The following is a 57,671-nucleotide window of genomic DNA, read 5'->3' as shown; positions in this document are numbered from 1 at the left end:
ATTTCAAGCATACGCGGTTTATTTATAAAGTTTGATATTCGGATAAAATATACATATCAAGAATGCCGTCTGAAGTTTTAATGTTTCAGACGGCATGCAGGCGGATCGGTATTTTTCGGCCCGCTCCCTATTTTTAAACATTATGCAGGTATGGCATGTCTTATTTTATTTTCCCTGACAGTGGGTTTGAATGGCGCAACGAAAGTTTGCAAAAGCCGCCAAAAGGCTGGCTTTATGTCCGTGAAAGCGGCGCAGACACTGTTTTGAAAGCCGCCTATCAGAATATGGCAACTGTTTGGCAGGGGGATTTCCACAATGCGGTGCAGGTGCTTTCGGGGATAAAGAAAAAAGTCCGCAAGCCTGTTGCTGCCGATCCAGTTGCTGATATTGCCTCCCTATTCCACGCGCACCGTATGAAGCAGGCGCAGCAGAGCCGTATTCTGAACATGCTTGCCGTTGAGGTAGGCCCCGGTTTCGTATTGCACAACAACCGTGTGCCCGATATATGCGCTGCCCTGTCGGATGTGTACGGCAAGCCTAACGTCAAGCCTTTTTTTCTCCCGCTCAACCTGCTGCTTGGATTTATAGGTGCGCACGAATGGCATAAAAAGGGAGTTGCCGTTTCCCAGATCGGCGGGCGGATACATGTCCCCTTCGGCGTATTCTCACCTTTGCGCGGAGAATATCTCGATTTGCTCGCACAAGCACCGTCAACGGGGTTTCAGACGGCATTGGATATCGGAACGGGTTCTGGCGTTCTTGCCGCTATTTTGGCAAAACAGGGGATATCTTCCATCATCGGTACGGACACCAATCCAAGGGCCGTTGCCTGCGCCCGAGCCAATATCGTCCGGCTGGGTTTGGAAAAACAGGTTGAGATACGGGAAACCGATATGTTCCCCGATATGCGTGCCGATTTGATTGTCTGCAACCCGCCATGGCTTCCCGCCAAGCCTACTTCTGCCATCGAGTCTGCATTATATGACCCCGATTCTGCGATGTTGACCGCATTTTTAAGGGATGCGCCGGAACATTTGAACCCGGGCGGCGAAATCCGCCTGATTATTTCCGACCTTGCAGAGCATCTGCACCTGCGCCCTTCCGGTTTTTTGGAGAAGGCCTTTGCGGAGGCGGGGCTGCGTATTACCGATATTATGAAAACCAAGCCAAACCACAAGAAAGCCGCGAATCCGGACGATCCGCTTGCTTTTGCCCGAAACAAGGAAACCACTTTCCTATACCGTTTGAAAAAGACATGAAAAAGACCGCACATTTGTGCGGTCTTTCCCTTCGGCATCCATAAAGGGCTTGCAGAACCGACACGGCATTCGGACGGATTATCCTTGTAAAAATACCCGTTTGAGCATATTGCCCAATGCCGTCTGACGGACTTTGACAGTAGCTGCCGCTTGACGGAAGGTTTCTTCCCCGCCGAAGAATACGAATTTTTCCTTTGCCCTGGTAATGGCGGTGTAAAGCAGCTCCCTGCTCAAGCCGAAAAGCGCATCGTCCTCTTCGTTCGAAGGTGCTGCAGAGGGCGGCAGCAGCCAGACTTCCCGATACTCCGAACCTTGGCTTTTATGGACGGTCATGGCGAAAGCGGGTTCAAAATCCGGAAGGCAGCTGACTGCAACCTTTTTAAACCCGTCCGTATCGGGAAAATAGGCGGACAGGCTGCCCGGCCTTTGGGCATCATCCATAATTAGTCCGACGTCTCCGTTGAACAATTCAAGCGCGTAGTCGTTTTGCCTGATCATAATCGGCTCTCCGGCGAAATAGGCCTGATGTTCGGGTATGTTCCTTTTACGGCGTACATAATTGCAATAGGCTTCGTTGAAGTTGTCCGCATCTTGGCGCCATGCGGCCAGAACCACGGCATCCGAAATGCCCGCATAGGCGGATTCGATGTTGCCTTCGTCTACCGCCTGCCAATAGCCTTTGTGAGTCCGGTACAACCTTTCGACCTGAGCGTTCAGACGGCATTCCGAATGTTCCAGCTCTTTATCAAACCGGGAGAACAAAGCCCATGCCTGTGCCTCATCGCCCGATACGACCGATCGGGACAGGCAGCCGATGCCGCTGTTGCCGCCAAATCGGTGGCTGAAGGAAAGACGGGCGGTATTTTGTGCCAAGACGGGTACATCGCTGCATAAGGGAAAACCGTGTTCGGGCAGGTACTCAACCAGCTTATTATATATTTCTCCGCCGAGGAGCGTTTTTTGAGACAGGACGGAGAGTACGGCACCGACCCCAACGGACGGAAGCTGGTTTTCATCGCCCAGCAGAATCACGCGCGCCCCTGTTTTAACGGCCTTTAAAAGCTGAAGCATCAATACCGTATCCAGCATCGAAGCTTCATCGATAATCAATACGTCAAACGACAGCGGGTAAACAGGGTTGAACGCCGGCTGCATTTTAGGCGGGCGCAGTTTCAGCAGGCGGTGGACGGTTTGCCCTTCCAATTTAAGCAGATGGCGGCGGACGTTGTCCGGAGCGTCAAAACTGTTGATTGCACGGTGCAGCGCACGCGCCATATGCGCGGCAGCTTTACCCGTAGGGGCGGCAAGCGCGATATGGGGAAGGCTTCCGTCTCCGCTGCAAATCAGTGCCAACAGTTTGGCAACCGTCGTCGTCTTACCCGTACCGGGGCCGCCGGTAATCACCATAAAAGACTGCAGCAATGCTAAGGCGGCCGCATCGCGCTGTCCTTCGCTGCCCGTGCCTTGAAACCATTTTGCGAGGTTTTGCCGCACACCTGCCGCGTCGGGGGCGGATGTACCGGCTGCCGCCAAGCGTTTTATCTCGACCGCCAAATCGTATTCCAACTGCCACATTCTGCCCAAAAACAGTTTTTCCCCTTCCAAAATCAGAGGGGAGGCAGATTCCCCGACCACGGGCTTGAGTGTCGAAAGGAAGGACGCCTCCCCTTTTTTCAAGCGGATAAACGAATGACCGTTCTGCAATGCTTGAAACAGCCGTTCGATATAGGAAGAAAGGGCTTCAGCACCGGAGTCGGTATAGCGTTCCAAAAAACGGATTGCCGCCTGTGCAGCCGCTTGGGCAAATTCATCTGTCTGCCGTTCCATTGTATTCCTTGTCGAAATGCCGTCTGAAGGCGTGGGGCTTCAGACGGCGCGGTGTTGTTTCGGCTGTTTAGGCGTTTGCGCCCTGTTTGGGGTGCAGGCTGCCGTCCTTCATGACCATCACGCGCCCGAAGCGGCCGGCGAGTTCGTCGTCGTGCGTTACGACAACCAAACCTGTTTTCAATTCTGTTTTCAGTTCCAGCATCATATCCAGAACATTCCTTGCGTTTGCCCGGTCGAGATTGCCGGTCGGTTCGTCGGCAAGCAGGCATTTGGGTTGCGTAACCAAGGCGCGCGCAATGGCGGCACGCTGTCTCTCACCGCCTGAAAGTTCGCCCGCGCGGTGCGTCGAACGGTGTTTCAGTCCGACCTTGTCGAGCATCGACATTGCCGTTTCTGCCGCCTCTTCACGGCTTTTTTTGCCGATCAGAAGCGGCATCATCACGTTTTCCAGTGCCGAAAATTCAGGCAGAAGATGGTGGAACTGGTACACGAAACCGAGATGGCGGTTGCGCAAATCACCCAAACGCCGCTGGTTTAAGGCACGCAAATCCTCGCCCATCAGCAGCACCCTGCCTTCAGACGGCATATCCAGCCCGCCCAAAATATGCAGCAGCGTCGATTTTCCGCTGCCCGAAGAGCCGATGATGCCGGTGCTTTCCCCCGCGCGGATTTCCAAATCCAAGCCGTGCAGCACCGGAACATCCAAACCGCCGTCGCGGTAGCGTTTGCCCACGCCTTCGCATTTCAAAATCAACTCACTCATAACGCAAAGCCTCCGCCGGTTGGGTTTTTGACGCGCGCCAGCTCGGGTAGAGCGTGGCAACGAAAGACAGTCCCAAAGAAATGCAGGCAATCAGGGCAACATCGCCCATATCGACATCGCTGGGCAGGTAGTCGATAAAATAAACCTGCGAATTGATGAGGTGGACACCGAGCAGGTTTTCAAAAAACGCCACAACCCTGCCGACGTTCCAACCCAAAAGCACGCCGCAGACCACACCCGCCAGCGTGCCGAAAAAGCCTGAAAACGCGCCCTGCACCATAAAAATCTTCATCACGCCGGCAGGGGAAAGACCCAAAGTCCGCAAAATCGCAATGTCCGCCTGCTTTTCCGTAACCGCCATCACCAACGAAGAGACAAGGTTAAACGCCGCTACGGCGATAATCAGCGTCAGGATGATGAACATCATCCGTTTTTCCAACTCGACCGCCTCAAAATAGCTTCGGTTGCTGAACGTCCAATCACGTACCCAAACCGTGTCCCTTTGCGCCTCCGGAATCAGCTTTGCCGTCAAGGCGGGAGCGTTTTGTGGGTCGGCGAGTTTCAGCCGCAGCCCCGCAACTTCCTTATCCAAGCGGTACAGTACGCGCGCGTCTTGGATATGCGTCATCGCCAATGAATTGTCAACCTCGTAAACACCCGTTTTAACCAGACCGACCACGGTAAACTGCTTCAGGCGCGGCACGACTCCGGCAGGGGTAACGTTGCCCTCCGGCGTGATGACGGTAACTTTATTGCCGACTTCCGCCCCCAAAGCCTCCGCCAAGCCGACACCGAGGATAATGTCAAACTCGCCCGGAATCAGATCTTCAAATTTGCCTGCCGGCATTTTGTCGCCGTATTCCACCACTTTGCGCTCTTCAGACGGCAAAATGCCGCGCATCTGCACGCCCCTGATTTCGCCCGCATGGGCCAGCAATGCCTGATTGGAAACATAGGGCGCGATAGCCAAAATACCTTTGCGGTTTTCGGTAAACCGAAGCAGATTGTGCCAATCCGTATCCGTGTTGTCGATATAGCCGATTTCGGCGTGCGGCGCGACATTCAGGAGCTGCCCGCGTATTTCTTTCTGAAAGCCGTTCATAACCGACAAGACGACAATCAGCGCGGTTACGCCCAAGGCGATTCCGGCAATCGAAACCATCGTGATAAACGACATAAAGCCGTTGCGCTTTTTCGCCCTGAGATACCTCAAGCCTATCCAAGCCTCTAGAGAAAACATAACGCTACCTTAAAAATGTCTGCAAACGTGCCGCCCCGGACGGCGGTTTGGGGGCGGCGGTAAAAGTTCATTGTACCGTAAAACCCCGGCAGCGTCCGAACGGCAGGCTGTGCAAATAAAGACGCAGTATGTGACAAATTCGGAAAAACAGGGCGGAAAACTTGCACAACGTGCCGAACTGCCCTATCCTTCTCTTGAAACAAAACCTTTTCTTTAAGGAAAACAATGAATATCAGGAAAATCTCCGCTTTGTGTGCTGTTGCCGTTTTTACTGTTTCGACAGCCTATGCCAAAGAAATCAAAATCGATGCCAACAACACGCCTTATTCCGAAGCCGACGCGCAAAAGCTGGCGGCAACGGCAGTCGGCATGGGTGTTAAGGAACCCGTCAGCCTGAACGGCGGCAGCGGCAGCATTACCGTGTCCGGCAGCAGCGCGACGCAGTGCGTGTTCAAAGTCGGCAACGGAGGCGCGTTGCAGATTCAAGGGCTCAACTGCAAGTAAACCGTCCGGAAAAATGCCGTCTGAAGGCTTCAGACGGCATTTTGCATTGGCGGCGTTACGCCCCGCCTTCTTTAATCAGGCGGCGTTCGTACACCGCCTGCGCCAGCGTTCCCGCATCGACATATTCCAATTCGCCGCCCAAGGGGATGCCCTGCGACAGCCTGCTGACTTTGTAAGGCAGGTTTTTAAAAAACTCGGACAGGACATACGCCGTCGCATTGCCTTCTGCGGTAAAGGCGGTTGCAATAATGATTTCTTCGATTTCTTCTTTTTTCAGCCGTTCGGCGAGCTTATCCAATGCGATGGCCGATACGTCCATTCCCAGTGCCGTATTGATTTGCCCCATCAGGACGAAATACAGCCCGTCGTGGCAATTTGCCGCTTCCATATTCGACACATCGGCAGGCATATGCACCACCATCAGCCGCCGCCCGTCGCGTGTTTCATCGGCACAAATATCGCACAATCCGCCTTCGCAAAACGTGTTGCACCTCGCGCAATGGTGAACCTGCTTCAATGCCGTCTGCAAGGCATCCACCAGCTCTTCAGCCTCTTTGCGCTTGTGCTGCAACAGATAGTACGCCATCCGCTGTGCCGATTTCGGCCCGACGTTGGGCAATACTTTCAGCGCACCGATCAGCCTTTGGAAGGCATCTTGCTTTTTGGAATTCATCATACTCCGCCATATGGGAAAACGGTCGGAATATTCCGACCGTTATATCGAATATAGAAAACCGGAAATTACTGGCCGTCATTTCCGCCAACAGACTGAGCACCTTTGGTCTGTTTGATTTTGCCGTTGAAATAGCGGATCAGCAGATCGAAGGTATTGGCAGACTGCTGTTGCGCCAAAGCCTGTTTTGCAGAAGGAAGCCTGGTGGCGATATCATCCGGCGGGGTTACAGCCTGTACTTCGACAATCACGGGAGCCGGCAGGCCGGTCAGTCTGACATAGGCGGGTTTGCCGTTTGCCGGTTTTGCTTTCAGCAGTTCCGTATAAGATTCGGGCGGCATGGACTGCCTTGCCTGCTGCGCGCCCAAAACGGACACTTCCGACCATTTCACATCAACTGCCTTGCCTCTGCTCAACTGCGCCAGCGTTTCTTTTGCCTTGTTTTCGGCAAGTTTGGCGGCTTCGGCGCGGATATAAGCCTGACGCACCGCGTCTTTGGCTTCGGCAAACGGCAGGGTTTTCTCTTCGCGGACTTCTTTGGCGCGGACGACCCACGCGGTTTCATTATTGATAGACAATACTTCGGAATTGTGTTTTTTCTTCAATACGTCGTCGCTGAATACGGCATTGATCAGGTTTTCAGGCAGTCCGGACATTTGCGCGTCCTGCCTGCTCAGCCAAGTTTCTTGGGTTTCGACTTTCAAACCGCTGTTTTTGGCGGCTTCGTCAAGCGAGGAAGGATGGTTGAACGCGTCATCGCCCAGCTTTTCTTTTGCCTTATTGAAGTCGGCAACCGCTTTTTTCATTTTCAACTCATTCTCGACAGCGACTTTTTCCTTTTCGAAAGAAGGTTTTTCCCCTTCTGCGGGCAGACGTGCCATACGTTCTTCATACGCATTTTTCACTTCTGTTTCGCTGACGGTCTGTTTATCTGCAAAGTCTTTTAGATTCAATGCGACATATTCCAATTTGACCGCTTGAGGAAGCAGGTAGTCTTTTTTGTTTGCATTATAAAATTTCTGTAAATCCGCATCGGCTGCTTTTACTTGTCCGATAAATTCGTCGGGGTTAAAAGTATGCGAACGGATGGTACGGTTAACCTGGGTCAGTTTGACCAGTTGCTCCGCCTGGGCATCGCTGACCAAGACACCGTTTTGAACGAGGTTTACCAAATTCTGCAATGCGAATTGGTCACGGATTTCCTCGACGAACTGGTCTTCCGACATATGGCGTTGCGAAAGGTACTGGCTCAAAAGGGCATGGCTGAATTTCCCGCTTGCATCGTGAAAATTAGGATCGTCTACAATAATCTGTTTGATTTGTTCCTGGGAAACGGAAATACCCATCAGTTTTGCACCTTGTTTCAGATAGGCGCGTTGCAGCAGGGATTGGAATACGGCATCGCGTGACGGGCTGCCGCCGGCAGTCTGTTCATTTTGCATGGCGGCATTAATCGAATGATCGCTGATTTTTTCGTCTCCGACTTGGACGATGTAGTCGGAACCCGGGTGTGAAACCGTGCTGACGCCGAAACCGACAAAAGTTAATGCAATCAGGCCTAATAAGACTTGGGCGGGTGTTCTGTATTTTTCGATGGAATGGAACATATTTTCAGATCGGAATATGGAATGGGGTTGGGAAATATAAATTCCGTATTGTAACGGTTTTTATACGCGTCTGCACGAAGGCTTAATTAACGTTTGAATATCTCTCGATAAGATTCATCGCTGAAGCCGATATGAACCTTTCCGCCGTATTCCAGTACAGGACGTTTGATAAGGCTGGGCATTTCGGACATTATCCTGACCGCACCTTCCTTTGAGGACAGGGCCTCCTCCTGCATCAGTGCATCAAGTTTGCGCCATGTGGTCCCCCGTTTGTTGAGCAGTATCTCCAAAGGCACCTGCTCCAGCCACAGGCGGATTTCCGCTTCGGAAGGCGCCTGTTTTTTAAAATCCCGAAATTCAAATTCCATACCATATTCGGCAAGCCAGCTTTGGGCTTTTTTGACTGTGTCGCAATTTGGGATGCCGTGAAGGACTATCATTTGGAAACCTTTTGCCTGAAATAATAAAACCGATATTTTACTATAAGTGTCTGAAAATTTGCCCGTCTGTTTCAGACGGCAAGGGGATTATGTTACAATCTGAAAATTCAACAAATTTAATCTATTGTTCAATATAAGGTTTTACCCATAATGATTTCTACCAACGGCATTACCATGCAATTCGGCGCGAAGCCGCTGTTTGAAAACGTATCCGTAAAATTCGGCGAAGGCAACCGCTACGGCCTGATCGGCGCGAACGGTTCGGGCAAATCCACCTTCATGAAAATCCTCGGCGGCGATTTGGAACAGACCGCCGGTGAAGTCGCAATTGAAAACGGCGTGCGTTTGGGTAAATTGCGTCAAGACCAGTTTGCCTACGAAGACATGCGCGTGCTGGACGTGGTGATGATGGGTCACACCGAAATGTGGGCGGCGATGACCGAGCGTGATGCGATTTACGCCAATCCCGAAGCCACCGAAGACGACTACATGAAAGCCGCCGAACTGGAAGCCAAGTTCGCCGAATACGACGGCTACACCGCCGAAGCGCGCGCTGCCGAATTATTAAGTGGCGTGGGCATTTCCGAAGATTTGCACAATGCGACCATGGCAGAAGTTGCCCCTGGCTTCAAACTGCGCGTATTGCTGGCGCAAGCCCTGTTCTCCAAACCGGATGTATTGCTCTTGGACGAACCAACCAATAACTTGGACATCAATACCATCCGCTGGCTGGAAGGCGTATTGAACCAATACGACTCCACCATGATCATCATCTCGCATGACCGTCACTTTTTGAACGAAGTCTGCACCCACATGGCGGATTTGGACTACAACACCATCACCATCTATCCGGGCAACTACGACGACTATATGCTCGCTTCCGCCCAATCGCGCGAACGCGCCCTGAAAGACAACGCCAAAGCCAAAGAGAAACTGCAAGAGCTGCAAGAGTTCGTCGCCCGCTTCTCTGCCAACAAATCCAAAGCCCGTCAGGCAACCAGCCGTCTGAAACAGGCAGACAAAATCAAATCGGAAATGGTCGAAGTCAAACCTTCCACCCGTCAAAACCCGTATATCCGTTTTGAAGCCGATGAAAAAGCCAAGTTGCACCGTCAGGCAGTGGAAGTTGAAAAACTGGCCAAACGTTTTGAAACTCAGTTGTTTAAAAACCTGAACTTCATCCTTGAAGCAGGCCAACGCCTTGCCATCATCGGCCCGAACGGCGCAGGTAAATCTACCTTGCTCAAACTCTTGGCCGGCGCGTACAACCCCGAATATTCAGACGGCCTCTTGCCGGACGAAGGCAGCATCAAATGGGCGGAAAAAGCCAGTGTCGGCTACTATCCGCAAGACCATGAAAACGACTTTGATGTCGATATGGACCTGAGCGAATGGATGCGCCAATGGGGTCAGGAAGGCGATGACGAACAAGTCATCCGNGGTACTTTGGGTCGCTTGCTCTTCGGCAGCAACGATGTCGTGAAAAAAGTGAAGGTTCTCTCAGGTGGCGAAAAAGGCCGTATGCTTTACGGCAAACTGCTGCTGTTGAAACCCAATTTCTTAGTCATGGACGAACCGACCAACCATATGGACATGGAAAGCATCGAATCCTTGAACATGGCGCTGGAAAAATACAACGGCACACTGATTTTCGTCTCCCACGACCGTCAGTTCGTTTCCTCCTTGGCAACCCAAATCATCGAATTGGACGGCAAAGGCGGATATGAACACTACTTGGGCGATTACGAAAGTTACTTAGAGAAAAAAGGCGTAGCATAAACGCACAAAATACCCTCCGGTTGAAACAATGCCGTCTGAAGCCTCTTCAGACGGCATTATTGATAACTTTAAAATAGGAAGCATATGCAGACTTATCTCGTCGGCGGTGCCGTCCGTGATTATCTTTTGGGCTTGCCCGTCAAAGACCGCGATTGGGTGGTCGTCGGCGCAGACGCACAAACCATGCTGGCGCAAGGCTTCCAGCCTGTTGGCAAAGACTTTCCCGTGTTCCTTCATCCCGAAACGCACGAAGAATACGCCCTCGCCCGCACCGAACGCAAAACCGCCAAGGGCTATGCCGGTTTCAGTTTCCACGCCGACAAAGATGTTACGCTGGAGCAGGACTTGATGCGCCGTGACCTGACCATCAACGCAATGGCGCAGAATTCAGACGGCCTCATCATCGACCCTTTCGGCGGACAACAGGATTTAAAGGCAGGCATTTTGCGCCACGTTTCCCCTGCCTTCGTCGAAGACCCCGTCCGCATCCTGCGCACNGCCCGCTTTGCCGCGCGCTACGGCTTTGAAATCGCCGAAGAAACCATAAAGCTGATGCGGAAAATGGTGGAAAACGGCGAAGCGNACGCTTTAGTCGCCGAACGCGTCTGGCAGGAATTGGCGAAAGGTTTGATGGAGAAAAATCCCCGTAGGATGATTGAAGTGTTGCGCGAATGCGGCGCGCTCAAAGTCTTGCTGCCCGAAGTCGATGCCCTCTTCGGCGTGCCGCAACGAGCCGACTATCATCCCGAAATCGACAGCGGTATCCATACCCTGATGACGTTGCAACGCGCCGCCGATATGGGTCTGACGTTACCCGAACGCTACGCCGCCCTGCTGCACGATTTGGGCAAAGCCAAAACGCCGTCCGACATCCTGCCGCGCCACCACGGACACGACCTCGCTGGCGTCGAACCCGTACGCGAAGTCAATCAGCGGCTGCGTGCGCCGAAATATTGCGCCGAGCTTGCCGAACTTGTCTGCCGTTGGCACATTATTTTCCACCAAGTCGGACAGCTTAAAAACCGAACCATTCTGAACGTTTTGAAAAAAACCGACGCTTTCAGACGACCCGAACGCTTCTCCGCTGCCTTAAACGTCTGCATTGCCGATACGCAAGGTCGTCTGAACCGCGAACACACGCCCTACCCGCAACGCGCGCACTGGCTCGCCCTGCTCGAAGCCGCCAATCAGGCGGATTCGGGTAAAATCGCCGCCGAATGCCGCGCGCAGGGAAAAGCGCACCTTATCGCCGAAGAAATCGATCGGGCGCGACTGACAGAAATTACCCCATTGCAAAAAGCGTTTCGGACGGAGCAAGAAAAGACAGAAAAACATTAAAATGCACAATATGGCTACTTTGAGAATTTTGAGGACGATACCCAATCCAAGCTTTGCAACAGCTGCTGCCATATCCGCTATAATTCACTCTTCAGCCATTCCGTTCCCAACATAAAATCATGACCCTACAAACCGATTTATTGTCTAAAATCAACAATGAAGATTACCAACGCCTCATTCTCAAACACAGCTCGGAATTTAGCGACGGCGAAATCCGCCTATTGAACGAAATCCTTGAAAAATTTACCTTCGACGTCGTTCAAGCGCAGGCATTGGCGCAGGCGGTAATGCAGCAAGTCCGCTTCGACCCCAACGCCTATCACATCGACAGCGACGACGAAGACACCACAGGCATCTGCCCCCACTGCATCAACCCGCCCATGCCGCCCCTGCGCGATTACCTCGTTTGGCGCGAAACGCGCGGATAAAACGCTTTTGACCGTTATCTTTTCAATGCCGTCTGAAACGCCGCCGACCGTTCAGACGGCATACCCGACAAAGGGAACACTATGCTGCAAACCGACAACCTAACCGCTGCCCAGCCCCAGCGCATCATTACCGCCCAAAGCATCTCCTCACAAGAAGAGTTGATCGAACGCGCCCTGCGCCCTAAAACGCTGGACGACTATATCGGGCAAGACAAAGCCAAAGAACAGCTCGCTATCTTCATCCAAGCCGCCAAAAAACGCGGCGAAGCCCTAGACCACACCCTGCTCTTCGGCCCGCCCGGACTGGGCAAAACCACATTGGCACACATCATCGCCAAAGAGCTGGGCGTCAACCTGCGCCAAACCAGTGGCCCCGTCCTTGAGCGCGCAGGCGACCTTGCCGCCCTTCTGACCAACCTCGAGCCGCACGACGTATTGTTCATCGACGAAATCCACCGCCTCAGCCCTGTTGTCGAAGAAATCCTCTACCCCGCGCTCGAAGACTACCAGCTCGACATCATGATAGGCGAAGGCCCTGCCGCCCGTTCCGTCAAAATCGACCTTCCACCCTTCACGCTCGTCGGTGCAACCACCCGCGCAGGTATGCTGACCAACCCTCTGCGCGACCGTTTTGGCATCGTTGCCCGCTTGGAGTTTTATCAAAATCAAGACCTTGCCACCATCGTCAGCCGTTCCGCACAATTACTGCAACTCGACATGGGCGAAGAAGGCGCAATGGAAGTTGCCAAACGCAGCCGCGGCACGCCCCGCATCGCCAACCGCCTGCTGCGCCGCGTCCGCGATTTTGCCGATGTGAAAAACAACGGCGTCATCGATGCCGCCGTCGCCGATGCCGCTTTAAGCATGCTGGATGTGGACGCGCAAGGTTTGGATGTTATGGACAGAAAATTCCTCGAAGCCATCCTGCACAAATTCAGCGGCGGCCCGGTCGGTCTTGACAACGTTGCTGCCGCCATCGGCGAATCAACAGACACCATCGAAGACGTTATCGAACCCTATCTCATCCAACAAGGCTTCCTGCAACGCACCCCGCGCGGCAGAATGGCTACCGAACGCACCTACCTACATTTCGGACTACCGGTCGAAAAATAACGCAATGCCGTCTGAAACAAAGCTACGTTTCAGACGGCATTTTTATTTCAATCATTGCGCAAGATTCAATTTGCCGCTTTTGCCAATTCAACCCTCATAGCATCAATCACCGTCTTATAGTCCGGTTTGCCAAAAATTGCCGAACCTGCCACAAAAGTATCTGCGCCCGCCGCCGCAACGGCGGCAATATTGTCGGTTTTGATGCCGCCGTCCACTTCGATGGCGATGTGCCGCCCGCTTTGTGCTTCGTACCGATCCAGCATCGCCCGCACTTGACGGATTTTTTCAAGGGTGTGCGGGATGAAGCTTTGTCCGCCGAACCCGGGGTTGACCGACATCAGCAAAACCATATCCAGCCTGTCCAACACGTTTTCCAACACATACACGGGCGTTGCCGGATTCAACACCAGCCCGGCCTGACAGCCCATATCACGAATCAGGCTCAAACTGCGGTCGATATGCCGGCTTGCCTCAGGGTGGAAAGTGATGATTGATGCCCCTGCTTTGGCAAACAATTGGATCAGGTCATCCACGGGTTCGACCATCAAATGCACATCAATCGGCACACACGCATACGGTTTTAATGCCGCGCAAACCATCGGGCCGAAGGTTAGATTCGGTACATAATGGTTGTCCATCACGTCAAAATGAATCAAATCCGCACCTGCCGAAATAACATTCGCAACCTCTTCCCCGAGGCGTGCAAAATCAGCCGACAAAATACTGGGTGCGATACGGTAAGTAGTCATGTTTTTTTCCTTCACTATCCTTTTAGGGATTTATTCCGCCGTTATGGCTGCCTGAAAACACGCATCAGACGGCATTATTAACAAAAGTTAACTGCGATAATACCATCTTTCACACGTCAATCTAGTATATTTCCTAAAATTTCCAACAAGAGGAAAAGCCGTGCCACTGCCTGATACCAGCCGTTTTGTCAAACCTGTTGCCTCTTTTCTAGGGATAGCCTTGCTTTCCTGCCAGATTTCCTATGCTGCACCGTCCTATATTTCTCTGAACGATTTTCAACCGAATTGCGATATACGTCGGCTCGGGCTCACTCCGGAACAGCACAATGAATTGCGTAAAATCCGTGCCGCCTTCAAGCTTGCAAATGACAAGGCACGCATAAAAGGAACGCAGTCGGAACTCAGCCGCCGCCAAGTCATTGTCGGAATCATCTCTTCGTATTCGTTTAATCGAGGAGACGCACGCGATTATGTCGAAAACCGCTATTTGTCCAGCATCGATTTTGCGGTGGACGAATTGGAAATCCAACACCGCTTCTTCCATATCCTGACACCGCAACAACAGCAGCTGTGGCTATCCTCCTGTCTCAAATAATTCCTAAAAAACTTACAGCACCCGTTGTTCCGGCAGCCTGCCCGCCCAGTCGCATGCAAACTGCCAGGCAGAACGTCCCGAACGGTTGCCCCTCATCTGCGCCCACTGCAATGCCGCAATCCTTGCGGTTTCATCATACGGCACGCCAAAATCTTCCAGCCAATTTTGCACTGCCGCCAGATAATCGTTTTGATCGAACGGATAAAAACTGAGCCACAACCCGAAACGGTCCGATAGGGATACTTTTTCTTCTACCGCTTCTTTCTGATGGATTTCCCCCCGCATCCCCGTCGTACCGGCATTCTCGTCCAAGTACTCCGGCATCAGATGCCGTCTGTTGGAGGTCGCATAAACTAAGACGTTGGCGCAACGCTGCGATAAACCGCCGTCTAACGCGGTTTTCAATGCCTTATATGTTTCATCACCGCTTTCAAACGACAAGTCATCGCAAAATACGATAAACTTTTCCGGACGCTCTTTTAAAAGCGTCAACAGGTAAGGCAGGCTGACCAAATCGCTTTTATCGACCTCGATCAAGCGCAACCTCTTGTCCGCATATTCGTGCAGCAATGCTTTGACGAGTGATGACTTGCCCGTTCCTCGTGCACCGCTCATCAATACGTTGTTTGCAGGTCTGCCGGCAATGAATTGTTCGGTATTGCGTACCAGCAAATCGGTCTGCCGGCTGACTCCCGCCAGCCTTGCCAAGGGGAAAACATGAGGATCGGGCAAGTGCTCCAAAACCCCTTTTTTACCCGCACTCTGCCAACGGAATGCCAACGCGTTCCAATCCGTGCGTTCGGGTTCCGGCGGAAGTACGGCATCCAAACGCCGTAAAACGGAATAGGCTTTGTCAAGAAATTCGTTTAATTCCATACCTGCCTCATTTTTCAGCATATCTTTGTGCCATCAGGCGTTCGACCGTGTCAACGGTTGCCTGTGTGTTCGGATCGATTTCAATATTGACTTGGTCGCTGGTTTGCCTGCTGCCGAAAAGCGTCCGCTCCAAGGTTTCCGGAATCAGATGTACGCAAAAACGCGTCTTTTCGACTTCTCCGACGGTCAGGCTGCAACCGTCCAAACCGACAAATCCTTTGGTCAGGATATAAGGACTGAGTGCGGTTGGGAGCTCGAACCAAACCGTACGGTTAAACCCGTCCTGTTCGATTTCGACAATACGCACGGTTGTCATGATATGCCCACTCATAAGGTGTCCGCCGATTTCGTCGCCGAAACGCGCCGCCCGCTCAATGTTGACGCAATCGCCTTCTTTCAGTAGTCCCAAATTGGTTTTTGCCAATGTCTCCGCCATCAAATCAAAGCTGACGCGGTTTCCTTCTATTTCGGTAATGGTCAGGCAGCAGCCGTTATTGGCAACCGATGCGCCGCGCTGCAGGTTTTCTGCCGCCGCCGCCTCTTGCGGAAGCTCGACATTATAAGTGTGAAATGTCGACGACGGACGGTGGACTTTTATCAGTTTGCCCAAGCCTTGAACAATGCCGGTAAACATATTCCGATTTTCCTCTATCAATTCGAAGGGCTGAAATTGTAACACTTCCCCAAACAAAATGCCGTCTGAAAGAGTTTCAGACGGCATCAGTTTTTTATTTGCTTCTAAGCCATGGCACATACCCAGTCGGGTAGTACGGTTTTGCCTTTGCTTAATGCGGCCAGGCGTTGCTTACCATATTTTTCAAACAGTAACTCTACTCCGCTTTGCAGACGTAAAACCAAGCCCGTGGGCGTATCCAATTTGATAAAGTCGATACCCCGCCCTATCAGCTTCTCGATTACGGAATAAAAATCAGATTTTTCCTGCCGGTTTAAAAACCACGTATTCAGGCTCAACCACCGTCCTCCCTGCAAACCCGATTCAGAATCGAAGTCTGCGCGTATCTGTACCAGACGGTCGTCGGAGAAATGCAGTTCGATGTTGCCGTAGAGCCAAATGTTCCATCCTTTTTTTACCAGCAGCCCCTCGGGTACGCACTCAGGGGCGGGAAACATCTGCAATATCATTTCCGCAGTCTGCCCGATTTCCAGATAATCAAACCGTCCGGCAGACAAGAAATCGTACATATCGATGGAAATTGGAAAATGGTAACGCATGACAAAACCACATAAAATCGATTTATGCGATTATTTCATGTTTTTGTAAGAAGATAAATAAGAATTACTATTATTTACTGAGGACGCAAATCCGTATGCGTGTTCAAATCAATGAAATGCTCATTGACTTCAAATTTCACCGAACGCGCCCTTTGTTGCTGCAACCAGCTTCTAAGCGTCTTCATCCCTGAAAATAAATAAGGAATCGCGCTTTGAAGAATCTGCGGGCGGATGTACATGATGTTGTAGTGCATGGTTACCGGTGTTTCCACATAAAATGCATTACATAACGGCGTACGCTTTGATACGGTTTCAAACCTTGCCACCAAATCATCTGGAAGATACGGCATATCGCATGGCACAACCAGAAGCCAGTCGGCCGTTGCCAGCTGTAAATCGTTCGCGGCAGTACACAAAGCCGAAAGCGGGCCGAAATGCTGCCACTGCCGTGCGTCCGGAAAAATATGCGGGCTCCTTCGAGCATACTCTTCCAAATTCCGGTTGGTGCTGATAGCAATATGGCTGACCTGGGGCCTGATTTTGTCAATGACATGGTCAATCAGTGCTTTGCCATCCAAAAGTACGAGCCCTTTGTCTTCTCCCCCCATGCGGCTTGCCTGACCGCCTGCCAATATCAGTGCAAAAGTTTTTACCGAGGGCGTCCTTTTGGAGAAATTGAAGGTTTTCATGATTACAGCTTGTTGTTCCCAATATTTTTAGAATAAATCTGATATAGACATTTAATAAATTCATATTGTTTGAATTTTATCATAACCTGATTTAACACTGGAAGCGATGACGATTAAGTTTTTCTTAACCAATTCTTTCTGAGCAGTTGTCTCTAATCCGAAAGAATGATATTGTTGACATAATTTTAAAATAATTTTCTCAAAGCATGATACTGTCATCCAGATTTTCAGACGGCATCAGCCTTTCCCTGCGCCTGAAACTTCTGACCGGTTTATGGGTCGGATTGGCGGCATTGTCCGTCGTATTAACGTTGATGCTCTCTTTACGCTTGGAAAATGCCGCCTCCGTCATTGAAGAAGCCGGAAACTTGAGGATGCAGGCATACCGTCTGGCCTACATGGCCGACGAAGGATCTCCCCGCTCACAAATAGACAATCAGGTTGCCGAATTTGAAAAAAGCCTGAAGCGTATTTCGCAAAGCGATGCAATCCACCCGCTGATTCCTTCGGACACCCCTCTTGCTTATGATTTGATACAATCCATGCTGATTATAGATTGGCAGGCACACATTCTCCCCCCGCTCCAGTCCTATCGGCGACCTACTCAGGTCGATCTCTACCGCTTTGCCGGAAACATCGAACTATTTTTGCAGGCATTGGAAAATGCCAACGAAAAAAACACATGGTGGCTCAGGCATTTTCAATGGGCAATTATGCTGATGACGCTGGTGTCGTCTGTACTGATGCTGTTTTGGCACCAGATTTGGGTTATCCGGCCGCTGCAGGCGTTAAGGGAAGGTGCGGAACGCATCGGACGGAGGTGTTTCGATATTCCCGTTCCCGAAGGCGGTACGCCGGAATTCAAACAGGTCGGGCGTTGTTTCAATCAAATGGGCGGCAGGCTGAAAATTTTATATGATGACTTGGAAGGACAAGTCGCCGAGCAGACACGCAGTCTCGAAAAACAAAATCAAAACCTGACCCTGCTATATCAAACTACGCGGGACCTGCACCAATCCTACATACCGCAACAGGCTGCAGAACATTTTCTAAACCGCATCCTGCCCGCCGTGGGAGCCGACTCCGGCAGAGTTTGTTTGGACGGCGGATCCGATGTTTATGTCTCCATTCATCATGCGGATTGCGGCACAGCAGCTTCGGATTTGGGGAAGTACCATGAGGAAACCTTCCTCATCGAGTACCAGAACGAAACATTGGGCAGGCTGTTGCTCAGCTTTCCAAACGGCATTTCTCTTGATGAAGACGACCGCATCCTGCTTCAAACACTAGGCAGGCAATTGGGCGTATCGCTCGCCAGCGCGAAGCAGGAAGAAGAAAAACGCCTGCTTGCGGTATTACAGGAACGCAACCTGATTGCGCAAGGATTACATGACAGCATCGCACAAGCATTAACGTTCCTGAACCTGCAGGTACAGATGTTGGAAAGTGCCTTTGTCGAAGGAAAAAAAGAAGAAGCTGCGGAAAACATCAGTTTTATCAAAACAGGTGTACAAGAATGTTATGAAGATGTCCGCGAACTACTGCTCAACTTCCGTACCAAAATCAGTAATAAAGAATTTCCCGAAGCCGTTGCCGACCTATTCGCCCGCTTTACACAACAAACCGGGATAACGGTCGAAACTGCCTGGGAAAACGGTTCGTTCCTGCCTCCTCAGGAAGAGCAGCTCCAAATGATTTTTATCCTGCAAGAAAGCCTTTCCAATATCCGAAAACACGCCCGTGCCACCCATGTTAAATTCAGACTGATTAAACAGGATGAAAGGTTTACAATGACCATTCAAGACAACGGACAGGGTTTCGACACGGAAAACATTGGAGAGCCTTCGGGCAGCCATGTCGGACTGCATATCATGCAGGAGCGTGCCAAACGTATCCGCGCCGTATTGAAAATCCATTCCCAACCCCAACAAGGAACTACCGTCTCATTGACGGGTGCATCTGAAGAAAGCTTGAAATGACCATTAAAATTATTCTGATAGACGACCATACCCTTTTCCGCAGCGGCATCAAGGCACTTTTGTTACGCCAACATGATTTTGAGGTCATCGGCGAAGCTTCCGACGGACTTTCCGGCATTAAAATGATCAGCCAGCTTCAACCCGATGTCGTCCTGCTTGACCTTGATATGCCCGGTATGAACGGACGCGAGGCACTCTCCCAAATCATCAGCATCAATCCGCAACAGGCAGTCATCATGCTGACCGTTTCCGAAGACAGCGACGACCTTACCGAATGTATGCGTATCGGCGCACGCGGTTACCTGCTGAAAAACATCAACGCCGACTTTCTTCTCGAAAGCATACGCAAAGCCGCCGATGGCGATAATGTATTCTCTCCCGAAATGACTGCCAAACTCGTCCGCAGCCTGATTTCCCCCCAACCCGCACAAGGAACTCAGGCACTTTCCTCCCTTACCCCCCGAGAGATGGAAATCCTAGGTTACCTTGCAGCAGGACACAGTAATAAAATTATTGCACGCCACCTCAACCTTGCCGAATCCACCGTCAAAGTTCACGTTCAAAACCTGCTCCGCAAACTCAATCTCAGCAGCCGGGTTCAAGCCGCCGTTTATGCCATCCATCATAATGTCCCCCAGCCTGTATTGGAGTAAGGCAGGTTCAGACGGCATCGGGTCAGGAAAAAAGCAATGCACCCCTTTGACGGGGTGCAATATATAAGGGACGGCATCCGGTGTACCGTCCCTTTAAGTACGCTATTACCGCCGTAACCCGGACGGAATGGCTTAGGCGGTTTATTTCCAAGAATATTTCACACCCACGGTACGTACCAGTTGAAACCTTGCCAACAATCATCGTTGATGTGGGGCATAATCCTCATGCTGCTAAATATTTATCTGAAAAATTGACCGCACTTAAACATAGCATAGAGGGCAAAATGATTGCCGTATGTGGGATGCTCAAAGATAAAGATGCAAATGGGGTATTTGCGCATTTAACGTCTATTATTGATGAACGGCGATGTTGTTTTAGTCTTTGGATCTTTCCACACCGTAGCCGAATTTTGGGCTGTGGCGAAATAAAATTTATCATTAAAACAAAGGGCTGATATTTAAAATCAGCCCTTTGTCTTTTTAAAAGGGGATTATCTCCCCAGATTAATGATTACCAATGATAGCCAACACCGACACCCGCTGAATAATCCTTACTGGTATTTGCCGTACCGACAAATTTTACAACGGTTTTCCCATTATCAGACATTCTTGAATAGCTAACTGCCACAGCTGAAAAGCCTGCAGAAAAACCACTACCCGCAGCAAACATTGATTTACCTGGAATAGTCGATTGTGGTAATGCAGCCGCAGCAGCGATTGTTGCACTTAATCCATTTACGCGTTTATCAAGTTTATTAACGCGATTTTCAAGATGATGAATGCGTTGGTCCATAATACGGATTTCTTGTGGTTTCATTCCAGTTGGACCTTGAGGACCGACTGGACCTATATCACCTTTATCACCTTTATCACCCTTATCACCTTTGGTGCCTTGGATACCTTGCTCGCCTTTATCGCCTTTAGGACCTGTTGCTCCAGTATTACCTTTATCGCCTTTATCACCCTTGGTGCCTTGGATACCTTGCTCGCCTTTGTCGCCTTTAGGACCTGTTGCTCCAGTATCACCTTTATCACCTTTATCACCTTTAGGGCCTTGTGCGCCAGCTGCACCATCTTGTCCAGCAGGACCTTGAAGACCAGCAGGACCGGTATCACCTTTAGGACCTTGGGGGCCAGCTACACCAGGAGTGCCTTGAGGACCAGCAGGTCCAGTTTCACCTTGAGGGCCTGGTGCACCAGCTGCGCCATCTTGTCCAGCAGGACCTTGAGGACCAGCAGGACCGGTATCACCTTTAGGGCCTTGTGCGCCAGCTGCGCCATCTTGTCCAGCAGGACCTTGAGGACCAGCAGGACCGGTATCACCTTTAGGACCTTGGGGGCCAGCCACACCAGGAGTGCCTTGAGGACCAGCAGGTCCAGTTTCACCTTGAGAGCCTGGTTGGCCATTTGTAATAGTTGCAGTCGTTGTGCCATCGCTGTCTGTTATAGTAATGGTATGCGAACCATCACTATTAGTGGCGACTTTCGCTGAAACTTTTGTTCCTGCATTACCCGTTGTATTTTTCACACTAGAGCCTACAAAAATAAAGTCACCGTTGGAATCTTTACGTTTTTCTGCATATAAACCATCCCCAAAATCCATACGTAAGCCGTTAGCAAGGAAGTTTTCAACAACTGTACTCCCAATTGCTGGAGATGTGGTTGCGCCTTCAGTTGCTTTCGCACCACCGCTGTAGAAAGATACTCGCGGAATAAAGCTGTAAAGTTGGGATCCGTTGATTGCATCGGTGCTCTCTGCTGAAATTAAGCCTGGCGCAACGTGTTGGATTCGGCGAGTTTGTGTTTCATTACCTACGCTAAATACACCTACAACATTTGTGCCACCTGCAAAATTAGCAAAATTTTTAACCGTACTTCCAGTCGTGTAATAGCCAATATCTTGAGACGTGTAGGTATTATCAGTACCCTTTGAATAATTTGAAGTAGATACTGTGGTTGCATTACTGCCTATTGCTACACTATTTGCAATGCTTGCATTTGCTTGATAACCCAAAGCCAAAGATCGTTCTTCTAAAGCTTGGCTTTCATTTCCAAGTGCTGCTGCATTGGCTTTCTTGGCTTTAGATTTTTTACCTATAGCAATTGCATTACTGACTTCTAATACATCATCTTCAGAATTGGCTCCTTCGCCAATAGAAATATTTTCATTGCCTTTGAGTTTATTACCTGATTTTTTACCAAGTGCAATGTTGTTATTGCCTTTAACATCTTTTCCGGCATCTTCACCGCCAGCAAAGTTGCTATTGCCAGTAACTTTCTGACCCGCAGATTTACCCATAGCAACATTGTTATCACCTGTAACTTCATTTCCAGCTTCATGGCCTGCCGCATAGTTACTATTACCTGTTACTTTTTTACCTGCTTCGGCACCTGCTACAAAGTTACTATTACCCGTTACTTTATTACCACTGTAATAACCAAGGGCGGTATTGGCGTTTCCTGTTACTTCTTTTCCTGATTCTTTACCTAAAACAACGTTGCTTTCACCTTTGATCCAACTACCAGAATTGACGCCAGCCGCAAAGTTATCTTGACCAGCAATCCATCTTCCCGCACTATATCCAAAAGCGATATTGTGCTCTGCACCATCTACAGTACCTTTATCTTTTGTCTCAGTTAAATTGCCATCGGCATCATAGATATTTTCCCAATCATGACCAACATAATTCCCTGCATTTTCAGCAAAGGCAAGGTTGAAGTTACCAACCACGTTGCTACCAGCCGCCTTGCCAAAGGCCATATTGTTCCATCCTTTAGATTGACCATATTTGTCATCAGCTGTTGTTGCGCTCGCATTTTTTATAAAGCCATCAACATTTTGCCCTGCACTTAAACCAAAAGCATAGTTGTAATTCCCTTTTACATTTTGACCTGCGTTTTGACCGATTGCGACATTATAACTACCCGTTGTATCATGGCCTGAATCTTGCCCTGCCATAAAGTTATTATTACCAGATACGCGCCATCCTGCACTAGGTCCTAAAGCGTAGTTGTAGGAGCCTGTTGTGTATTGACCAGCTTTATAGCCTGAAAAGAAGTTATAATTTCCGCTGGTATTTGAACCAGCTCCTTGTATTAAAGAAATGTTATGACTACCACTTATATCTTGTCCTGCCTCTAAACCAGTGGCAAAGTTGTGATTTCCTGAAATAGTTCTCCCTGCACTTTCTCCAAAAGCAATGTTATGTGAACCTGAAACCTTAAATCCAGATAACTTACCAAAGGCAAAGTTACTTGTTCCAGTTAATTGATGACCAGCTTGTTCTCCATAAGTAAAGTTATAGTTTCCAGAGTTACCATCTCCTGCGTTAGAACCAAATGTAAAATTATATTTCCCATGAGTTCTTCTACCAGATAAGTTTCCACCAAAAATAAAGTTATATTCAGAATTTCCACTGGAGTTGTAACCAGCTGTATCACCAAAAGTAAAAATATATTTACCACCATAAGACTCTTGTCCAGCGTTTCTGCCGATAGCTATGCCATAATCCCAATAGTGATGATCGCCTTCTCCAATAACTATTCGATGTGTACCGCCAACAACACCTGCATTACCTAACACAAGAGTATTATTAGCATTCCAGTTTGTTGCAGTGCCTGCAATAATCGTATTTGTGTCACCAATCTGTGTTATTACCCCAAACGAATAATTACTCCACAAAGCCAAAGCAATTAGAGAATAAGAAAAAGAAGTTTTTGTATTCATAATAAAAAATCGTATAAAAGAAGAATTTCTTACGACAGAAGAAAATTGACTAGATCGAACAGATAGATCCTTATCCTTTCTGTCACCAAACAACAGGAAAAGAGAAGTACTACATTAAATTTTAGTGAGGGATTGGGATTTTAATTTTTCGATGTGTAACATAGTTACACATCCCCCTGTAGTACTACAGGGCGTTTACACGCCCTGATTATTCTCTTTGTTATTCATTATTTCCAAGAATATTTCACACCCACGGTGCCTTGATAACCTTTGTGTCGGTTGCTATCGAAGGATTTTTCATAGCGAGCATCTGCATAAAGGTAAGTGTTTTCACTTAAGGAGAATTGAGAACCTAAGCCTAATTCCCACCAAGTGCGGGCAAACTTCCCGGCTAATTTGTCCGACCCGATTAATGCGTTGCCCCTTGCTTTAAAATCGTGCCAAATATTACCGGTGAAATAATAGGTGCGCGTGCGTTGCTTATCGTTCGGTTGGTTATGTGCCAAACGGAAACCGACACGGCCGCGCAAACCGTAACCTTTTTGCGAAACGGCACGAGTGCCGTCGTTAAAGTTGCCTAAGCGCAAGTATTGCGCAATCAGTTGCGCTTGCGGCTCTAAAATCCAGCTATCTCCGTTGTTGGTTTTGTCTTTACCTAAGGCGTAAGGGCGGCCGGTTTCCACTGAAAGGGCAGCTCCCCAGCCGTGATTTTTCGCACCTGTACCGTCAACCGCCGAATAACGGTTATTTAACCAAGAAAGCTGCCCCACCAAATCAATGTAAGTGCCGTTTTCATGGTAACGCGTATCGGTTACACCAAGATTAAGTGCGGTAGTTTTTACGTGGGAAGTTAATTTATCTGCAATCACGATGCCGTTTTTAGCGCGGTATTCATCATAGAATTTGCTATGGGAACGTAACGCGCCGAAATACAAGCCGGTAAAACGACGAGTAAGTTTGCCCTCATCATCTTGTTTGGTTTTAACATCAAAATCGTGTCCCACTTGGAAGCCGTACATATTGGTTTTGAAACCAAAACGTTCTTTTCCATCGAGTTTGAGGTGTTTGCCGATTACGCGCCCCCAAGATTGTTTTTCCACATCTTGCCAATAACTACCTTGCCTGTCCCAAGAAAGGGTTTGGTTTTCGCCACGGCGTTGGTGAAGCGTATCCAGCATCGCATAGCCTGATTCCAAGTTTTGACGCGGAACGAGCGTATAAGCCGGCGCGCTTGGCGTGATGATGGTTTTATCTTGATTTGGTGTGGTTAAAGTCCAGAAGTATTCTGTTACACCATTGTCATCTTTATGAGAAACTAATTGTAATTCCCCTGCACCTGCGGTTTTTGCTGTACCGGTAAAGGTTGAACGTGTATTGTAAGCGTAAGGTTTGGTTGCATCCGTAGAATTTATTTCACCGTTTGCTGTTCCTTTGTCATCGCCTAAAACTTTAATAACAGGGACACTACGTTTGTAGCGATCGGCAAGTTCGCCGATTGAGCCATCAATAACATTTTCAGTACCATCTGTTTTAACGGCTTTAACAGTCGTATTACCAGAGGCATCACCGGTAATCGTTAATAAATCTGATTCTGAATGTGCGCCGGAATAATCTCCTGGAGTATCCCATTTGGTGTTTACTTCTAACACACCATTATTACCAACATAATTTCCTTCAATGGTCAGTTTGTCTGCATAGGATTGATTGGCAAGCGTAATGATGCCGCCATTGGTGAAAGTTCCCTTTTCAAATACAGAAGTTGTACCCGATAAAGAAATACCTGTATTAGATAGGGTCAGCCTACCGCCTGATAGCAATGTAGTTCCTTCGGGTGTTTCTAATGATGTGCCTTTTTCAAGGTTAAATGTTGCCTTTGTCAGTTTTATCGTTCCAAGATCTTCTGATTTGAATTCCATTGCGCCATTTGTAATTTTTAGCACAGCATTGGTAATAGGGAGGGGGAAGCGCATTGTAAATGATTTTTCAGTTCCATCTGGATTGATTAATGTACCAGATGCGCCAAAGATCTCTCCTTCAGGAATAGAAACAGTTCCATCAGGAATTGATGATTTATTTGCGCTTTTATCACTGTGTTTATGAATTAATGTAATTTTATAGTCGGTACCTGCTCCAGTCGCATGTTTTGAAGCATCCAGTACCCCACCATTGGCAAGATTCACATCATAAGCGGTCGCACGTTGGACAGCTTCATCGGCTTTCGGTGCTAATTCCCAAGTTGCGTTATGATCAACGACAACATCAAGTTTAGAGCTTAAGCCCGCCCTTGAATGCTGATGCGTCAGGCCGACCGCTTTTGCCTGATTATCCAGCGTAAAAGTAAGATCTGAGGCTTTGGTTTTTGCTAATTTTGTTTCAGCCAACCAACCTTTGTTTGCCGCCCTTGCTTCCGATTGCGCGCCTTTTAATAAAAATTTTGCATTTTCAGCAACAAATTCCCCATTGTTAAACCAGCTGGCGACTTTACCTCCTGCAAAAGATACCGCCAAGCTGTTCACATTCTTGGCATCCGCGACAATCAATGAGGCATTTTCAGAAGTGGTTGAAATTTTGGTATTATTCAACCGCACTTCTTGATCTTTGTTTGGTTCGTTACGGGAAACACTGTCTCTAACAAAAAGATAGCTTACCTTAGTAGAGTAATCTTGCGTATCAAACACAATAGCCGAATTACCTGATGTGATTGTTCCTGTGCTGGTTTCACTATCCGCGATTAAACGGGATTTGGTACCGAATAAACGCACTGTAGCTGAATCTTTTGTTTCTGACGTATCAAGCACCATATTGCCTGTCGAGTTGATTACCGCACCTTTGTAATCATCAGCTTTTGGCGTGTTAGGTAATTCTGGTTTACCAATTTTCAGTGCTGCGGAATGTTTACCATTCGCTTTTACAGTGATTTTGCTGTCTTTTAAATTGGCTTCCGCACCATCACCTGCAATGTAGATACCTACCAAATAATCGCCAATTTTTGCGGTTGATTTATCTTCAACATTGATAGTTAATGATTTTTCAGAATTTAAAATAGGGGTTGAATGAGCGGGTGATTTTCGATAGATCCTAATCCCTGAAAGTTGATGACCGAATGGAGCAGTTGCACCGCTAAAGGTTCGGGAGCCTAGTTTGGTATCTGGAGTATTATCTACTTTGATTGTTGCATCATCTTTTAATGTTAAAACAGTCTTATTTGTACCATTACCCTGATAATCATACCCAACCGCAATGCCATAGGCTGCATTGGAGTCTGGAGACATATTAGGATTTCCTTCACTGGCTAAAGTAACAGCAATATCGGTTTTTCCTTGAATTTCTTCGGTACGATCGCCACGAATAATAATGGCTTTAGGATAAGTGTGTATTGAAGGATTTGCAGGTGTAACCGTGATATTTACATTACCGGTAACAGTATTGGTAGGTTCTGTAACTTCGTGACCAATAGGCGTTTCACCTGAAATCTGTTTATTTTCATTAATACTGGAATATTCAGCTGAAAAAGCTGTTGCAGAAAGAGAAGAAATCAAAATGCTTAAAAGCGTTTTGCGATAGGGAAATGGTTTCATAAGGGAGCCCGTAATTTCAAAACATAAAGATAAGTAAAAATTGATGTCAATCATTTTAATAATGATTAACTCTTTAATAAGGATTAACTCTTATCAAGAGTTTACCCCCCCCCCCGAATATGGCAAGCAAAAAGAATAATCGCCAACATAATAAAAATGCCGTCTGAAACAGGTTCAGACGGCATTGGCTTTCAGACGGCATTTGATGCTTGGAGGTCAGACAACTTGGGTTTGATGCTCGTTCCCTTGACGCTCTCGGATGAAACCCAAACGGTAAACTGTCTCGCCCTGCCCGCTCAGGAATGACCGAACCGCATCGGCATCTTCAGCAGCAACGATGACAACCATACCGATACCGCAGTTAAAGGTTCGGTACATTTCTTGGGTTTCCACATTGCCCGCCTTTTGAAGCCATTGGAAGAGCTTGGGCAATTCCCACGATTCGGCATTGATTTGTGCAACCGTGTTTTCAGGCAATACGCGCGGCACGTTTTCGGTAATGCCGCCGCCGGTAATGTGCGCCATACCTTTAATGGTAAATTTTTCCAAAGCGGCAAGAATCGGTTTCACATACAGACGTGTCGGCGCAATAATGGCTTCACGCAAAGTTTTGCCATTATCAAACTCGGCATCCAAATCGGGATTGTCGCGTTCGATAATTTTACGGATAAGGGAATAGCCGTTTGAATGTGCTCCGTTGGAAGCCAAACCCAATACCACATCGCCCGCGCCAATGCTGCGGCCGGTAATAACATTCTCTTTTTCCACCACGCCGACGGCAAAACCTGCCAAATCGTATTCGCCAACGGGATACATGCCCGGCATTTCGGCAGTTTCCCCGCCAATCAGGGCGCAACCGGATTCTTCGCAACCTTGTGCAATGCCTTTGATGACATCGGTCGCGCGCGGAACATCCAATTTGCCGCAGGCAAAATAATCCAAGAAAAACAAGGGCTCTGCACCTTGAACCAAAATATCGTTGACACTCATTGCAACAAGGTCAATGCCCACCGTATCGTGTTTATCCCAATCGAAGGCAAGTTTGAGTTTGGTTCCTACTCCATCCGTACCGCTGACCAATACGGGATTTTTATATTTCTTGCCGATTTCGACCAATGCGCCAAAACCGCCCAAATCCCCCAATACTTCCGGGCGCATCGTGCGTTTGGCAAAAGGTTTGATGTTTTCGACCAGTTGGTCGCCTGCGTCGATATCGACACCTGCATCGCGGTAACTCAATGAAGTACTCATCATTTTTCCTTGGTAAATGGTGATTGGACGGTAAAATAACGGGGCGTATTCTACCTTATTTCGCGTTTGCCGGTTTGGATTTTTAGACATATTGTAAACAATTCTCCATATGCCCGCGCGTGTCGGGTTTGGCGGATTCGTCTGCAGGATTAACAGGCAGAAATCCGCCTACCCTTCCCCTCAATTTCTTATATATCGCGTTCCATCAAAAGACGCATTGCTTTTCTTAACCATTCCTTTTGGTGGACAGGCAGAAGAGTTTTTTGATGCCATCATCAAAATTAATATTTTCTTCTTTCCGGTTGAAACCCCAGCATCCGGGGCGGAAAAATCTGATTGCGGGACGGAAGCACCCGCTTCCGATTCGGTGCGGAACAAATGGCGGTGCTTTATGTGCCGTTTTGTGTGTTGAAACACATAGGCAGATAAAAAGCCGCCCGCTGAAAAGCAGACGGCTTATATTTTGTGCCACCGAATTGTCCCAATAAGCATTAACAATATGATTTATATATTTTTATTGGTGCGGACGGAGAGACTCGAACTCTCACACCTCTCGGCGCCAGAACCTAAATCTGGTGCGTCTACCAATTTCGCCACGTCCGCATAAGGGTGGAGATTATACAGATTTTGTCCGATTGCGCAAGGCTTTGGGCGTAATAGTTGAGGCTTATGCTTTGCAGCGGTAAAATCCGCTATTCGTCCGCCTGGCATCGGAATCCGGCGGTTTTATTTTATTGACGGAATTTGAGTATGCCTGCTGCTTTGATTAAAGATTTTCTGCTGACCCAAGGTTTAAAGCTGCCGCCAGACGAGGTACGGACGGCGTATCTGACCGCAAAGACGGTGATGGATATGGGGATGGCTTCGATAGACCGTTCGGTTTTGTGGCGCAATCATGAAGGTTGGAAACTTGCCGATTATCTGCCGTGCGACGATGGTCGCGAAGACAGCCTGAAACAGCTTTTTATGGCTTTGGATTCGGTATTTTCGCGCTGTGAAGGCGTGCGCGCCGCAGCCGTTTATGCCCTGATGCCGTCTGAAAACGCCGCCTTTCAGCTGGTGTGCCTGTCCCAACAGGGAGAAGGTTTGGAAAACATATGGGAGCTGGATGAAAATGTTGCCGATATTTCACTTGCCTGCCGTTGCGCGCAAAGCGGCTGGATGAATATTGCTTCGGATGTGGGCCGTTGGCTGGCATTGGGCGAGCTGTCCGGCGAACGCAACCGGCATTCGGCGGCGCAGCTTTCCATTCCCGTTTGTACGGAGAGCGGCGGCGTGCTGGGCGTGGTTCACGTCGAATTTGAAAAAGCCGGTTGTGCGGATGAGGCGGCGCAGGCGGAATGGGTCGCTTTGGCTTTGGCTCTGTCCGAACCTTTGAAGCAGCTTTTGGGCATCACTGCCGCAGAGGGAGCTGAAAATGTCTGAATTATTGAGCTATGTCGCTTCCTGCCGCCTACCGACCGAATGGGGCGTATTTACGATGCACGGTTTTGAAGAAGCAAGCGGGCAGGAACACGTCGCGCTGACCGTCGGTGATTTTTCAGACGGCAATCCGGTTCTGACGCGCATCCACTCCGAATGCCTGACGGGCGACGCGCTGTTTTCCAGAAAGTGCGACTGCGGGCCGCAACTTGAAGCGGCCATGAGGGCGGTACAGGCAGAGGGGCGCGGCATCATCGTCTATCTGCGTCAGGAAGGACGCGGCATCGGGCTGATTAACAAAATCCGCGCCTATCATTTGCAAGACCAAGGCATGGATACCGTTGAAGCCAATTTGGCACTCGGGCTGCCCGTCGATGCCCGCGATTTCCGTTTGGCGCAATCTATCTACGAATATCTGGGCATCCGCTCGGTCAAACTGCTGACCAACAACCCCGAAAAAATCCAAACTCTGAAAGATGCGGGGATTAACGTGGTCGAACGCATCCCCCTGCACGTCGGGGAAAACCTTGAAAACAAACGCTACCTCCAAACCAAAGCAGACAAGCTGGGACATCTGATGTCTGAATAAGGCAAAGATGCAGGGAACGGGCATCCTGCGCCGCCTTTCGGGAAACAGGTTTCCCATACCTTGATAAAGCAATAAGTTTTATAGTGGATTAACAAAAACCAGTACAGCGTTGCCTCGCCTTAGCTCAAAGAGAACGATTCTCTAAGGTGCTGAAGCACCAAGTGAATCGGTTCCGTACTATTTGTACTGTCTGCGGCTTCGTCGCCTTGTCCTGATTTTTGTTAATCCACTATATAAAGTTACAGGGTGCGAATGCAAACGCATTGCGGGTGCGGGTTTGAGGCATACGCGCAAACATCTTAATACAACGGATTGATATTTATGATTTTCTCCATCATCGTCCCTATTTACAATGTGGAAAAATACCTCCGCTGCTGCGTGGATTCCGTGCTTGCCGAAAATTTTGCCGATTATGAAATGATTTTGGTCGATGACGGTTCGCCGGACGGCTGCGGGAAGATTTGCGACGAATATGCAGACAAATATCCGCATATAAAAGTTATTCATAAAGAAAACGGCGGGCTGTCGGATGCCCGCAACGCCGGTATCCGGGCGGCAAAAGGCGATTACCTGATCTTTTTGGACAGCGACGACTATTGGGCCGATACCAACCGTTCAAAAAACGCGGGGGGGGGATTCTCTTTGATTTACAACAACTTGCAGATAAAAAGATTGATTTGATCCTGCACCCTTCGTCCTTCAATTACCACGACATCTCCAAAGGGGAGGACTTTTCGGATAATGATTTTGTCCGCCATGTTGAAATGCTGGTGGAGGGGCGGTACTATATCTCCAACGCGTGGACAAAGATTGTCAGGCGGGAAATAATCATCAAAAACAATCTGTTTTTCCCAAAAGGATACATTCACGAGGATTTCCCGTACAGTTTGCAATTGGCGCGTTTTATCAAGACTTTTGCCTTTTACGATAACCCTTTTTACCAGTACCGCGTTCTCGGCGGCTCTATCAGCCACAACATCAAATACAAAAATTTCAGCGATATGCTGACGCATCTCAACCGGGGTGTGGATTTTTTAGTCGAAAACAAAAATTCCCCTATCTACGGCGGTTTGCAAAAATTTGTCTTCGACAATATCGGCTATCTGAGGTCTATATTGGTAGGGCTTCATTTTTCCAAAAACATTATCGTCATCTACCTAGAATATTTTTCATTTAAAGAAAAATGCAGAAAGATATTCGGCGCGAAGGCAATCCGTCCGGTTTTTATCGGGAAGACAGCATTCATCAAAGGCTTTTTATCAGAAATTTTTTCGGAATAACCCTCCGGAACCCCCATAATCAGAAGCGTGCGGGAAGAAACAGCCGCCCCGCCGGCGGGGTTGCGGCAATGCCGTCTGAAGCCACGAATCCGGCTTCAGACGGCATCTGTTTACCAAAAAGCAAATAATTCGGTTTAGCGAAAAAACAGATTTGCTTTTTGGTAAATACGTGATTACAATCCGCTACATCCGGTTTCCGCAAAGGGAAAAACAATGACCGACACAGCCGACCTGCGCCGCCGCAACCTGCGGCAGTGGATAGCAAAATACTACGGCGGTTTGCAAACCCGTTTTGCCGAAGCCGTCTGCCTCAATACGGGCGAGCTCTCCGCCCTCTTAAAAAACAAATCCTTCGGCGAGAAAAAAGCCAGAAAAATCTAACAGGCGGCGAACATGCCTGCCATGTGGCTGGATCAGGCAAACCCCGCCGCCCAAACCGACCATCAAGAAAGACGCACCATGTCCCATATCTCCACCATCCCCGAAATCCTAGCAGACATCAAAGCCGGCAAAATGGTCATCATTACCGATGCCGAAGACCGCGAAAACGAAGGCGACCTGCTGATGGCGGCGCAATTCGTTACCCCCGAAGCCATCAACTTTATGATTAAAAACGCGCGCGGCTTGGTCTGCCTGCCGATGGCTGGCGAAATGGTCGAAAAACTCGGCCTGCCCATGATGACCCAGAAAAACGGCGCGCAATACGGCACCAACTTTACCGTCTCCATCGAAGCCGCACACGGCATTACCACCGGCATTTCTGCCGCCGACCGCGCACTGACTATTCAAACTGCCGTTTCCCCGACCGCCAAACCCGAAGACATCGTCCAACCCGGTCATATCTTCCCGCTTCGCGCCCAAAAAGGCGGCGTACTCGTCCGCGCCGGACACACCGAAGCCGGCGTCGATCTGGCGCAAATGAACGGGCTTATCCCCGCCGCCGTCATCTGCGAAATCATCAACGACGACGGCACCATGGCGCGTATGCCCGAGCTGATGAAATTTGCCGAAGAACACAAGCTCAAAATTGGCACGATTGCCGACCTCATCGAATACCGCAGCCGTACCGAAAGCCTGCTTGAAGACATGGGCAACGCACCCGTACAAACCCCGTGGGGCGAGTTCCAACAACACGTTTACGTCGACAAGCTCTCCGGCGAAACCCACCTCGCCCTCGTCAAAGGCACACCTTCCACCGACGAAGAAACCCTCGTCCGCGTACACGAACCCTTCAGCGTCATGGACTTCATCCAAGCCAACCCGCGTCATTCATGGTCGCTGCCCAAAGCACTCGAGCGCATCCAACAGGCCGAAAGCGGCGTCGTCATCCTTCTGCACCGCACCGAAGACGGTGCCGCCCTGCTCGACCGCACCCTGCCCAAAGGCGCAAACCAAGCCTACAAATGGGACAGCAAAAGCTACGGCATCGGCGCGCAAATCCTCGCCGGCCTCAATGTTAAAAAACTGCGCGTCCTCGGCCAACCGTCATCCTTCACCGGCCTCACCGGCTTCGGTTTGGAAGTCGTCGGCTTTGAAGAAGCGGAAAAATAATATAGTAAATTCAAATACTTTATATTTGCTTTATTTATTGCATTATTTCCGTGCAAACGAAAACCCGGTCTGTTGGGTTGGATTTTGTTTTTTCAAATTTCGGGTAACTTCTAATTCGTCATTCCCGCGCAGGCGGGAATCCGGTTCGTCGGGTTTTTGTCATTTCCGATAAATTCCTGTGGCTTTGGTTTTTTGGATTCTCTCTTTCGGGGAAATAACGGCATAAGGATTTTCCAAACCAAACAAAATGCCGTCTGAAAGGCTTTCAGACGGCATTTTAAGTTTGACCGGTTTCATTCATCGGTATTTATGAATTGAATTTCAACATCGTCAGCCTATCCTTAATCTCTTTTTCCAATTCGACAGATTCAGTGAAGAGATTGTCCAAATCCGATGAAAATCACGCTATTTTTTGCGCAAATTCGTCGGCGGATATATCCACATAATCAATCTTTACCTCGAAATACTGCCCCGCTGACAGGCTGTAGTTTTTGGCTTTGATTTCATCGTAACCGACCACCACGCTGAAATCTTCCACTGCCTGTTTGTGCGTGAAGGTATTTCAGATTTTTTGTTCTTCTGCACGGGAAAGTACGGTTTTTTGCCGTCTTTGATTTTTTCACCCAAGCCAGATGCGTCGATTAATATAGTGGATTAACAAAAATCAGGACAAGGCGACGAAGCCGCAGACAGTACAAATAGTACGGAACCGATTCACTTGGTGCTTGAGCACCTTAGAGAATCGTTCTCTTTGAGCTAAGGCGAGGCAACGCCGTACTGGTTTTTGTTAATCCACTATACCACCTTGTCTTTATTGGCTTTATCGATAAACAGGATAAGACCTGAAAAAAGCCGATACGCCTTTTTGGTGTACCGGCTTTGCCATACTGTTCTGCTTCAGACGGCATTGCTTCATTTTGCCTTTAATACTTCTTCGTCCAGCGATTTCAACCATGCCAGCTTTTCGCCGATTTTGATTTCCAGCCCGCGCGGAACGGGTTGGTAGAAGTCCGGTTCGTCCAAGCCGTCGGGCATATAGCTTTCGCCGGCGGCGTAGGCGTTCGGTTCGTCGTGGGCATAGCGGTATTCATGTCCGTAGCCCAATTCCTTCATCAGCTTGGTCGGGGCGTTGCGCAGGTGGACGGGCACTTCGTCGCTGGCGTTTTCTTTAACGAAACGGCGCATTTGGTTGTATGCCTTGTAGCCCGCGTTGGATTTGGCAGCGGCGGCAAGGTACAGCACAGCTTGCGCCAGTGCGAGTTCGCCTTCGGGCGAGCCTAAGCGTTCAAAGGTGGCGGCGGCATCGTTGGCGATTTGGAAGGCGCGAGGGTCGGCAAGCCCGATGTCCTCCCACGCCATACGCACGATGCGGCGGGCGAGGTAGCGCGGGTCGGTGCCGCCGTCGAGCATACGGCAAAACCAATACAGCGCGGCATTGGGATGCGAACCGCGCACGGATTTGTGCAGGGCGGATATTTGGTTGTAGAAACTCTCGCCACCTTTGTCGAAACGGCGGATTTGCGCCCCGAGACTGTCGGCAAGAAATTCGGCGGTTAAGGTTTTCAGACGACGTGTGTCGGCAGCGCGTAACAGTTGTTCCAACAGATTCAACAATCTGCGCGCATCGCCGTCGGCGGTATTGACGAGCAGCTCCTGCGCATCGGCCTCAATCGTGAAATCTTGGTATTCGGGCAATGCCAACACTTTGGCAATCAGTTTCTTGAGGTCGTCTGAAGACAAGGATTGCAAAACATATACCTGCGCGCGGCTCAACAGCGCGGGATTGACTTCGAACGACGGATTTTCCGTCGTTGCGCCGATAAAGGTCAGCAAACCGCTTTCAACATGCGGCAAAAACGCGTCCTGCTGCGCCTTGTTGAAGCGGTGGACTTCATCGACAAATAAAATCGTCGCGCGTCCCTGCTGCAAAGCGATTTCGGCTTTATCGATTGCCTCGCGGATGTCTTTTACGCCGGAAAACACGGCGGAAACAGGCAGAAACTGGGCATTGAAACTCTGCGCCAAAATCCGCGCCAACGTCGTCTTGCCTACGCCCGGCGGCCCCCACAGCAACATAGAATGCGGCTTCCCGCCTTCCACCGCCACCCGCAGCGGCTTGCCTTCGCCGATTAAATGCTGTTGCCCGATAACATCATCAAGCGTATGCGGGCGCAGGCGTTCGGCAAGCGGCGCGTCGGGTTGGCGGGTGAAAAGGTCGGACATGGCGGTTTCCGCAAAGGTTTTCAGACGGCACGGATTATACGTCAGTTGCGCGGAACGCACACATCGTTCTGCTTACGGTATAATGCGCAAATTTCAAACAAGGGCACAATCGTTATGAAGAAAACCTTATCTGCCGCCCTGCTTGCGGTTTTATTGAGCGGCTGCGCCGTCGGCGGCGGCAACACATTCGGTGGCTTAGACGGCGGCACGGGTATGGGCGGCAGCATCGTCAAAATGGCGGTAGAAAGCCAATGCCGTGCGGAATTGAACAAACGCAGCGAATGGCGTTTGACCGCGCTGGCGATGAGTGCCGAAAAACAGGCGGAATGGGAAAACAAGATTTGCGGCTGCGCTACCGAAGAAGCACCCAACCAGCTGACCGGCAACGATGTGATGCAGATGCTGAACCAGTCCACGCGCAATCAGGCAATTACCACCGTTACTGCCAAAACGGTTTCCGCCTGCTTCAAACGCCTGTACCGCTAACCTTCTTCAGACGGCATGAGACAGATGCCGTCTGAAGCCGTTTTCCTGCAATTTCGACAGACGAGAAAAATCATGAAATACATCAGCACGCGCGGCGAAACCGCACACAAACCGTTCAGCGAAGTTTTATTGATGGGGCTTGCACCCGACGGCGGTCTGATGCTGCCGGAACATTATCCGCAAATCGGGCGCGAAACCTTGGACAAATGGCGCGGTTTGTCTTATCCCGAATTGGCGTTTGAAATTATGCGCCTGTTCGTTACGGATATTCCGGAGGACGATTTGCGCGACATTCTGAACCGTACTTACACGGAAGCGGCGTTCGGTACTAAGGAAATCACCCCCGTCCGCACGCTTTCAGACGGCATCAAAATCCAAGCCTTGTCCAACGGCCCGACGCTGGCGTTCAAAGATATGGCGATGCAGTTTTTGGGCAATGCGTTTGAATATGTTTTAAACAAAGAAGGCAAAAAACTCAATATCTTGGGCGCGACCAGCGGCGATACGGGTTCGGCTGCGGAATATGCCTTGCGCGGCAAAAAAGGCGTGAACGTATTTATGTTGTCACCCGACGGTAAGATGAGCGCGTTCCAACGCGCGCAAATGTACAGCCTGCAAGACGGAAATATCCACAATATCGCCGTGAAGGGGATGTTTGACGACTGTCAGGATATTGTGAAGGCGGTGCAGAACGATGCCGCGTTCAAGGAAAAATATCACATCGGTACGGTCAATTCTATCAACTGGGGACGCATCGTCGCGCAAGTGGTTTATTACTTTGCAGGCTATTTCAAAGCGACACAAAGCAATGACGAGCAAGTCAGCTTCTGCGTGCCGAGCGGCAACTTCGGCAACGTTTGCGCGGGACACATCGCCAAACAAATGGGCTTGCCTGTCCGCTGCCTGATTGTCGCGACCAATGAAAACGATGTGCTGGACGAGTTTTTCAAAACCGGCGCATACCGCCCGCGCAACAGCGCGCATACTTATGTAACCTCCAGCCCGTCTATGGACATTTCCAAAGCGTCCAACTTCGAGCGTTTCGTGTTCGACCTGATGGATCGCGATCCTCAGGAAATCAATACGCTNTGGGCGGAAGTAGCTGCAGGCAAAGGCTTTGACCTGCGGTTTGCCTTGGACAAAGTCGGCGGCAAATACGGCTTTACTTCCGGCAAATCCACCCACGCAGACCGCCTTGCCACCATCAAACAGGTTTACGAGCAAAATCAAGAACTCATCGACCCGCATACTGCCGACGGCGTAAAAGTCGCCCGCGAAGTGCGTGAAGAAGGGGAAACGGTGGTTTGTTTGGAAACCGCGTTGGCTGCGAAATTCGATGCGACCATACGCGAAGCCGTCGGCGATGTCGCCATTCCACGCCCTGCCGCGTTGGAAGGTTTGGAAAGCCTGCCGCAGCGCGTACAAACCGTGCCGAACAGTGCGGATGCGGTAAAAGGCATCATCGAACAAACCCTTGCCTGATGTCCCGTGTGGGCAGCATTCCGTCCGAACTTAAGATTGAAAGAAAATGACCTTACCTATGCAGGAAACCCGTTTTTCCATACTGCTGGACGAATTGGCGGCAAAACAGGAGGCAGCCATCGCTCCCCACCTGCTTGCCGACGGAACCAAGGTATGGGTACGCAAAGCAGGCAGGCACAATGCACGGTGGCGTTACGCGCTGCTCGGTATGGTTGCCCGATATTTGAAACTGGGGGTGTTGAAGCCGGTTCCCAGCCTCGGCGGCGAGCCTGCCATTGCAACCGAATCAAAACGCCTGTACGAATTGCGCTCGGCGGGGATAGCCGTTCCCGAATTGCTCGCCGTCCGGAAAAATGCCCTTATGTTCGGCAATTTGGAAGGCATCCCGCTCGATACGCAAATCCGCCAAGAAGCCGAGGCTGGAAAGGCGGACGCTTGGCTTGCCGGTTTGGAAGCCATTGCACGCGTGCATAAAAAACAGCAGTTCCTCAGTCAGGCGTTTGCACGGAATATGATGTCGGACGGAAAAAACATCAGCTTTTTGGATTTTGAAGACGACCCTTCCGAAGTCCTGACCATAGCGCAATGCCAAGCCCGCGATTGGCTCTGCTACATCCATTCGACCGCGCTGATATTGAAAAACGGCGGACTGCTGGAAGCGGCTGCGGAAAAATGGGGCGGCGTATTGTCAGATCAGCCTGCCGAAATACAAAAGCTGATTGCCGCCACCGTCAAACCGATCCTCCCGATACGCAGGCTGGAACACCCCCGCTGGGGACGGGACGCGCTCAGGCTGGCAGCCTCGATTTCCCTGATTTCTCTTGCCGATATGCCGCCATAAGCCGCCGTCCTCCCCGCGATGCCGTCTGAAGCCCTTCAGACGGCATATAACCAACGCGCATCAAGCATTGTCGCAACCATCCGTTTCGTTTAGAATTTTGGCTTTATCCCGAATCGGGCAGACATTTTCACTCTGCCGCACGTCCCGAACAAGCACTATCCATTTCTTTTACTGACAGGAAACCCAAATGGCAGCATTCAATACCCAAAAAGTATTGTCCGTACACCACTGGACAGACGCATATTTTACCTTTACCTGCACCCGCGACGAATCGTTGCGCTTTGAAAACGGCCAATTCGTTATGGTCGGGCTGATGGTGGACGGCAAGCCGCTGATGCGCGCATACAGCGTTGCCTCCGCCAACTGGGAAGAACACCTCGAATTTTTCAGCATTAAAGTCCAAGACGGCCCTCTGACCAGCCGCCTGCAACACCTCAAAGTCGGCGACGACGTGTTAATCAGCAAAAAACCGACCGGAACTCTGGTTGCCGGCGACCTGAATCCAGGCAAACACCTTTACCTGTTGAGCACCGGTACCGGCATCGCCCCTTTCTTGAGCATCACCAAAGACCCCGAAATTTACGAGCAATTTGAAAAAATCATCCTCGTACACGGCGTGCGCTACAAAAAAGATTTGGCGTACTACGACCGCTTTACCAAAGAATTGCCCGAACACGAATACCTCGGCGACTTGGTTAAAGAAAAACTGATTTACTACCCGATTGTTTCGCGTGAAGAATTCGAACACCACGGCCGCCTAACCGACCTGATGGTAAGCGGCAAACTGTTTGAAGACATCGGCCTGCCCAAAATCAATCCTCAAGACGACCGCGCCATGCTGTGCGGCAGCCCCGCGATGCTGAAAGACACCTGCAAAGTTTTGGACGATTTCGGCCTGACCGTCTCTCCGAAAACAGGCGTACGCGGCGATTACCTGATTGAGCGCGCATTTGTGGATCAATAAGCTGCTTGAAAATGCCGTCTGAACGGCATCAGCGATAAAAGAACCCGAATCCTGCCAATCAGGATTCGGGGTTTTTATAGTGAATTAAATTTAAATCAGGACAAGGCGGCGAGCCGCAGACAGTACAAATAGTACGGCAAGGCGAGCCAACACCGTACCGGTTTAAATTTAATTCACTATATAGTGGGTAAAAATTAGAAATGCACATTTCCGTCATTCACGCACAGGCGGGAATCCAGACCTATCCGTTAATTAGCATTTGAAAATAAAAGAAAAACCAAGCATATGGGTTCCCACTTGCGGGGGAATCTTCATCGTCTCATTTTTGTTTTCATCAACTTTTCCTAAACTTTCCTGTTTGGCTGCATAATCAGACTTGACTTTGTTATTTTCTATATTGAGCTTCTCTTAATTTGAAAAAATTAACATAAACATTTAAAAATAAAACAAAATTATATAATAAAAAAAATAATGAGAATATAAAGGATAAAAAGAGAGTTAAGTTATTTAATCGGACTTGTTCTCTATAAATCATAAGACACCAAATAAGCCATAATAAATTTAGTAAATAAAAAATGCTTATACTCAACGTTCTTTTCTTGGAACCTATTATTATTTCAACTCCGGATGAAAAAATAGAATTTAAAAATTTTTTTCTTTGATATATCGTTAATATCGCCCTAGTCGGTCTTAAAAAAAATATAATCATATATATACTACACAACATTGGTAATAAATAAATTAAAAGCGAAAGGTAATTAAATTGATAATTGTAAATTATATAATAAACAACATACGAAGAAAAAATTATTATAGATGATTTGCTATACGAATAAAAAAATATCCTACCTAGCCCGAACCTTCTTATAATTTGTACTATGTGATTATCCATTTCAATATCCATTTAAGTTTTCAATTAATTTTCTNTATTTTTCAATGGCATGTATCATGCTGTGCTTGGGAAATATCATCTTGGTTGATGATCAAGCCATGTATGCAAAGATTGGAATATGGTATCTGTCGTGCTAATAATGCCCCCGTTACTGTTATACGTCTAAAGCAACGCTGTCCGTCATTGTTCGGACGGCATTTTTTTCAGACGGCATGTCCACCTGCTTGTGAAGCCGCATAGCATTGCCCAATACGACCAGCGAACTGAAGCTCATGCCCAGCGCGGCTATCCACGGTTGGACATAGCCCAAAACGGCAAGCGGTACGGCAATGATGTTGTAAGCACTCGCCCACGACAGGTTCTGACGGATAATCTGCCGCGTCCTTCCCGCCTGTGCCAGCATATGCGGAACGGTATTCAAATCTTCGTTTAAAAGGACGATATCCGCGCCGTCCCTTGCAATATCGGTTCCTCCCGCCACCGCTGCAGAAGTATCGGCCTGTGCCAAAACAGGGGCATCGTTGATGCCGTCGCCTATCATCAACACTCTTTTCCCTTCTTTCTGCAAAGCCTTGACATATTCCAACTTGTCTTCCGGCATTGCCTGGGCGCGGTAGTGCGTGATACCCAGGGCGCGTGCGGTTTCTGCAACGGCGGTTTCACGGGCTCCGCTGAGCAGGTGCAGGGTCAGGTGTTGCCGCTTCAACTTGCGTACAACTTCCTCTGCCCCTTCCTTCAACGGGTCTTGAAGATAAAACACAGCTTGGAAACCGAGCTGGTTGCCGAGATAGACCGCGCTGCCGCTTTCTGAAGCCTGTTCATCCTGCGGAGGTTCTCCGGCGATTTTGGCGACATAAGCCGCCCTGCCCAATGCCCACACCTGCGTTTCCCCGTTGATGGTCAGTTGCGCGCCTACGCCTTCACCGACGTGATTGAGGCGTTGTCCGACCCGTATGTCAGGAATCATGCCGTCTGAAACACGGTGGTTGAGGATGGCGCGGGCAAGGGGATGTTCGGACTGTTGTTCTAACGCCTGCGCCACCGCGAGAACAAAGGCTTCGTCTGTGCCGCTCAACAATGAGATACGGCTGACGGTGGGATTTCCCTGGGTCAGCGTTCCTGTTTTATCGAAGATGATGTCGGTGGTTTGGGCGAGCGTTTCCAGGGTTTGCTTACCGCTGATTAAAATGCCTTCACGCGCCAGCGCACCGGTAGAAGCTGCTAAGGCCGTCGGCGTGGCAAGCGATAAGGCGCACGGACAGGTAATGACAAGCAGGGCGACGGTAATCCAAAGCGCGGTATGCGCATCGGCGTAAAACATCCAACCGATAAATACGGGAACAGCAAGCAGCAGCTCTCCGAAAACGAATGTCGAGGCGTATTGTTCCGCCAACTCGGCGGTGCGCGGTTTTTGGGCCAGTGCGCGGTCGAGCAGGCGGACGATGTGGGACAGGCGCGTACTGCTGCCGGTACGGTCGGTACGTATGATTATGGGGCTTTGCGTATTGAGTGTGCCGGCGGTTACTTTTTCAGACGGCATCTTGGCAACGGGCAGGCTTTCACCCGTCAGCATGGCTTCGTTGACCGCGCTGCTGCCTTCGACAACCGTACCGTCGACAGGTACGGTCTCCCCCGGTTTGACCATCACGATATCGCCCGCCTTCAATTTGACGACGGCTGCCTCGCAGGTTTCCTGCGTATCGGGGTAATCGGGCATATGATGGCAAAACGCAGGAATCAGCTTGACCAGCCTCTCGGCGGCATCGCCTGCCTTACGTCGGGCGATTTGTTCCATAAAACGTCCGCCCAGCAGGAAAAACAGCAGCATGGCGATGGATTCGAAATACATCCCCTGCCCCGCATTGGTCGCAAGGCTGTAAACGCCGGCGATAAAGGTCATGATGATGGCAACGGTAATCGGCGTATCCATGCCGACGCGGCGGTTTTTCAAGTCGCGCAGCGTGCCGTGATAAAACGGAACGGCGCAATAAAAGACAACCGGCAATACCATCAGGAAACCGCCCCAATGGAGGATTTGTAGGAAATCGGGTTCGATGTCGCCGCCGTAAAGGTAGGTCGGCAGCGCGAACATCATCGTCTGCATCATCCCCAGCCCAGCAACGGCGAGGCGGACGATGTATTGTTTGCGTTCTTTTTGGTTGGCGGCTTCGATTTTCTGCGCGTCATAGGGTGCGGCGGTGTAGCCTGTCTGCCGGATTTTCAACAGAATGTCGGAAAGACGGATTTTGCCGTCCTCCCAGACGACGCGGCAGCGGTGCGTGCTGTAATTGAGGTCGATGCGGACGATGCCGTCTGTGCGCAAAAGCTGCTGTTCGATCAGCCAGACGCAGGCGGCGCAGGTAATGCCGCTGAGCATTAAAACCGCCTCGCGCGTGCCGCCGTGGGTTTCCACAAAGTCGGACTGGACTTCGGGCAGGTCGTACAGGCGGATTTGGTCGAGGATTTCTTGGGGCGGTAGCTCGGTTTTTTGCGCGTCGGCGGTGCGTTGTTTGTAATAACTGCCCAAGCCCGCGTCAATAATGCTTTGTGCGACCGCCTGACAACCGGCGCAGCAGGTTTCTCGGTCTTCGTTTTCGTAACGGACAGTCAGGTGGAGGTGTTCGGGAACGTCCAGCCCGCAGTGGAAACAGGTTTTTTTCATGGCGTTTCGGTTTCGTCTGTGTTTGGTGCGGCGGCACAATACTCGGCAATGGCTTCGCGCAGTGCGTCTATACCGGTATTTTCAGCAACGGAAATGCGGACGGCGGCAATTTTTCCCGCAGCGTCGCGCCATATGCCCGTGTTTTGTTCTTCAGACGGCATCAGGTCGGTTTTGTTGTACACCTTGATGCACGGAATATCGCCGGCATGGATTTCTTGCAGTACGTTTTCCACGTCTTCAATCTGCTGTCCGCTGTTCGGGACGGCGGCATCGACGACGTGCAGCAGCACATCGGCTTGCGCGGTTTCTTCCAGCGTGGCGGAAAATGCCGAAATCAGTTTGTGCGGCAGATCGCTGACGAATCCGACGGTATCGGTCAGGATAATGCTGCATTCGGGACTGATGTACAGCCGCCGTGCCGTCGTGTCAAGTGTGGCGAAAAGCTGGTCTTTCGCATATATGCCCGACTTGGTCAGCCGGTTGAACAGGCTGGATTTGCCAACATTGGTATAGCCGACCAGCGCAAACGTTTTGATTCTGCCCGATTCTCGGGACTTGCGGCGCAGCGCGCGCTGTTTTTTGAGGCTGGAAAGCTGTTTTTTCAAGGCGTTAATCCGATGGGCAATCAATCGGCGGTCGGTTTCCAGTTTGGTTTCGCCGGGGCCTTTCATGCCGATACCGCCGCGCTGGCTCTGCAGATGGCCGTAACCCCGTATCAAGCGTCCGGCCAAATGGCTCAATTGCGCCAACTCGACTTGCAGCCTGCCTTCCTGCGTGCGGGCGCGGCGGGCGAAAATCGCCAGAATCAGCCCTACCCTGTCCAATACGCGGCATTGGAGGATTTTTTCCAAATTGCGTTCCTGCGTGGGCGTGAGTTCGTGGTTGAATACGACCAAATCGATGCCGTCTGCGGCAACTGCTTCCGACAGCTCCGCCGCCTTACCCGTGCCGACAAACAGCGCGGTGTGCGGACGGTCGCGTTTGGCGGTCTCCACAATGACGGGATTACCGCCTGCCGCTTTGACCAGCTCGACGGCTTCTGCCAATGCCGTCTGAAAGCCGTTCAGACGGGCAGCACTGCTGCCCGTACCATCTTTGTCCAACATTACGCCCACCAGCATGACGCGTTCGGGTTGCGCTTGGGTACTGCCGTTGCGGCCTGTTCTGCCTGTCATGTATTCAATCCTGTAAATAAAGGGTAACGCCGCGTCCCGGGCTGTCTTCTGGGGCAAGCGTGATACGGCTGCCTGTCATTCCGCCAACGCTGAAGACGATGCCGCCCGCTTCGTGCCTTCCTATGGACAGGCGGCTGCCGAGCCGCTGCCGGTAGGTATAACGGGTACACGCGTCCAAACACCAGCGTCCGCGCCAGTGGATGAAATATTTTTCGCCTTTTCTAACCGCAAGCGTCTCGCCGCCGTTTACCTCAAAATAAGGGTAATCGGGTTTTCGGGTTTTAAACTGCCATTTCGCCTGCGCGCGCCGTCCGTTGCGGACATAGTCGAATACCGCCGTATAAAGCGTACCGTATTCCAAAGGCTTGAGCGGGAAAAGGGCGAATTGGTACGCGGTCAGCCTGCCGTTGGGGTCGTTACCGGCGGTTAAAATTTTGACGGGACGGATTTCATTTTTACCCCGATACAGCTTGAAACTTTTCATCGCAATTTTGCCTGCCGCCTCGGAAAAATCAATGCTGGCAGGATTGCCCGTCATTTCATATCCCGGCACGGGGTCGGGACGTTCCCCGTAAAAATAAGGCAGTGCGCTGCTGCCAACCGGATAGGCTGTATAAAGCAACTCTTGTGCGGGCATGACTTCGTCGGTGTACACGACCGCACCGTTGTGGCAGGCGTTGCGGTAATAGTGCCGTCCCGCTTCAGGCTGATTTCTGCCTTGGGCGCAATGCCGCTCAAACCTGCCGTTGCCCTGATTGAATACGACGACGGTTTTACCGTTTTCGCGCACGAATGCCGCTCCTGCCTCATCCGTATGGCGGTCAAGCAGGGAAAGGCGGTGGTAGATTGCGCTCATCAATCCGTCAACCTGGCGTTGCTGCGTGCGGATGTCGCTGTCGGACGATTCGGCGGCTTCCTCTTCCGTGCTGATGTTTTCATGCACGCCGTTGTAGAGATAACCGGCAAGGCGTGTGCGTTCGGTCAGCTTTCGGTCGGTATAGTGAGGATTATCGGGATGATATTCTCCATGTCCGTCTTCGGGATTGAGCGTGAGATAGCGTGCGTGCCTGCGGGCGGAATTTTCCAAAACCGGCGCGTGTGCCAGCTCGTGCAAACCGATTTGTGCGCGGATGCGGTTGAGGTAGTGCAACGCATCGTCCTGCCCCCTGATTTGCGGTGCAGACGGATAGACTAGTTCTCCCACAGGCAGGGATTGGTTTTGGGTATGGTAGAAAACGCCTGCCGCCGAACCCAACAGAAGCAGCCAGATAACAAGGGATTTCATAATGCCGCCCTCCCGACGCGGCAACGGGGTGTTTTATAGTGGATTAAATTTAAACCAGTACGGCGTTGCCTCGCCTTGCCGTACTATTTGTACTGTCTGCGGCTTCGTCGCCTTGTCCTGATTTAAATTTAATCCACCATATCAAAACGGCAAACTTGTCAATGCGGTTTCCGCTTGCCGATTGCCAAACCGGCAAACCTTTCCCCGTGCCGATGCCGAACCCGATGCCGTCTGAACCCTCAGACGGCATAAGGTGTTTATTTTTCCGTCTGAACCGGTACGGGTTCGTATTGCGTAGACTCGTCCCCGTAATACAACACGCCGAGTTTGATGGGGATGCGTCCCTGCGATTTGCGGTGGGCGTTGGAATCGCGCAAGGAATAGGCGCAGCCGCAATATTCCTGCTGGTAGAAGTTTTCGCGTTTGCTGATTTCGATCATGCGCGCGCTGCCGCCGCCTTTGCGCCAGTTGAAATCCCAATACACCACATCATCGTAAGGCGCGGCGGCGCGGCGGCCGCAGTCGTTAATCTGGTTCATGTTTTTCCAGCGGGAAATGCCCAGCGAACTGGTAAAGACGGGAAAACCGTGTTCGTGCGCGTATTGCGCCGCTTTTTCGAAACGCATATCGAAACACATCGTACAGCGGATGCCGCGTTCCGGCTCAAACTCCATGCCTTTGGCTTTGGCAAACCATTCTTTGCGATCGTTTTCGTAATCGTCGTCTTTGTCGATGAAGGGGATGCCGAACTTTTCTGCAAAGCGTACGTTTTCCTCTTTTCGGAGCATATATTCTTTGTGCGGATGGATATTGGGATTGTAAAAATAAATGGTGTAGTCGATGCCGCTGGCCAGCATGGCTTCCATCACTTCGCCGCTGCACGGGGCGCAGCAGGAATGCAGCAAGACTTTTTTATGTCCGCCGGGCGGGACGAGTATGGGGCGGTCAATATCGGTAACGGTAGGTTTGTTTTGTGTTTCCATTAACTTAACAATATCTGTCGAATACGGTTGAAGCGGCTATTTTATCAGAGCCGCCGCATGCAAAACAGAGTGTCAGGGCATCAGCCCGAGCTGCCTGAACGAGCAGACGCTCCGGGTGGTTACGATAAAATGGTCGAGCAGGGAAACATCAACCAGCGACATGGCCTGTGCCAGCCGCCTTGTGAACATGATGTCTTCCTGCGAAGGTTTGGACGAGCCGCCCGGATGGTTGTGCGCGATAATCAGGCTGTCCGCATACTCGTCCAAAGCCAGTTTGACGATTTCGCGGATGTAAATCATGTTTTCCGCAACCGTACCGCGCGACAGCTCTCTGACCGCAATCAGTTGGTTTTGGCGGTTCAACAGCAGCGCGACGCTGACTTCGACTTTTTCCTGTCCCAAATGAAAGCGTAAATAATCGGCCACCGTATCCGGATCGGACAGGACGATGCTCTCCTGCAATTCTTCGGCCAGTATCCTGCGTCCGATTTCCCTGACTACGGCAAACTGTGTGAAACTTGCCGTCCCCATGCCTTTGTATGCCGACAGTTTGCCGACCTCCGCGCTCATCAGTTTTCCCAAGCTGCCGAACTCCTGCAATAGGTAGCGCGCCAAATCGACCGCACTCATCCCGCGTGTTCCGACGCGTAAAAGGATTGCCAAAAGTTCGGCATCGCTCAACGCCGCCGCCCCGCGTTCCAACAGTTTTTCCCTCGGCCTTTCCCCCTCCGGCCATTGCTTGATGCTCATGTTTTCCCTTTTTTAAAATAGTCTGAGATGCCGTCTGAAACAAATGTTCCCACATGCCAAATATCCGAAATGCCGTCTGAACCGGATTTCCGCTTCAGACGGCATCTGTATTTCAAAACAGTCTTACGCCGTTTCTTCCAACTCGATGGACGCCGCAAGAAGCGACAGGCGTGCCATCACGCCGTACACATAGAGGCGGTTGTGGACATTATCGACATCGCAGTCTTTTTCGGATCGCGGCATACCCAGCGCATCCCATTGCTCGAATACGCGCTTGCAGGCTTCGGGAGCTTCTTGCGAATTGTCGCCGTTCCCGGTGGGAATGCTGTTGGACAGCGGCACAAACACCATACCGCCGGCGTTGAGGTTTTCATCCGCACCGCGCCCTTCGTGTACGCGGAAAAAGCCGCCGATGACGAAGCGGTCCATCATATACACGACGGGTTCGCACACCGCGCCGTTTAAGGTTTCATAAGTATAAATCCCTTCTTGGACAATGACTTCACTGACTTCCAAGCCTTCTTTGACTTTCGCCATTTTGTTGCGGTTTTTGCGGTTCAAGCCGCGCACTTCGTCGGCGGATTTAACACTCATCACGCCCATACCGTAAGTGCCTGCATCGGCTTTGACGATGACGAAAGGTTTGTCGGCAATGCCTGATTCGTCGTATTTGGCTTGAATTTTCGCCAATACGCGTTCTACCGCTTCTGCCAACGCATCTTCGCCTTCCCGCTCTTGGAAATCCAAACCGCTGATTTTTTCAAAATAAGGATTGATTTGCCATTCGTCAATGTCAATCAACTTGGCAAATTCGGCGGCAACTTGGTTATACGCGCCGAAATGATCTGTTTTGCGGCGTGTCGTCCAACCGCCGTGCAACGGAGGCAATACGGTTTGGCTGATGTCTTTGAGAATGTCGGGAACACCTGCAGACAAGTCGTTGTTCAACAAGACGACACAAGGCGAGAAACCGTCTGCAAGGTGGACGCGCTCGCGGGTGCGCAATAAAGGTTCCAACAGGATTTTGTCGCCCAAGGCGGTTTCAAACTCGGTCGGCTCGGTTACCTCAGGATTCAGGCTGCCCAAGCGCACTTCATACCCTGCCGAGCGCAAAATCTCGCTGAGGGCGTAAACGTTTTGCAGGTAAAACGTATTGCGCGTATGGTTTTCGGGAATAATCAATACAGATTTCGCCGTTTCGCAGGCACGCTGCACCGCATCTTGCGCGGCAACCGCCGCCAGCGGGATAAAGTTGGGATTCAAATTATTGAAGCCGCCCGGAAACAAATTCATATCGATAGACGAAATTTTGTAACCGGCGTTACGGATGTCAACCGAACCATAAAACGGAGGACGGTGAACATTCCACTGCGTGCGGAACCATGCTTCAATTTTTGCATGGTTACACAGGATTTTCGCTTCAAATGCCTGCAGTTGAGCCAAATGCTCGGACGATATAACCGGTAACTTCATCTTTCCTCTGCCTGACGTGGTTTTAACAAGGTACAAATAATAATGCCTTTAAAAGAATCCCGACAAGTATTCTTTCATATCAAATCTTTCTTTGAATATAACTATTCTTTCAAATAGACAATATGTCTAATTTTTAGATACAAATTGTTTTCAATTTTCTATTTCTTCAAAAATTAGACAAATTTTGTTGCATGACATGTAAAATCCGTCTAAAATTTTCATCCTACATTACTACCCACACAAAAGAACAACACCATGACAGCACAAACTCTCTACGACAAACTCTGGAACAGCCACGTCGTCCGCGAAGAAGAAGACGGCACTGTCCTGCTTTACATCGACCGCCACCTGGTTCACGAAGTAACCAGCCCGCAGGCATTTGAAGGCTTGAAAATGGCGGGCCGCAAACTCTGGCGTATCGACAGCGTGGTCTCCACCGCTGACCACAACACCCCGACCGGCGACTGGGATAAAGGCATCCAAGACCCGATTTCCAAACTGCAAGTCGATACTTTGGACAAAAACATTAAAGAGTTTGGCGCACTCGCCTACTTTCCGTTTATGGATAAAGGCCAAGGCATCGTACACGTTATGGGCCCGGAACAAGGCGCGACCCTGCCTGGCATGACTGTTGTCTGCGGCGACTCGCACACTTCTACCCACGGTGCATTCGGTGCGTTGGCACACGGCATCGGCACTTCCGAAGTCGAGCACACCATGGCAACCCAGTGTATTACCGCGAAAAAATCCAAATCCATGCTGATTGCCGTTGACGGCAAATTAAAAGCGGGCGTTACCGCCAAAGACGTGGCACTTTACATCATCGGGCAAATCGGCACGGCGGGCGGCACGGGTTACGCCGTCGAATTTGGCGGCGAAGCCATCCGCAGCCTTTCTATGGAAGGCCGCATGACCTTGTGCAATATGGCGATCGAAGCCGGTGCGCGCTCAGGCATGGTTGCTGTCGACCAAACCACCATCGATTATGTAAAAGACAAACCTTTCGCACCTAAAGGCGAAGCATGGGACAAAGCCGTCGAATACTGGCGCACGCTGGTGTCTGACGAAGGTGCCGTATTCGATAAAGAATACCACTTCAAAGCCGAAGACATTGAGCCGCAAGTTACTTGGGGCACGTCGCCCGAAATGGTTTTGGACATCAGCGGCAAAGTGCCGAACCCTGCCGAAGAAACCGATCCCGTCAAACGCAGCGGCATGGAACGCGCCCTCGAATATATGGGTTTGAAGGCCGGTACGCCGCTGAACGAAATCCCCGTCGACATCGTCTTTATCGGCTCTTGCACCAACAGCCGCATCGAAGACTTGCGCGAAGCCGCCGCCATCGCCAAAGACCGCAAAAAAGCCGCCAACGTACAGCGCGTGTTAATCGTCCCCGGCTCCGGTTTGGTCAAAGAACAAGCCGAAAAAGAAGGCTTGGACAAAATTTTCATCAAAGCCGGTTTTGAATGGCGCGAACCAGGCTGCTCTATGTGCCTCGCCATGAATGCCGACCGCCTGACCCCGGGACAACGTTGCGCCTCCACTTCCAACCGTAACTTTGAAGGCCGTCAAGGCAACGGCGGACGCACCCACCTCGTCAGCCCCGCTATGGCCGCCGCCGCCGCCGTTACCGGACACTTTACCGACATCCGCACGATGGCGTAAGTATTTTCAGACGGCCTTTATTCATCAGGCCGTCTGAAACAACACCTTACACAAGTAAGTTTTCCTATTGCGAAAAACGTCCGAAAAACTTCTCAATCATTGATAACTTGAAAGGAAACTAGTATGAAAAAACTGTTTGCATTGGCTGCCGCAGCCCTCATCCTGTCAGCTTGTTCCAGCACTTGGTCAGGCGCAAAAAAGGATGCCAACCGCAATTGGGATAAAACCAAAGAAACTGCCGAGCGCGTAGCCGATAAAACCAAAGAAACCGCCGAACACGTTGCCGACAAAACCGGCGAAGCCGTTAAAAAAGGCGGCAATGCAATAGGTCGCGGCATGAGCCATGTTGGCAGCAAAATCGAAGCCGCTACCGAATAATTCGGTAAATCAGGCCGTCTGAAGCTCCTGACCACGTTTCAGACGGCCTGATACCTGATTACTTGTTCAGACATTTTCACGATTCCAAGCAAAGGGAGAAACAATGAGTAATCCGTCAAGCTGGTTTGGTATTCACGCTCATGATTTGGATCGCGCCAAAGCCTTTTACGAATCCGTATTCGGCAAGCCCCTGCAAGACGTTGGCGGCAACGGATTCCATTTCATCATTTTTCCAGCCGATTACACGCAACACGGTACGGCCGGCATGATTTGGCACGACAGCAACGCCCAGCCCGGCCACGGCGGTACAACCATTTTCTTCAATTGCCCGGATTGTGCCGAAACAGCAGAAAAAGCCGTTGCAGCAGGCGGCAAACTGTTACAAGAGAAATTCCGCATTGCCAACGGCTTTGCAGCCTTTATCGAAGATACAGAAGGCAACCGAATCGGTTTGCACAGCACACGCTGACCCGAATAGCCATAAAATTTCCCATTATTACTATAAGAATCTGACATGAAAGCCTTTACCAAAATTACCGCCATCGTCGCCCCGCTCGACCGCAGCAACGTCGATACCGACGCCATCATCCCCAAACAATTTTTGAAATCAATCAAACGCAGCGGCTTCGGCCCCAATGCCTTTGATGAATGGCGTTACCTCGACCATGGCGAACCGGGCATGGACAACAGCAAACGCCCATTGAACCCCGATTTCTCGCTGAACCAGCCACGCTATCAAGGCGCGCAAATCCTGTTGACGCGTAAAAACTTCGGTTGCGGCTCCTCGCGCGAACACGCCCCTTGGGCATTGGACGACTACGGCTTCCGCGCCGTCATCGCCCCCAGCTTCGCCGACATCTTCTTCAACAACTGCTACAAAAACGGCCTTTTGCCTATCGTTTTGACAGAAGAACAGGTTGACCAGCTTTTCAAAGAAGTTGAAGCTAACGAAGGCTATCAGCTCTCCATCGACCTTGCCGAACAAACCCTGACCACCCCTAGCGGCGAAACATTCACATTCGACATTACCGAACATCGCAAACACTGCCTCTTAAACGGCTTGGACGAAATTGGTCTGACCCTGCAACACGCTGATGAAATTCACGCCTTTGAAGAAAAACGCCGCCAAAGCCAGCCTTGGCTGTTTAACGGTTGATATACAAAAGGCCGTCTGAAAAATTTAAGTGTTTCAGACGGCCTTTAATCTACAAAAATATACCATGATTACCGACACCATAAGCAATGCCGCCCGCTACGCCGCGCTGCATCCCGACTTTGCCGAAGCCTTCCATCTGTTGCAGACCTTGGATTTTGCCAAACTGCCCGACGGCCAAGTGCCGTGCGAGAATCCCAATATCCGTATTTTTATCGGCAGCGAGCCGATGAGGACTAAAGGCAAAGCCCAGCCTGAAGCGCACTTAAAACATATTGATATTCAAACACCGATTGATGGCAGCGAAACGTATGGCTGGATAGACAGAGGCCGTCTGAAAAACGGTTTAGGCTACAACGAAAAGCGCGATATCGAGTTTTTCGACTGCGAGCCGGTAACCTGGTTGACTTTGGAGCCCGGTGAATTTGCGCTATTTTTCCCGAATGATGGGCATGCCCCATTGGTCGGCGACAGGGCAAACATACGCAAAGTTGTTTTTAAAATCTGTGTTGAAACCGAACGTCTATAATTTTTCAGACGGCCTTATCCCCTTATTCAGGACACAATATGTCTTTTTTCAGCAGGTTGTTCCGCTCCAAACCTAAATTAATGACTTGGCAGGAATTTGTCGAATACTTTGCCCGTCGCATTCAAGAAGAATTGGATCTTGAGACAAAAATCGACTGGGGTGAAACTATTGCGTCTTCGCCGATCATTGTCCATTTTTCCGAAAACGATGAAACGTCATCCAGCACATATTTGAGCAACTATTACACAAGTTATCTGCAAAATCCCGAGGCCTTGGAGGCTATTGTTGCAGCCAATTTAGCGGTTATCGATAAGATTCAGGACGCTGATGCCAGTGTTTCAGCACAACAAATTCTTCCGACAATTAAAAATACGATTTATCTGGAAAACGCCAGACTGATTACAAATACGGACGAAGCCGAACCTGCCGATTACTTTATATACAAACCGATTGCGGGCGATATCATGTTGCTTTATATGGTGGATAGGGAAGAATCCATGCATACGCTCAATCGTGAGCATATGAAAGAAGCCGGTATTGAAGATGAAGACGCCTTGTATCATACCGCCATCGATAATTTGCGCCAACGGATGAATGGACGTGTTCAAATTCATCATGCCGAAGGTTGGTCATTGACCCAAATCCATTTGGACAACATCTATGATGCTTCCCTGATTTTGCTTTTGAACGAAGTACTTAAAGACGATCCTATGCTTCCTGCCAATCCTGTTTTTACAGTCCTTGCACGCAACGCCCTGCTCGTTTGCAGCCCGTCCGATGAAGAGGCTTTGCAGGCGATGGCGAATATTGCCCTGCAGGCATTTGAAGACTCTGCCTACGCGATTTCTACCCAGCTTTACCAGTACCATAATGGTACAATCAGCGTTTTCAGAGCAAATTGATTTAAGGCCGTCTGAAAAACAGGCGACCTGCCCTTCACCTAAAACCTTCCCATAAGGAAACCCGAAATGACCAAACATATCGCTATCTTGCGCGGCGACGGCATCGGCCCTGAAATCGTCGCCGAAACCGTCCGCGTACTCGACAAACTTATCGCCCAAGGTTTGGATGTCAGCTACGAATACGCGCCTTTGGGCGGCGAAGCCTATGACGAATACGGCCATCCTTATCCAGAATTCACGCAAAACCTTTGCCGCAAAGCCGATGCCGTCCTGCTTGGTGCAGTCGGTTCTCCTCAATACGACAATCTCGACCGTCCGCTGCGTCCTGAGCGCGGCTTGTTGGCCATCCGTAAAGACTTAAATCTTTTTGCCAATTTGCGCCCCGCTATCCTCTATCCCGAGCTAGCCAACGCATCCACGCTCAAGCCTGAAATCGTTGCCGGTTTGGATATTTTGATTGTGCGCGAACTCACCGGTGATATTTATTTCGGCGAACCGCGCGGCATCCGCGTTCTGGAAAACGGCGAACGCGAAGGCTACAACACCATGAAATACAGCGAAAGCGAAATCCGCCGCATCGCCCACGTCGCCTTCCAATCCGCCCAAAAACGCAGTAAAAAAGTCTGCTCCGTCGGCAAAGCCAACGTTTTGGAAACCACCGAACTGTGGCGCGAAATCTTTGAAGAAATCGGCAAACAATATCCCGATGTCGAGCTTTCCCATATGTACGTCGACAACGCCGCCATGCAGCTCGTGCGCGCGCCCAAACAATTCGACGTGATTGCCACCGGCAACATCTTCGGCGACATCCTCTCCGACGAAGCCTCCATGCTGACCGGCTCCATCGGTATGCTGCCTTCCGCTTCTTTGGACGAAAACGGCAAAGGCCTGTACGAACCGTCTCACGGCTCCGCCCCCGACATCGCCGGACAAAACAAAGCCAACCCGCTGGCCACTATCCTCTCGCTTGCCATGTTGCTGCGTTACAGCCTGAACGACGAAGCGCGCGCGCAACAAGTTGAAAACGCTGTACAAAAAGTGCTGCAACAAGGCTTGCGCACCGGCGATATTTACGAAGAAGGCACGAAACTCGTTTCCTGCTCCGAAATGGGCGATGCGGTACTCGCCGCCTTGTAAAAAAACAAAGCGCGGATCACACCGCGCTTTTTCATCCGCCCTTTTCCGCCCGCCCCGTTCGTCAACCGCCTGCAAACCCACCATTTGCCGACAGGAAATGCCATAAATCCCTGCCTATGTTAGGATAAACGCCTTTACCGGCCCACACAAAGGATTATCATCATGAAAAAAATCATCATCGCCGCGCTCGCAGCCGCCGCCATCGGCACTACCTCCGCCGCCACCTACAAAGTGGACGAATATCACGCCAACGCCCGTTTCGCCATCGACCATTTCAATACCAGCACCAACGTCGGCGGTTTTTACGGTCTGACCGGTTCCGTTGAGTTCGACCAAGCAAAACGCGATGGCAAAATCGACATCACTATCCCCGTTGCCAACCTGCAAAGCGGTTCGCAACACTTTACCGACCACCTGAAATCAGCCGACATCTTCGATGCCGCCCAATATCCGGATATCCGCTTCGTTTCCACCAAATTCAATTTCAACGGCAAAAAACTTGTTTCCGTTGACGGCAACCTGACCATGCACGGTAAAACCGCTCCCGTAAAACTCAAAGCCGAAAAATTCAACTGCTACCAAAGCCCGATGTTGAAAACCGAAGTTTGCGGCGGCGACTTCAGCACCACCATCGACCGCACCCAATGGGGCAGGGACTACCTCGTGAACGTTGGTATGACCAAAAGCGTCCGCATCGACATCCAAATCGAAGCAGCCAAACAATAAAACTTTTGATAAGAATCAATAAAGATGCCGTCTGAAAGGTTTCAGACGGCATCTTTATTTTCATCATAACAAATTTGCTATATCATAAAAACTAATTATTATTAATTATGTGGAATAAACTTTATGACTACTCCGTTTAAGCTAAATACGCATCGTCTTTTTAATCTCAACATCATCCTGCTATCCCTGCTTTCCGCATCATGCTACGCAGAAGGCATGACATCTGCCGAGTTGCCGCAAGTCAACGTTAACGCGCACAAAGACAAAAGCAGCCGCGACCTGCAGGCTAAGGACGTTTTGGGCGACGGCGACGTGCTGACCGCCCATGATTTGAAAACCAAACGCGCCGTCTCACTCGGTCAGACTTTGGAAAAAGTCGGCGGCGTACAAAACGCCGGTTTCGGCCCCAATACCGGTCTGCCTCAAATCCGCAGCTTGAGCGGTTCGCGCGTCTATATCAGCGAAAACGGCATGGGTGTGTCCGATATGGCGGCAATCAGCGGCAACCTGCCGACCATGGTCAACCCGTTTTTAGCAGATAAAATCACGGTTTTGAAATCCTCGGCGGCAGTCCTGTACGGCGGCAACGCCATCGGCGGCGCGGTTGATGTCGATACCGGCATCATCCCGCATAAACTGCCGGAACAAGACTTCGGCGGCAAAATCGAATTGAGCGGCGGCTACAACACCCCGCACAACGAAGCCTTCCGTTTCGACGGCAAGACCGGTAATTTCGCATGGCATCTTGATGCTTCCAACAGCCAAATTTCAGGCTACCGCATCCCCGGCTCAAGCAAGCCCGATTTGTGCTACGACCCGGCGAACCGCCTCAACTCGCGCCTAATGTGGTCTTGCCAGATTACGCCGGAAATTGAAGAAAAACTCAATTACGGATATTTCAAATATAAACTCAAAGACAGCGCATCTTTTTTTAAGAAATACCCGGATGCCGATGAGAGTGAAGCCTACAAATTGGTAAAACCGATGTGGGGTGAATGGATTGACAATCCGCTTTACGACGGTTCACCTAATCGACGGCATACAATAGTTAAGGCCATGCGCGACGATACGCCCGTCCGCAAAGGTCGCCTGGGCAACAGCAGCCTGAAAAACCGCAGCGTTTCATTCGGCGGCAGCTATATCGGCGAGAAAGGCCACATCGGTGCCGCCGTCAGCCGCAGCCTGTACCGTTCCGGTATTCCCGGTTTCTCCTATTACAATATCGACGGCAACGGCAATCGCAAACTTGCCGCCGAACCCGCATCCGTCTATTCTCAGCAAACACGCTGGCTTGTGGACGCACTTTACCGTCCGCAATCCTCTTGGGTGGACAACGTCAGCTTCCTGACCTCATACACCGATACGCCGAATACCGAACTCTTGGGCTCGACCAAGGTTAACAGCCTCGACAGCCGTACCCTCCAAAACCGTATCGAGCTGAACCACCACTTCTCCTCTCTGTTTAACGGCAGCATAGGGGCAGACTACAAACGCCGCCATACCGAATCTTCGGGCTTGAACGGCAAACGTACCGGCAACTATTCCTACCTGCCCGATACGAACAGTCGTGAATACGGCATATTTGTCTTGGAAAACCTCAAATACCGCAACTATGAAGCCTCGCTCGGTTGGCGTTATGGCAATGTCCGCCACGGCCTTGACTTGGGCAGCTACAAAACAGCCCGTAATACTGGTTCCAAAAAAGGATCTGAGCAACGGAGCAGCCTCAAATACAGCCTCAACAGCTTCCATGCGTCAACCGGTTGGAAACCCCTTCCGTTTTGGAAAATAAATGCCCGCTACAGCCGCTCCCAACGCGCGCCGGAAATTAACGAACTCTATGCAAGCGGCAGCCATTATGCGCAACTTGCTTCGGAAAATCATTTTTCCGATTCCGTCTTACGTCCGGAAACTGCCAGAACATGGGAATTCGGCAACGAATTCGCGTGGAACGGCGGCAAACTCCGCGCCAACTATTACCAAACCCGATTCAACGACTACATTTATCTGTCTGACTCTGCACATGACGGCGGCGACCGCCTGCCGACCAAATACTGGCGTGCGGCAGATACCCGCATCCAAGGTTTGGAAATCGAGCTGACCCAACTTTTCGACCTGAAACAATACGGACAACTCGAACTGCGCCTGTTTGCCGACAGGGTTCGCAATCATGCCGACGACAAAGACAGCAGAAATGCGGACTCAAACCGCCTGCGCAATGACGGCTACTATATGCCCAACCTGCCTGTTTCCCGCTACGGGCTGGGTGCAAGCTGGAACAAAGGAGCATGGCAAATCGGCAGCAGCCTGACCCGCTACGCCGCTGCCAAACACACCGGAAACATGGCTGCGGCATACAAAGAACCCTCACTCGGCTCCTACGCCCTGCTCGATGCCTATGTCAGCCATACGCAAAAACACGGCAGATACAGCACAGAATGGTTCTTGGACGGCCGAAACCTGACCAACCGTACCGCGCGCGCGCAAAACTCCATACTCAAATACATTGCGCCGCTGCCCGGACGTTCTATCCGCACCGGTGTGAAAATTTCGCTGTAAATTGAAATAACGCACCAAACCAAATGCCGTCTGAAATATTTTCAGACGGCATTATTTATATCGGCATGAAGAGATTTATCAACCGTAAGCTAATATGCCCAACCCAATCATCCCCTTACCACCCTGATATTGTGAAGTATAGTGGATTAACAAAAATCAGGACAAGGCGACGAAGCCGCAGACAGTACAAATAGTACGGAACCGATTCACTTGGTGCTTCAGCACCTTAGAGAATCGTTCTCTTTGAGCTAAGGCGAGGCAAC

General features: G+C 50.3%; 53 protein-coding genes, 1 tRNA gene and 2 pseudogenes. 31 read left to right on the top strand and 25 right to left on the bottom strand.

Features of this window, described 5'->3' with window-relative positions:
- Positions 1-155 precede the first annotated feature (155 nt).
- Positions 156-1,259 (top strand): methyltransferase, encoded by a 1,104-nt coding sequence (locus ACRPFF_RS03005; protein ID WP_432673739.1) that lies wholly within the window; start codon positions 156-158, stop codon positions 1,257-1,259.
- 78 nt (positions 1,260-1,337) lie between these two features.
- Here the strand turns inward: ACRPFF_RS03005 and recD are convergent, their stop codons facing one another.
- The 3 genes from recD to ACRPFF_RS02990 form a co-directional block, all read right to left on the bottom strand.
- Positions 1,338-3,086 (bottom strand): exodeoxyribonuclease V subunit alpha, encoded by a 1,749-nt coding sequence (gene recD / locus ACRPFF_RS03000; RefSeq protein WP_432673738.1) that lies wholly within the window; start codon positions 3,084-3,086, stop codon positions 1,338-1,340.
- 67 nt (positions 3,087-3,153) lie between these two features.
- Positions 3,154-3,849, bottom strand: a complete 696-nt coding sequence (lolD, locus tag ACRPFF_RS02995) for a lipoprotein-releasing ABC transporter ATP-binding protein LolD (RefSeq protein ID WP_118188377.1) — start codon at positions 3,847-3,849, stop codon at positions 3,154-3,156.
- Positions 3,842-5,089, bottom strand: coding sequence for a lipoprotein-releasing ABC transporter permease subunit (locus ACRPFF_RS02990; protein ID WP_432673737.1), 1,248 nt, complete (start codon positions 5,087-5,089; stop codon positions 3,842-3,844). Before ACRPFF_RS02990 ends, lolD begins: the two co-directional genes overlap by 8 nt.
- 225 nt (positions 5,090-5,314) lie before the next feature.
- Here ACRPFF_RS02990 and ACRPFF_RS02985 point away from each other — a divergent pair, with 225 nt between their 5' ends.
- Entirely contained in the window at positions 5,315-5,593 is a 279-nt protein-coding gene (locus ACRPFF_RS02985; protein ID WP_003714116.1) for a hypothetical protein, read from the top strand.
- Between the two features lie 55 nt (positions 5,594-5,648).
- Here the strand turns inward: ACRPFF_RS02985 and recR are convergent, their stop codons facing one another.
- The 3 genes from recR to ACRPFF_RS02970 all read right to left on the bottom strand — a co-directional run bounded on the left by recR (position 5,649) and on the right by ACRPFF_RS02970 (position 8,313).
- Positions 5,649-6,266, bottom strand: a complete 618-nt coding sequence (gene recR / locus ACRPFF_RS02980) for a recombination mediator RecR (RefSeq protein ID WP_432673752.1) — start codon at positions 6,264-6,266, stop codon at positions 5,649-5,651.
- Between the two features lie 68 nt (positions 6,267-6,334).
- Positions 6,335-7,873: a SurA N-terminal domain-containing protein gene (locus ACRPFF_RS02975; protein ID WP_432673736.1), complete on the bottom strand. Its 1,539-nt coding sequence runs from the start codon at positions 7,871-7,873 to the stop codon at positions 6,335-6,337.
- An 86-nt stretch (positions 7,874-7,959) separates the two neighbouring features.
- Entirely contained in the window at positions 7,960-8,313 is a 354-nt protein-coding gene (locus ACRPFF_RS02970) for an arsenate reductase (RefSeq protein WP_250313914.1), read from the bottom strand.
- A gap of 150 nt (positions 8,314-8,463) precedes the next feature.
- Here ACRPFF_RS02970 and ACRPFF_RS02965 point away from each other — a divergent pair, with 150 nt between their 5' ends.
- The 4 genes from ACRPFF_RS02965 (at position 8,464) to ruvB (ending at position 12,971) form a co-directional block, all read left to right on the top strand.
- Positions 8,464-10,092 (top strand): ABC-F family ATPase, encoded by a 1,629-nt coding sequence (locus ACRPFF_RS02965; protein ID WP_432673735.1) that lies wholly within the window; start codon positions 8,464-8,466, stop codon positions 10,090-10,092.
- Positions 10,093-10,176: 84 nt separating this feature from the next.
- Positions 10,177-11,430, top strand: coding sequence for a multifunctional CCA addition/repair protein (locus ACRPFF_RS02960; protein WP_432673734.1), 1,254 nt, complete (start codon positions 10,177-10,179; stop codon positions 11,428-11,430).
- Positions 11,431-11,549: 119 nt separating this feature from the next.
- Positions 11,550-11,858 (top strand): hypothetical protein, encoded by a 309-nt coding sequence (locus tag ACRPFF_RS02955; protein WP_101122971.1) that lies wholly within the window; start codon positions 11,550-11,552, stop codon positions 11,856-11,858.
- Between the two features lie 81 nt (positions 11,859-11,939).
- Entirely contained in the window at positions 11,940-12,971 is a 1,032-nt protein-coding gene (gene ruvB / locus ACRPFF_RS02950; RefSeq protein WP_432673733.1) for a Holliday junction branch migration DNA helicase RuvB, read from the top strand.
- Positions 12,972-13,036: 65 nt separating this feature from the next.
- Here ruvB and rpe read toward each other — a convergent pair whose 3' ends face one another.
- Positions 13,037-13,720: a ribulose-phosphate 3-epimerase gene (gene rpe, locus ACRPFF_RS02945; RefSeq protein WP_432673732.1), complete on the bottom strand. Its 684-nt coding sequence runs from the start codon at positions 13,718-13,720 to the stop codon at positions 13,037-13,039.
- 160 nt (positions 13,721-13,880) lie between these two features.
- Here rpe and ACRPFF_RS02940 point away from each other — a divergent pair, with 160 nt between their 5' ends.
- The gene (locus ACRPFF_RS02940; protein ID WP_432673731.1) at positions 13,881-14,315 is read left to right on the top strand and encodes a Spy/CpxP family protein refolding chaperone; all 435 of its coding nucleotides are present in this window, start codon (positions 13,881-13,883) and stop codon (positions 14,313-14,315) included.
- A 12-nt stretch (positions 14,316-14,327) separates the two neighbouring features.
- Here the strand turns inward: ACRPFF_RS02940 and ACRPFF_RS02935 are convergent, their stop codons facing one another.
- The 4 genes from ACRPFF_RS02935 to mobA form a co-directional block, all read right to left on the bottom strand.
- A complete protein-coding gene (locus tag ACRPFF_RS02935) occupies positions 14,328-15,191 on the bottom strand; it encodes an ATP-binding protein (protein ID WP_432673751.1) in 864 nt (287 codons plus the stop codon).
- Positions 15,192-15,198: 7 nt separating this feature from the next.
- Positions 15,199-15,825, bottom strand: a complete 627-nt coding sequence (locus ACRPFF_RS02930; RefSeq protein WP_432673750.1) for a riboflavin synthase subunit alpha — start codon at positions 15,823-15,825, stop codon at positions 15,199-15,201.
- Positions 15,826-15,929: 104 nt separating this feature from the next.
- Positions 15,930-16,424 (bottom strand): hypothetical protein, encoded by a 495-nt coding sequence (locus tag ACRPFF_RS02925; RefSeq protein ID WP_432673730.1) that lies wholly within the window; start codon positions 16,422-16,424, stop codon positions 15,930-15,932.
- A 74-nt stretch (positions 16,425-16,498) separates the two neighbouring features.
- Positions 16,499-17,113 (bottom strand): molybdenum cofactor guanylyltransferase MobA, encoded by a 615-nt coding sequence (gene mobA / locus ACRPFF_RS02920; protein ID WP_308031534.1) that lies wholly within the window; start codon positions 17,111-17,113, stop codon positions 16,499-16,501.
- 206 nt (positions 17,114-17,319) lie between these two features.
- On the opposite strand from mobA, the gene ACRPFF_RS02915 reads away from it, so the two are divergent.
- The 3 genes from ACRPFF_RS02915 to ACRPFF_RS02905 all read left to right on the top strand — a co-directional run bounded on the left by ACRPFF_RS02915 (position 17,320) and on the right by ACRPFF_RS02905 (position 20,200).
- Positions 17,320-19,092, top strand: a complete 1,773-nt coding sequence (locus tag ACRPFF_RS02915; protein WP_432673729.1) for a histidine kinase — start codon at positions 17,320-17,322, stop codon at positions 19,090-19,092.
- Positions 19,089-19,745, top strand: a complete 657-nt coding sequence (locus tag ACRPFF_RS02910; RefSeq protein ID WP_250313906.1) for a response regulator — start codon at positions 19,089-19,091, stop codon at positions 19,743-19,745. The genes ACRPFF_RS02915 and ACRPFF_RS02910 overlap by 4 nt, the downstream gene beginning before the upstream one ends.
- Before the next feature lie 188 nt (positions 19,746-19,933).
- Entirely contained in the window at positions 19,934-20,200 is a 267-nt protein-coding gene (locus ACRPFF_RS02905; protein ID WP_432673728.1) for a glutamate ligase domain-containing protein, read from the top strand.
- Between the two features lie 56 nt (positions 20,201-20,256).
- Here the strand turns inward: ACRPFF_RS02905 and ACRPFF_RS02900 are convergent, their stop codons facing one another.
- The 3 genes from ACRPFF_RS02900 to purM all read right to left on the bottom strand — a co-directional run bounded on the left by ACRPFF_RS02900 (position 20,257) and on the right by purM (position 28,301).
- Entirely contained in the window at positions 20,257-23,472 is a 3,216-nt protein-coding gene (locus ACRPFF_RS02900; RefSeq protein WP_432673727.1) for a YadA-like family protein, read from the bottom strand.
- Positions 23,473-23,699: 227 nt separating this feature from the next.
- Complete coding sequence (locus ACRPFF_RS02895; RefSeq protein WP_432673726.1) at positions 23,700-27,050, bottom strand: autotransporter outer membrane beta-barrel domain-containing protein; 3,351 nt, start codon at positions 27,048-27,050, stop codon at positions 23,700-23,702.
- Between the two features lie 216 nt (positions 27,051-27,266).
- On the bottom strand, positions 27,267-28,301 hold the full coding sequence (gene purM, locus ACRPFF_RS02890; protein WP_432673749.1) for a phosphoribosylformylglycinamidine cyclo-ligase: 1,035 nt from the start codon (positions 28,299-28,301) through the stop codon (positions 27,267-27,269).
- Positions 28,302-28,410: 109 nt separating this feature from the next.
- Between purM and ACRPFF_RS02885 the strand changes: the two genes are divergently transcribed.
- Positions 28,411-28,713 (top strand): hypothetical protein, encoded by a 303-nt coding sequence (locus tag ACRPFF_RS02885; RefSeq protein WP_432673725.1) that lies wholly within the window; start codon positions 28,411-28,413, stop codon positions 28,711-28,713.
- A 106-nt stretch (positions 28,714-28,819) separates the two neighbouring features.
- Here ACRPFF_RS02885 and ACRPFF_RS02880 read toward each other — a convergent pair.
- A tRNA-Leu gene (locus ACRPFF_RS02880) sits at positions 28,820-28,904 on the bottom strand.
- A gap of 147 nt (positions 28,905-29,051) precedes the next feature.
- Here ACRPFF_RS02880 and ACRPFF_RS02875 point away from each other — a divergent pair.
- The 6 genes from ACRPFF_RS02875 (at position 29,052) to ribBA (ending at position 33,143) form a co-directional block, all read left to right on the top strand.
- Positions 29,052-29,726 (top strand): hypothetical protein, encoded by a 675-nt coding sequence (locus tag ACRPFF_RS02875; protein ID WP_432673724.1) that lies wholly within the window; start codon positions 29,052-29,054, stop codon positions 29,724-29,726.
- Complete coding sequence (gene ribA, locus ACRPFF_RS02870) at positions 29,719-30,312, top strand: GTP cyclohydrolase II (protein ID WP_304668502.1); 594 nt, start codon at positions 29,719-29,721, stop codon at positions 30,310-30,312. Before ACRPFF_RS02875 ends, ribA begins: the two co-directional genes overlap by 8 nt.
- Positions 30,313-30,633: 321 nt before the next feature.
- Positions 30,634-30,993: a glycosyltransferase family 2 protein gene (locus tag ACRPFF_RS02865; protein WP_432673723.1), complete on the top strand. Its 360-nt coding sequence runs from the start codon at positions 30,634-30,636 to the stop codon at positions 30,991-30,993.
- Positions 30,990-31,592, top strand: coding sequence for a hypothetical protein (locus ACRPFF_RS02860; protein WP_432673722.1), 603 nt, complete (start codon positions 30,990-30,992; stop codon positions 31,590-31,592). The genes ACRPFF_RS02865 and ACRPFF_RS02860 overlap by 4 nt, the downstream gene beginning before the upstream one ends.
- Positions 31,593-31,805: 213 nt before the next feature.
- On the top strand, positions 31,806-31,973 hold the full coding sequence (locus ACRPFF_RS02855) for a hypothetical protein (RefSeq protein WP_432673721.1): 168 nt from the start codon (positions 31,806-31,808) through the stop codon (positions 31,971-31,973).
- Between the two features lie 12 nt (positions 31,974-31,985).
- Entirely contained in the window at positions 31,986-33,143 is a 1,158-nt protein-coding gene (gene ribBA / locus ACRPFF_RS02850) for a bifunctional 3,4-dihydroxy-2-butanone-4-phosphate synthase/GTP cyclohydrolase II (protein WP_432673720.1), read from the top strand.
- A gap of 159 nt (positions 33,144-33,302) precedes the next feature.
- On the opposite strand, the gene ACRPFF_RS02845 is transcribed toward ribBA, so the two are convergent.
- The 3 genes and pseudogenes from ACRPFF_RS02845 to ACRPFF_RS02835 all read right to left on the bottom strand — a co-directional run bounded on the left by ACRPFF_RS02845 (position 33,303) and on the right by ACRPFF_RS02835 (position 35,366).
- A complete protein-coding gene (locus ACRPFF_RS02845) occupies positions 33,303-33,419 on the bottom strand; it encodes an ABC transporter (RefSeq protein ID WP_432673719.1) in 117 nt (38 codons plus the stop codon).
- A 31-nt stretch (positions 33,420-33,450) separates the two neighbouring features.
- Positions 33,451-33,791, bottom strand: a pseudogene (locus ACRPFF_RS02840) (N-6 DNA methylase); the annotation flags it as partial.
- Positions 33,792-34,055: 264 nt separating this feature from the next.
- The gene (locus ACRPFF_RS02835) at positions 34,056-35,366 is read right to left on the bottom strand and encodes a replication-associated recombination protein A (protein WP_411712031.1); all 1,311 of its coding nucleotides are present in this window, start codon (positions 35,364-35,366) and stop codon (positions 34,056-34,058) included.
- Positions 35,367-35,480: 114 nt separating this feature from the next.
- Between ACRPFF_RS02835 and ACRPFF_RS02830 the strand changes: the two genes are divergently transcribed.
- From ACRPFF_RS02830 to ACRPFF_RS02810, 5 genes and pseudogenes are all read left to right on the top strand, one after another.
- Complete coding sequence (locus ACRPFF_RS02830) at positions 35,481-35,852, top strand: lipoprotein (RefSeq protein WP_411712030.1); 372 nt, start codon at positions 35,481-35,483, stop codon at positions 35,850-35,852.
- Between the two features lie 72 nt (positions 35,853-35,924).
- A complete protein-coding gene (gene thrC, locus ACRPFF_RS02825; RefSeq protein ID WP_432673748.1) occupies positions 35,925-37,334 on the top strand; it encodes a threonine synthase in 1,410 nt (469 codons plus the stop codon).
- A 46-nt stretch (positions 37,335-37,380) separates the two neighbouring features.
- On the top strand, positions 37,381-38,175 hold the full coding sequence (locus ACRPFF_RS02820; protein WP_349272443.1) for a hypothetical protein: 795 nt from the start codon (positions 37,381-37,383) through the stop codon (positions 38,173-38,175).
- Between the two features lie 187 nt (positions 38,176-38,362).
- Positions 38,363-39,139: a ferredoxin--NADP reductase gene (locus ACRPFF_RS02815; protein ID WP_002213456.1), complete on the top strand. Its 777-nt coding sequence runs from the start codon at positions 38,363-38,365 to the stop codon at positions 39,137-39,139.
- A 75-nt stretch (positions 39,140-39,214) separates the two neighbouring features.
- Positions 39,215-39,321, top strand: a pseudogene (locus tag ACRPFF_RS02810) (IS5/IS1182 family transposase); the annotation flags it as partial.
- Positions 39,322-40,185: 864 nt separating this feature from the next.
- On the opposite strand, the gene ACRPFF_RS02805 reads toward ACRPFF_RS02810, so the two are convergent.
- The 7 genes from ACRPFF_RS02805 to gshA all read right to left on the bottom strand — a co-directional run bounded on the left by ACRPFF_RS02805 (position 40,186) and on the right by gshA (position 48,359).
- Complete coding sequence (locus ACRPFF_RS02805; RefSeq protein ID WP_432673718.1) at positions 40,186-42,693, bottom strand: heavy metal translocating P-type ATPase; 2,508 nt, start codon at positions 42,691-42,693, stop codon at positions 40,186-40,188.
- Positions 42,690-43,868, bottom strand: a complete 1,179-nt coding sequence (gene hflX, locus ACRPFF_RS02800; protein WP_432673717.1) for a GTPase HflX — start codon at positions 43,866-43,868, stop codon at positions 42,690-42,692. The genes ACRPFF_RS02805 and hflX overlap by 4 nt, the downstream gene beginning before the upstream one ends.
- Before the next feature lie 4 nt (positions 43,869-43,872).
- Complete coding sequence (locus ACRPFF_RS02795) at positions 43,873-45,153, bottom strand: CAP domain-containing protein (RefSeq protein WP_432673716.1); 1,281 nt, start codon at positions 45,151-45,153, stop codon at positions 43,873-43,875.
- A gap of 49 nt (positions 45,154-45,202) precedes the next feature.
- Positions 45,203-45,403, bottom strand: a complete 201-nt coding sequence (locus ACRPFF_RS02790; RefSeq protein ID WP_432673715.1) for a hypothetical protein — start codon at positions 45,401-45,403, stop codon at positions 45,203-45,205.
- A gap of 7 nt (positions 45,404-45,410) precedes the next feature.
- Positions 45,411-46,136, bottom strand: coding sequence for an epoxyqueuosine reductase QueH (locus tag ACRPFF_RS02785; RefSeq protein WP_003677367.1), 726 nt, complete (start codon positions 46,134-46,136; stop codon positions 45,411-45,413).
- A gap of 72 nt (positions 46,137-46,208) precedes the next feature.
- On the bottom strand, positions 46,209-46,886 hold the full coding sequence (gene radC, locus ACRPFF_RS02780; RefSeq protein ID WP_432673714.1) for a RadC family protein: 678 nt from the start codon (positions 46,884-46,886) through the stop codon (positions 46,209-46,211).
- Between the two features lie 123 nt (positions 46,887-47,009).
- Positions 47,010-48,359 (bottom strand): glutamate--cysteine ligase, encoded by a 1,350-nt coding sequence (gshA, locus tag ACRPFF_RS02775; protein ID WP_411712023.1) that lies wholly within the window; start codon positions 48,357-48,359, stop codon positions 47,010-47,012.
- Positions 48,360-48,614: 255 nt separating this feature from the next.
- Here gshA and leuC point away from each other — a divergent pair, with 255 nt between their 5' ends.
- The 9 genes from leuC (at position 48,615) to ACRPFF_RS02730 (ending at position 57,408) form a co-directional block, all read left to right on the top strand.
- Positions 48,615-50,024 (top strand): 3-isopropylmalate dehydratase large subunit, encoded by a 1,410-nt coding sequence (gene leuC, locus ACRPFF_RS02770; RefSeq protein WP_411712022.1) that lies wholly within the window; start codon positions 48,615-48,617, stop codon positions 50,022-50,024.
- A gap of 123 nt (positions 50,025-50,147) precedes the next feature.
- Positions 50,148-50,402, top strand: coding sequence for a hypothetical protein (locus ACRPFF_RS02765; RefSeq protein WP_107863217.1), 255 nt, complete (start codon positions 50,148-50,150; stop codon positions 50,400-50,402).
- Between the two features lie 103 nt (positions 50,403-50,505).
- Positions 50,506-50,871 (top strand): VOC family protein, encoded by a 366-nt coding sequence (locus ACRPFF_RS02760; protein ID WP_411712021.1) that lies wholly within the window; start codon positions 50,506-50,508, stop codon positions 50,869-50,871.
- A 45-nt stretch (positions 50,872-50,916) separates the two neighbouring features.
- Positions 50,917-51,558 carry a 3-isopropylmalate dehydratase small subunit gene (leuD, locus tag ACRPFF_RS02755; RefSeq protein WP_003677355.1) on the top strand — a complete coding sequence of 214 codons (642 nt, stop codon included), beginning with the start codon at positions 50,917-50,919 and terminating at the stop codon, positions 51,556-51,558.
- 64 nt (positions 51,559-51,622) lie between these two features.
- On the top strand, positions 51,623-52,084 hold the full coding sequence (locus tag ACRPFF_RS02750) for a YhcH/YjgK/YiaL family protein (protein ID WP_411712020.1): 462 nt from the start codon (positions 51,623-51,625) through the stop codon (positions 52,082-52,084).
- Positions 52,085-52,122: 38 nt separating this feature from the next.
- Positions 52,123-52,986 (top strand): DUF1444 domain-containing protein, encoded by an 864-nt coding sequence (locus tag ACRPFF_RS02745; protein ID WP_411712018.1) that lies wholly within the window; start codon positions 52,123-52,125, stop codon positions 52,984-52,986.
- Positions 52,987-53,052: 66 nt separating this feature from the next.
- Positions 53,053-54,123, top strand: a complete 1,071-nt coding sequence (gene leuB, locus ACRPFF_RS02740) for a 3-isopropylmalate dehydrogenase (RefSeq protein WP_432673713.1) — start codon at positions 53,053-53,055, stop codon at positions 54,121-54,123.
- A gap of 162 nt (positions 54,124-54,285) precedes the next feature.
- Complete coding sequence (locus ACRPFF_RS02735; protein ID WP_432673712.1) at positions 54,286-54,849, top strand: YceI family protein; 564 nt, start codon at positions 54,286-54,288, stop codon at positions 54,847-54,849.
- A gap of 123 nt (positions 54,850-54,972) precedes the next feature.
- Positions 54,973-57,408 carry a TonB-dependent receptor gene (locus tag ACRPFF_RS02730; RefSeq protein WP_411712016.1) on the top strand — a complete coding sequence of 812 codons (2,436 nt, stop codon included), beginning with the start codon at positions 54,973-54,975 and terminating at the stop codon, positions 57,406-57,408.
- The last annotated feature ends 263 nt before the right edge of the window (positions 57,409-57,671 follow it).

The organism is Neisseria sp. SLRRB23 (assembly GCF_050896295.1).
Classification (GTDB): domain Bacteria; phylum Pseudomonadota; class Gammaproteobacteria; order Burkholderiales; family Neisseriaceae; genus Neisseria.
This window is presented reverse-complemented; position numbering and strand designations above follow the sequence as displayed.

What these genes read in the sequence shown, in the direction of transcription:
- ACRPFF_RS03005 (WP_432673739.1), top strand. Translation starts at nt 156, where the DNA reads ATGTCTTATTTTATTTTCCCTGACAGTGGGTTTGAATGGCGCAACGAA.
- recD (WP_432673738.1), bottom strand. Translation starts at nt 3,086, where the DNA reads ATGGAACGGCAGACAGATGAATTTGCCCAAGCGGCTGCACAGGCGGCA.
- lolD (WP_118188377.1), bottom strand. Translation starts at nt 3,849, where the DNA reads ATGAGTGAGTTGATTTTGAAATGCGAAGGCGTGGGCAAACGCTACCGC.
- ACRPFF_RS02990 (WP_432673737.1), bottom strand. Translation starts at nt 5,089, where the DNA reads ATGTTTTCTCTAGAGGCTTGGATAGGCTTGAGGTATCTCAGGGCGAAA.
- ACRPFF_RS02985 (WP_003714116.1), top strand. Translation starts at nt 5,315, where the DNA reads ATGAATATCAGGAAAATCTCCGCTTTGTGTGCTGTTGCCGTTTTTACT.
- recR (WP_432673752.1), bottom strand. Translation starts at nt 6,266, where the DNA reads ATGAATTCCAAAAAGCAAGATGCCTTCCAAAGGCTGATCGGTGCGCTG.
- ACRPFF_RS02975 (WP_432673736.1), bottom strand. Translation starts at nt 7,873, where the DNA reads ATGTTCCATTCCATCGAAAAATACAGAACACCCGCCCAAGTCTTATTA.
- ACRPFF_RS02970 (WP_250313914.1), bottom strand. Translation starts at nt 8,313, where the DNA reads ATGATAGTCCTTCACGGCATCCCAAATTGCGACACAGTCAAAAAAGCC.
- ACRPFF_RS02955 (WP_101122971.1), top strand. Translation starts at nt 11,550, where the DNA reads ATGACCCTACAAACCGATTTATTGTCTAAAATCAACAATGAAGATTAC.
- ruvB (WP_432673733.1), top strand. Translation starts at nt 11,940, where the DNA reads ATGCTGCAAACCGACAACCTAACCGCTGCCCAGCCCCAGCGCATCATT.
- rpe (WP_432673732.1), bottom strand. Translation starts at nt 13,720, where the DNA reads ATGACTACTTACCGTATCGCACCCAGTATTTTGTCGGCTGATTTTGCA.
- ACRPFF_RS02935 (WP_432673751.1), bottom strand. Translation starts at nt 15,191, where the DNA reads ATGGAATTAAACGAATTTCTTGACAAAGCCTATTCCGTTTTACGGCGT.
- ACRPFF_RS02930 (WP_432673750.1), bottom strand. Translation starts at nt 15,825, where the DNA reads ATGTTTACCGGCATTGTTCAAGGCTTGGGCAAACTGATAAAAGTCCAC.
- ACRPFF_RS02925 (WP_432673730.1), bottom strand. Translation starts at nt 16,424, where the DNA reads ATGCGTTACCATTTTCCAATTTCCATCGATATGTACGATTTCTTGTCT.
- mobA (WP_308031534.1), bottom strand. Translation starts at nt 17,113, where the DNA reads ATGAAAACCTTCAATTTCTCCAAAAGGACGCCCTCGGTAAAAACTTTT.
- ACRPFF_RS02915 (WP_432673729.1), top strand. Translation starts at nt 17,320, where the DNA reads ATGATACTGTCATCCAGATTTTCAGACGGCATCAGCCTTTCCCTGCGC.
- ACRPFF_RS02910 (WP_250313906.1), top strand. Translation starts at nt 19,089, where the DNA reads ATGACCATTAAAATTATTCTGATAGACGACCATACCCTTTTCCGCAGC.
- ACRPFF_RS02900 (WP_432673727.1), bottom strand. Translation starts at nt 23,472, where the DNA reads ATGAATACAAAAACTTCTTTTTCTTATTCTCTAATTGCTTTGGCTTTG.
- ACRPFF_RS02895 (WP_432673726.1), bottom strand. Translation starts at nt 27,050, where the DNA reads ATGAAACCATTTCCCTATCGCAAAACGCTTTTAAGCATTTTGATTTCT.
- purM (WP_432673749.1), bottom strand. Translation starts at nt 28,301, where the DNA reads ATGAGTACTTCATTGAGTTACCGCGATGCAGGTGTCGATATCGACGCA.
- ACRPFF_RS02885 (WP_432673725.1), top strand. Translation starts at nt 28,411, where the DNA reads ATGCCCGCGCGTGTCGGGTTTGGCGGATTCGTCTGCAGGATTAACAGG.
- ACRPFF_RS02875 (WP_432673724.1), top strand. Translation starts at nt 29,052, where the DNA reads ATGCCTGCTGCTTTGATTAAAGATTTTCTGCTGACCCAAGGTTTAAAG.
- ribA (WP_304668502.1), top strand. Translation starts at nt 29,719, where the DNA reads ATGTCTGAATTATTGAGCTATGTCGCTTCCTGCCGCCTACCGACCGAA.
- ACRPFF_RS02865 (WP_432673723.1), top strand. Translation starts at nt 30,634, where the DNA reads ATGATTTTCTCCATCATCGTCCCTATTTACAATGTGGAAAAATACCTC.
- ACRPFF_RS02855 (WP_432673721.1), top strand. Translation starts at nt 31,806, where the DNA reads ATGACCGACACAGCCGACCTGCGCCGCCGCAACCTGCGGCAGTGGATA.
- ribBA (WP_432673720.1), top strand. Translation starts at nt 31,986, where the DNA reads ATGCCTGCCATGTGGCTGGATCAGGCAAACCCCGCCGCCCAAACCGAC.
- ACRPFF_RS02845 (WP_432673719.1), bottom strand. Translation starts at nt 33,419, where the DNA reads ATGCCGTCTGAAAGCCTTTCAGACGGCATTTTGTTTGGTTTGGAAAAT.
- ACRPFF_RS02835 (WP_411712031.1), bottom strand. Translation starts at nt 35,366, where the DNA reads ATGTCCGACCTTTTCACCCGCCAACCCGACGCGCCGCTTGCCGAACGC.
- ACRPFF_RS02830 (WP_411712030.1), top strand. Translation starts at nt 35,481, where the DNA reads ATGAAGAAAACCTTATCTGCCGCCCTGCTTGCGGTTTTATTGAGCGGC.
- ACRPFF_RS02820 (WP_349272443.1), top strand. Translation starts at nt 37,381, where the DNA reads ATGACCTTACCTATGCAGGAAACCCGTTTTTCCATACTGCTGGACGAA.
- ACRPFF_RS02815 (WP_002213456.1), top strand. Translation starts at nt 38,363, where the DNA reads ATGGCAGCATTCAATACCCAAAAAGTATTGTCCGTACACCACTGGACA.
- ACRPFF_RS02805 (WP_432673718.1), bottom strand. Translation starts at nt 42,693, where the DNA reads ATGAAAAAAACCTGTTTCCACTGCGGGCTGGACGTTCCCGAACACCTC.
- hflX (WP_432673717.1), bottom strand. Translation starts at nt 43,868, where the DNA reads ATGACAGGCAGAACAGGCCGCAACGGCAGTACCCAAGCGCAACCCGAA.
- ACRPFF_RS02795 (WP_432673716.1), bottom strand. Translation starts at nt 45,153, where the DNA reads ATGAAATCCCTTGTTATCTGGCTGCTTCTGTTGGGTTCGGCGGCAGGC.
- ACRPFF_RS02790 (WP_432673715.1), bottom strand. Translation starts at nt 45,403, where the DNA reads ATGCCGTCTGAGGGTTCAGACGGCATCGGGTTCGGCATCGGCACGGGG.
- ACRPFF_RS02785 (WP_003677367.1), bottom strand. Translation starts at nt 46,136, where the DNA reads ATGGAAACACAAAACAAACCTACCGTTACCGATATTGACCGCCCCATA.
- radC (WP_432673714.1), bottom strand. Translation starts at nt 46,886, where the DNA reads ATGAGCATCAAGCAATGGCCGGAGGGGGAAAGGCCGAGGGAAAAACTG.
- gshA (WP_411712023.1), bottom strand. Translation starts at nt 48,359, where the DNA reads ATGAAGTTACCGGTTATATCGTCCGAGCATTTGGCTCAACTGCAGGCA.
- leuC (WP_411712022.1), top strand. Translation starts at nt 48,615, where the DNA reads ATGACAGCACAAACTCTCTACGACAAACTCTGGAACAGCCACGTCGTC.
- ACRPFF_RS02765 (WP_107863217.1), top strand. Translation starts at nt 50,148, where the DNA reads ATGAAAAAACTGTTTGCATTGGCTGCCGCAGCCCTCATCCTGTCAGCT.
- ACRPFF_RS02760 (WP_411712021.1), top strand. Translation starts at nt 50,506, where the DNA reads ATGAGTAATCCGTCAAGCTGGTTTGGTATTCACGCTCATGATTTGGAT.
- leuD (WP_003677355.1), top strand. Translation starts at nt 50,917, where the DNA reads ATGAAAGCCTTTACCAAAATTACCGCCATCGTCGCCCCGCTCGACCGC.
- ACRPFF_RS02750 (WP_411712020.1), top strand. Translation starts at nt 51,623, where the DNA reads ATGATTACCGACACCATAAGCAATGCCGCCCGCTACGCCGCGCTGCAT.
- ACRPFF_RS02745 (WP_411712018.1), top strand. Translation starts at nt 52,123, where the DNA reads ATGTCTTTTTTCAGCAGGTTGTTCCGCTCCAAACCTAAATTAATGACT.
- leuB (WP_432673713.1), top strand. Translation starts at nt 53,053, where the DNA reads ATGACCAAACATATCGCTATCTTGCGCGGCGACGGCATCGGCCCTGAA.
- ACRPFF_RS02735 (WP_432673712.1), top strand. Translation starts at nt 54,286, where the DNA reads ATGAAAAAAATCATCATCGCCGCGCTCGCAGCCGCCGCCATCGGCACT.
- ACRPFF_RS02730 (WP_411712016.1), top strand. Translation starts at nt 54,973, where the DNA reads ATGACTACTCCGTTTAAGCTAAATACGCATCGTCTTTTTAATCTCAAC.